The sequence below is a fragment of the Mucilaginibacter sp. genome (genome assembly GCF_965201005.1).
GTDB lineage: Bacteria > Bacteroidota > Bacteroidia > Sphingobacteriales > Sphingobacteriaceae > Mucilaginibacter_A.
The window spans coordinates 1,383,995-1,441,665 of sequence record NZ_OZ241747.1; the positions used below are offsets into that span (position 1 = coordinate 1,383,995).

A 57,671-nucleotide genomic window follows, 5' to 3' on the forward strand; every position below is an offset into this window, starting at 1 on the left:
CGGCAGCAGCGAAGCGTGCAGGTTTATTGTGCCTTTTGGCGGCATATTCCAAACCACTTCCGGCAACATCCTGAAAGCTACAACCAGTTGTAAATCAGCCTGTAGCCCTTTCAATTCAGTAATAAAACCCTCATTTTTTAATTTTTCGGGTTGAAGGACTTTGATACTGTTTTTAACGGCATATTTTTTAACTGCGGATTCTGAAAGCTGCTGGCCTCGGCCGGAAGGTTTGTCTGGAGCGGTAACTACGGCAACCACGTTCATTCCGGCTTTAACCAGGGCATCCAGCGAAGCTACGGCAAACTCCGGCGTGCCCATAAAAACTATTTTCATGCTATTTGTATAAAGTATATTTTGGGCGCATCGCCTTATAATTGCTCAGACCCGGTTCCCAACTTTTACGGATTTCTTTTTCACTTGCACCTGCCAAAATTTGTTGTTTAAAAGCAGCAACCCCCGCCAGATAATCAATATTGCCGATCTGTTTGCTTTGGCTGCGGTCAAAAAACCTGCTTTTGTCCGGATAAGCTTTGTACAAATCCATCATCCATTTCAGGTTAAGTTTTCCGTTCCGGCGAAGTTTTTCTGTGTTGTAATCCCGCAGATCTAAACCAAAACAAGTTTCGTTCTGGTGCAGCGGTGTTTCAGATTTTCCCGGAATACTCACCGGCGTAAAAGAAAAATCATATAAACCCTTCAAATCCGGGCTTCCCAAAACCGTAAATGGCATGTAGGTGCCGCGGCCCTGGCTAACCGTTGTGCCTTCAAACAAACACAAAGACGGGTACAACAAAACCGATTGCGGCGTATTCAAATTGGGCGAAGGGTTGACCGGCAGCGTGTAAGCCATGCCATGCGCGTAGTTTTTTACGGGGATAATTTTAATATTGCAGTGCAGATTGTTGGGCAGCCATCCTTCGCCGTTGATCATTTGTGCAAATTCGCCAATCGTCATGCCGTGCGTCACCGGGACCGGAAAGCGGCCGATTCCGGATTTCAGCTTCATGTCCAGTACCGGGCCGTCAACATAATCATTCGGGTTCGGGCGGTCCAGGATAATCAGCGGTTTGTTGTTTTCGGCGCAGGCTTCCATCACATCGGCCAGTGTGTTGATGTTGGTGTAAAAACGGCAGCCCACATCCTGGATGTCAAAAACCAATAAATCAACCGAATCCAGGTCTGTTTTAGAAGGTTTTCTTTTCCGGCCGTACAGCGAAATAATCGGGATACCGGTTTTCGCGTCCACTTCGTCTGTTACTTTGGCACCGTTGCTGGCATTTCCCCGAAAACCGTGTTCCGGACCAAAAATTTTGCTGATGCGGATGTTCAGCTTTAACAAACTATCCGCGCTTGGTGTTAAGTTTTTCCCGATGACGGAAGTTTGGTTGACCACCATTGCAATATTTTTACCGCGCAAAAGCGGCACGTACAATTCGGTTTGATCGGCACCCGTTTTGATTTTGGATGATTGCGCAGCACAAAAAAAGGGCGATAAAAACAGCATCGCAATGCATACAAAAACTGGGTTGTGGCTTATGATCAGGTTTGGTTTTTTTTTCATTTGATGTGGATGCTTCTTTTATCGGGTAAAAATCAGGATCGATCGAACCAAAACTAAAGGATTGTTCTTTCCCGAAACTAATGGTTGATACATTTTCAGCCTAAAACTGCATCTTTGCGCTGATATAAAAAAATCAGGGACCGAATTTTGAACATCGCCACTTTTATTGCCGGCCGCATTTCCTTCCGCAGCAAGCGCACGTTTTCCAAAATGATCGTGCGCATCGCCATCACCGGTATTATGCTTGGTTTGGGCGTGATGATTTTGAGTTTGGCCATTGTAAAAGGTTTTAAGCAGGAAATCCGCGAAAAAGTAAGAGGTTTTTCGGGCGATATCCAGATTGTGAAATACGATCTCAATGCTTCCTACGAAAATTCCCCGTTTTCGGCCGATCCGGTTCTGGTTCAGCAAATTGCAGCCAACCCGAACTTTAAACACATCCAGCCATTTGCCACCAAACCGGCCATTATTAAAGCGCATGATGCAATTGAAGGCGTGGTTTTGAAAGGAGTTGACCAAAACTATGATCTTTCCTTTTTCCGGAAAAACATGGCTTCCGGCCGTGTAATTGATTTTAAAGATTCGGTATCGGCACAAGCGCAGATCATGATTTCGCAATATACCGCCAACCGTTTGAACCTGAAGGTTGGCAATGATTTCCTGATGTATTTTGTGCAGCAGCCGCTGCGCAAACGCAAGTTTAAGATCGTCGGGATTTTTAATATCGGGGTAGAAGAGGTAGATAAAACGTATGTGATCGGTTCGTTGCCCTTGATCCGGCATTTAAACAACTGGCAGAAAAACGAAGTTGGCGGCTACGAATTAAGCGTGCCGGATTTTAATAACTTGCAGGCATCCACCAACGCGCTAAGCGATATTTTGCCGGTAGAACTGAAATTTTTTACGGTGCAGCAGTTTTACCCAACTATTTTTGAGTGGCTGGATTTGCTGGACGTAAACACGCGCGTGATCCTGATTTTGATGCTTGTGGTGGCCGTTATCAACATGATTTCTGCTTTACTGATCATGATTTTAGAACGTACCGGCATGATCGGGATGCTCAAAGCATTGGGTGCCAGCAACTGGAGCATCCAGCAGATGTTTTTGCTCAACGCGCTGTATTTAATTGCTGCTGGCTTGTTGCTGGGCAATTTATTTGGTGTCGGGCTGAGTTTTTTTCAAAACCATACGCACTTTTTCAAGCTCGATCAGGCATCGTATTACATGAATTTTGTACCGATCCAGCTTGAACTGCAAGACGTTTTGTGGTTAAACCTGGGCACGCTGGTGGTTTGTGTTTTGGTGCTGCTCGTCCCTTCGATGCTGGTGAGTTCTATTTCACCGGTAAAAGCCATTCGTTTTAAATAAGCTTTTGCAGATGCTTCTTTTACCGGATAAATTTTATGATGCAGAACACAAAGAAATCGTTTCGTTAAAAAATGAAACGGCTTTGCTGGAAGCTGAACTGAATTTGCTTGAAACAGCTATTGCAAATTTTCAATCCGAAATCCGGCTGGAACTGGCTGCACAAATTTTGCTTTTTCGGGAATTGACGGACATTTATAAAAACCGGAAAAAAGCCAAAAAACAAAAACGGATGGAGCAGAGAAAACGCGGCAAAAACTACAAACAGCCGGTTGGTTTAAAGCGGACCGATGCTTCTTTTACCACCGAAAATTTGGTTTCGGCCGATGAACGGCAGGAGATAAAACGATTGTACAAAGAAGCCATTTTGCAGGTTCATCCCGATAAACTGACCGATGCAGACGAAGCTTTACACCAACTGGCAACTGCGCTTACGGCCCAGCTCAACGGGTTTTACAACAGCGGCAACCTCGAAGAACTGAACCGCTTGCATCACGATATCACCAGCAAAAAACCGGTTGCAGATAGTTTTGAAAAAGAAAATAACTGGCGTTTGACCGTCCGTTTTTTACAGCAGCAAAAGCAGCAATTAAGGCAGGATTTGCAGCAAATAAAAGCAAGTGAAATTTACAATTTGTACAACAGCAATAATGATACTGATTTTATAATCAATAACTTAAAAATTCAATTTGAAGCACGGATTGAAGCGCTAAAAAAACGCACAAAATAGTTTCCACACAAACCTTCCGGTTAAATGTTGAAGCCTCAGCCTCAATCAAACGCAAAAAATGGCAAGCAACAATATAATTTCTGCAGCAATCAACCCAAAGCAAAACCTGGTTTTACTGCATTATTTTGGCGGATCAGCAGCAAGCTGGCAATGGCTGATTCCGTTTTTGGAAAACGATTTTAACTGTATCGCACTGGATTTGCCCGGCTTCGGTGCAGAACCACCTTTAAGCGATCCATCTATCGGCGCACTTACTTCTTTTACCAGACAAAAATTAGAGGCGATGAACATAGAATCTTATGTGCTGGTCGGCCATTCGATGAGCGGGAAAATTGCGGTAGATATGGCGGCCAATGATCCGAATTTTGCCATCAAACAATTGATTTTGATAGCACCTTCGCCACCAACAATAGAGCATATTTCGGATGAAGAACTGCAAAAAATGCTTAATCACCCCAATTTGGGGCAGGCAGAAAACACGGTCAAAAGCATCACCATTAAGCCGATAACTGAAGATCAGCGGGATTTAATCATCCAAAACAACCTGCAAACTGATAACAAAACCTGGGATTGGTGGTGTTTAAAAGGCACAAAACACTCGATTGCAGATGATGCGGCACATCTTTTTTTGCCCATAACGGTTATTGCTTCACAAGATGATCCGGCCATCAGTTTCAAAAGTATTTTGCAGGAAGCAATTCCTAATCTTCCTGACGCTAAGTTGGTTACCACAAAAGGTGTGGGGCATTTAAGTCCGATAGAAGTGCCCGGATGGCTGGCTTCGGAAATTAAAAAAGCAATTGTTTAAGCTGAAAGAAATGACCGGTTTACGCAGCAGTATAAAACCTCACTAAAAGTTGCAGGTTATGGTTAAGTATTGGAAAGCAGCTTCCGGCGGACGGATAATAAAAGGCTTAAAAAAATCCAGCATACAAGCCTTGGACTGTTGGAAAAGTACAATAAAAATTTTTAAAAGATTGTATTTTCATCATAATCTGGAATGAACAGCATCCGCAAAATACGTTTTTTTGAATTTGAAGATCAAACCTGGTTCCCAAACGTGATCCGTTCCGGCATGACAGATTATTTGCGTTACCTCATCCGTTATCTAAATGTTTATCAGCCGGTTACGTCTTTGCTGCTGGAAGTTTTGCACCAAACAAAACAAAACCATCTGATAGATTTAGGTTCTGGCGGAGGCGGCGCGATCGGGCACATCCATCAAAGCCTGAGTTTACAATCGCCCCAAAAAATTACGGTTACTTTAACTGATAAATTCCCGAACCTGGCCGCCTGGCAACATATTCGGCAAAAAACAAATAATGCCATTGGTTTTTATGCAAAGCCGGTTGATGCTAACCATGTTCCTGCCTGTTTGAACGGTGTGCGCACGTTGTTTTCGGCAGCACATCATTTTAAACCGCAACAACTGACTCAAATCCTGGCTGCTGCGGTTGCTGCGGAAAAAGGGATTTGTTTATTTGACGGCGGCAGCAAAAGTGTTTGGATGTTTTTAGGCGCGATTGTTTTTCCCCCTTTGTTGTTATTTGCTTTAACACCGTTTTTTCGTCCGTTCAAAATCTCACGTTTGATGCTTACTTATTTGGTCCCGGTGATCCCGTTTTGTACCGTTTGGGATGGCTGCATTTCGCTGTTAAGGCTATACCGTCCGCAAGAATTTTTGCAGATGGCCAATTCTGTTTCCGCAGAAAATTACACCTGGAAAGCCGGACATGTAAAAAACAAATTGGGGCTGCAGGTTGCTTATTTGATCGGTTATCCAAATGCAAGCCGATGAATTTTAGGTGATAAAAGAAGCATGTTCGTTGCCCGACACAAAACTTAACGTTGTATGGAATATATTTTTGATTTTTCTGCTGATTATTTCCTTGAAGATGATGCTGTAACCCTTCGTCCGCTCACCGAAAACGATTACGCATTTTTACTTCCGTTTGCGCTGGATGAACCTGATTTATGGAAGTTTTCCCTGGTTAAAATAGCCGGGGCAGAAAACCTGCAAACTTATATTGCCGCTGCATTAAAAGCGCGTGAGGAAAAGAAAGAATATGCTTTTATTGTTTTTGATAAAAGGCAGCAAAAATATGCCGGCTGTACCCGTTTTTACGATATGCAACTGCAAAACCAAACCCTGCAATTGGGCTATACCTGGTACGGCAAAGCTTTTCAGGGAACGGGCTTGAACAAGCATTGCAAATTTCTGATGCTAAATTTTGCTTTTGACCAACTGAAAACAGAACGGGTAGAATTTAGGGCAGATTATGCCAATAAAAGAAGCATTGCGGCCATGCAAAGCCTGGGTTGCACGATAGAAGGCGTGTTGCGGAGCCACGCGCCTTTGCCGTATGGCGGCAGGCGCAACACGATCATTTTGAGTATTTTGAAGGAGGAATGGAATGCGAATTTGAAATCAGATCTCCGGGAAAAATTGTTTTGACCATATCACTTTAGATCAGAAAAATCCATGTTCACCGAAAATCCGGTTATCCTCACCTTAAAAATCAATGCGGAAGCCGCAGCTTATTTTACAGATTTACGTCGGCAAAACTTCCCGGCCGAACGCAATTACCTGGATGCACATTTAACTTTGTTCCATCATTTGCCGGGCAACCAGCCTGCAGTTTTTGAGTGGATAAAAACAGTATCTGCACAAACCCGGCCGATGATGCTGCAAGTTGCGCAAGTGGTAAGCATTGGTGCGGGCGTTGCTTTTAAACTGGAGTGTGAAGCGTTAAAAAAATTGCATAAAAACATGCAGCAGCAATGGCAGCAATGGCTAACGCCGCAGGACAGGCAGGCAATTTGGCCGCACATCACCATTCAAAATAAAGTAAAACGGGAAGTTGCCATCGGGTTACAGCAAAAGTTGAGTGCCGGTTTTGAACCTTTTGAAGTTGAGGGTTTAGGGCTGAATGTTTTCGAATATCTAAACGGTCCATGGAATTTGCTCGAAACCACTGATTTCATGCCGATAAAAGAAGCATCGGCATAAAAACAGCATTATAAAATTATTTTTTCTGCGGATCGTGGCCCCAGTTTTTTAACGAATACAGCCAGTCTGTTTTGCTTACATCGCCGTGCGGCCGTTGCGCGCTGTGCCTGCTGATGTATGAAATTACTTTGTGGATGTGATGAAAATCATCTTCGTTCAAATCCTGTTTTTTCATTTTCAGGATTTGTACAATATGTTTTGCAGATTTCCGGCCGATCGATTCGCCATCACCGCTGTCTTGCCCAACTGCTTTTGATTCATCGGTTTTCAGCCATTTTTCAATTTCCGAAGCCGACATGTTCACCAAATCCTCAAACTTATCGTAAGCTTCTTTTTTGTTTTCTTCAGAATAGGCCATAAAAAGTAGTTTTCAAACTAAAACCCGGCACAAACCATAAAGTTTAAACCAATTTAATTTAGACTGAAAATCGCTTTACTGCACTTTGTAACGATAATTCATGCGGCCGATGTTGCCGTCTTTATCAATCCCTTCGGCAATCACGCGGTAAGTTCCTTTCCCGTCCGAATTATAGTAATTAAAAGAAGCATTGCCTTTCTCGTCTGTCAGCACGCGCGGGTTCCAGTAAATCGTGCTGCGGTAATCTACGCCTTGCATCGTGCTGCGGGTAGCTTCATATTTGGGCGAATAAAAAACCCGGCTGGTGGTATAACCTTTTGGCACAAAAGTGACTTTTCCGGGGTTTGGGATCAGGTCCTGAATATCTTTCATGGACACTTTTTTGTGCACTACTTTTTTCATGTTCACCACCAAAACGCCGTTGGTGTTGTACGTACGGTTGATCCCGCTTAAATCATCCTTCAAAAATACTTCAATAGATTCTATTTCAGCCGATTGCAGACTGTTCAGGTAAGAAACATCAACCGGCATCCCGCCAACAAAAACCTGCACCGGCGTTTTGTTTCCGGCCTGATAATCCCGGCGCACATACAAATTGTTATCTACATAAGTTAAACCTAACAGACTGCCTTGCAAGCACGTTAAAAACAGCGCGCAATCCATCAAACGGCTGCCGGGAATCAACTGATCAGGGACCGTGCTCAAACCGGTTAAGGCCGGATAATCAATGTGGCTTGGCTTTTTGGCCTCAACCACACCTTTAATCACCACTTCTTTTAACGTACGGCCGTTAAAATATTGCTTTTTGCCATTTTGCAGATACACGTTCAGCGTACTGTCGATATTTAAAATTTCATCAGGCTGCTGCGGGTTTTTGTTAACGGCCTGCGCTGCTGTTCCGCTTAAAGTAATCATCATGTTCCGGTTTCCCGAGCTTCCGCCAGCAGTCAGGATCACTTTGGAAGAATCCCGGACCAGCAACTTCGGGAAATTAAAAACACCATCCGCGCCGGTAACCACCTGTGTGCTGAAATTATGGTCAGGCACCTGCAGCTTAACCACGCCTCGGGCCAGCGGCAAACCGGTCAAATCCCGAAGTGTCCCGGTGATGTCAATGCCTGCTTCCGGATAAAAAGTAATTTGGGGCGAAGTGCCGGCCAGGATCATTTGATAATTAAAACGGCGATAACCCTGCGTCAGCATCAGCACATCCAGATCGGCAGCGGTTTTTTCATTGGGGTTTTTAAAGTAATAATTCGGTTTCTCGATATAACCTTTCAAATCGGAAGTGAGCAAAAGATCGGTCAAAATGGTGGTTTCCGCATTTTCATCAAACGGGATTTTGCTTTCATCAATAACCGCAACGGATATATTGGCTTCCGAAGGCACTTCTTTATTTTTGGCACTTACGTTGATTTTTACTTTCTCACGCGTAACGTATGCTGTTTTTACCGAACTTAAATTGATGCCCAACTGATCATGATGCTGGATAAAAGCAATACGCTCGGCAACGGGATGGCCATCCGCAGAAAACAAAGTTAGCTGAACGATGCCCGTCGGGAACTTAGTTTTCGGGATTGAAGCACTGTAAACCAAAGCCTGCAAACCTGTTTTGGCCGCATAACAAATGATGCCGCCACTTCGCGCAATAATGTAAAAACCTTTGTTTTGATTTTTTTTAAAGAAAGCATCATTGGCCAAAATCCGCAGTAAAATGTTGTTTTCATCGGCATTGTTCACACTGATGCTGATGCCTTCGGTTGCTGCTTTTGGCAGGTTGAACGCTGCTTTTGAGCCATCTGCAAAAACAAGATTGGCACGATAAGTTTTCCCTGCTTCCGGTATCAGCATAAAAGTGCCCATCCCTAAGCCTGATGCGGATAATTCGGCCACGGTTTTATTGTCATTATCAACCACGCTTCCTTTTGCACCAATACCCAAACCATTGCCAGCCAGTGCTTTAAAAGCTATTTTTGTATTGATGCCGGTAATGAGTTCACCGCCTTCCGGAAAAAACTGAACATCGGGTGTTGCCGTTGCCGTGCGTAAAGAAAAAGTGCTGGTAACGGATTTTTTATCATTCGTGATTTCCGTGAACAAAGTTCCGGCCGCAAGTGCCGTTCCGGATTTGCTGCTGATGCTAATCGGCAGGAAACCGTTTTGATCGGTAGTGCCTTTGCCTTTTGCAACGGTTTCGTAATCTACTTCTACATGCCAGCTTACTTTTTTATTGGCATAAGGGGCACCGTTTCCGTCTTTGTAATAAATACCGGCGTTGGCTTTGGCCTGATCTTTTGTTGCGCCCGAAAAAGAAATTTTGGTAAGTACTGTATTGTCCACCAAATCGCCGATGGCAATGTTTTTATTGAAAAAATAGTCCGGGTCATAGTTGCGCATGTAGTTTGTGTACGCGCGGACATGATAATTGCCCTGTTTGTAAACCAGCGGCTGCACGGTAATATCGCCGGAAGCCGTACTGTTTATGACCGGTAATTTTATGCTTTCCACCAACGAGTCCCGGCTGGTATAAACATCTACATAAACAATTTTGCTAAGCGGGGAAGGTTCGTGCAAACCTGCTGTAACATAAGCTTTAAACCAAATGGTATCGCCAACGGCATAATAAGGTTTGTCAAAATGGAGATATACTTTTTCTATCGGATGACCATCTGTAAACTTGGCCGTTTTGGTGATAATGGCGTTTAAGCTAACGGTATCCTGGGCAAAAAGAAAATGACCGGAAAAAGAGCAGCAAATTAGGGTAAATAGTAAAAACCTGGCCAAGCGCATAGTTGAGTTAATGTTTAAAAAAGAAGGCTAAATATAACTATTAACGCCAGGCATCGGCATAAGCGTGTTTAAATTAACAATTTTTATGTTTTGGGCGATGCTGTTTTTAGGGGGTAAAAACTGGGCAACTGGTTCAGATTTTCATAACAAGAAAATAAATCTGTTTTTATATCGACTTGTAGCTTTATAATGTCCGATCAGTACCTGATTATTTGTCGGGTTAGTCTCTATAACCAAAATCTTCTCCTGTAAGGATTTCGGTTTTCTTTTTTTGCTTATGGCCTGTTTAAGATTTGTTTAATATGGGTAGATACTTCTTTTACTTATGTAAAAAATGGCAAGTTTTTAAATAAAATTGACGCAAACGTTAAATTTTATAGGGTAAAAGAAGCATTACATTTTTTTGGATTTTAATTCTAAACAGGCTTTAAGAATTGTTTCCGCATCTTTTTATAAAGAAACCTCAAAAAAACTTTGAATGGAACAAAAATAGCGCAAACCATCGTCTGCGCCATTTTTAGGTAGATAAAAGAAGTAATTTTATTAAGCAAATTCAGATTCTGCAAAAGCTGCAACCTGATCTTCAACAGTTTTGTCTGCAGATTTTACTGTTTTTACAATCCGTGCAGCTACTTTGTAAGGATCTGCGGCAGAATTCGGACGACGGTCTTCCAGGTAGCCGTACCAGCCACGTTCTACCGTTGCCAGCGGGATCCGGATTGATGCGCCACGATCAGAAATCCCATAACTGAAATCGTAGATAGAAGCGGTTTCGTGTTTTCCGGTCAAACGCTGCTCATTATCAGCACCATAAACCTCAATATGTTCTTTTACGACCGGGCGGAAAGCTTCGCAGATATTATCGTAAACATCTTTTTTTCCGGCAGTCCGCAAAGCCGTGTTAGAAAAATTGGCGTGCATCCCGGAACCGTTCCAATCCAAAGTGCCCAGCGGTTTGCAATGCCAGTTGATGGCAACGCCGGATTTTTCACCTAATCTTTCCAGCAAGTACCGGGCAATCCAAATCTGGTCTCCGGCTTCTTTGGCACCTTTTGCAAAAATCTGGAACTCCCATTGCCCGGCCGCTACTTCTGCATTAATCCCTTCCACATTTAAGCCGGCATCCAGACAGATGTCCAAATGTTCCTCTACTATGTCTCTGCCGAAAGCATTTTGCGCGCCAACAGAGCAGTAATATTGACCTTGCGGGGTAGGATAACCATTGACCGGGAAACCAAGCGGTTTGTTAGTTTCCGGGTTCCACAAAAAATATTCCTGTTCAAAACCAAACCAGAAATCGTTGTCGTCGTCATCAATTAAAGCACGTCCGTTTGATGGATGCGCTTTACCGTCAGCCGTTAAAACTTCACACATCACTAAGTAAGCTTCACGTCTTTCCGGGTCTTTGCAAATGAAAACCGGTTTCAACAAACAATCAGACGAACCGCCCGGAGCTTGTTCGGTAGATGAGCCATCAAAACTCCACATGGCACAATCTTCTAATTTTCCACTAAAATCTTTTTCGATTTTGGTTTTGCTGCGAAGGCTTTGTGTTGGTTTGTAGCCATCGAGCCAAATGTATTCTAATTTTGCCGCCATTTTGATTAATACTGTTTTTATCGGTGTAATTTCAAAATCAAATTTAGTATCTTACAATATAATATAAAATTAATATTGAGAATGAATTAAATTTTTAAGAAACTTTTTATAAAAGTGTACTTTTTGTTTAAAAAACCTTGTTTAAAAAATTATTTAGCTACCTTTTTTAACGATTTTTTAATTTGAAATTATGTTATTTTGATTAAATCTTAAGAAAACGAAAACCCCAAATCCATTTTTTGTCAAATTTATCCGGTAAAAGAAGCATTCAGGCCTAAAGCTCTTCATCGTGCTGGCTTTGATCCAAACCAATCAGTTCATCATCCAAACAAACCCGTAACGGTGTAATAGCATTGGTAACGCGCAGCAATATTACCGAGCCAAAAAAAGCAAAAACAGAAACACCGATCAAAGCCAGCAGGTGAACCATAAAAAGGTGTGTTTCACCATAAAACAGGCCGTTTCCGGTGGTGTTGCCCGGGTTGACAGCTTTGTTGGCAAACACGCCGGTAAGTACCATGCCCACCATACCGCCAACACCATGACAGGGGAAAACATCCAGTGTATCATCAATATTTGTTCTGGAACGCCAGATCACGACCAGGTTGCTTACCACGGCGGCCACGATCCCGATCACTAAAGAATGTGCCACGGTAACATAGCCCGCAGCAGGCGTAATGGCCACCAAACCTACAACGGCACCGATACAGGCACCCATGGCAGACGGTTTTTTCCCGCGCGACATATCAAAAAATATCCACGACATGGCTGCCGCGGCAGAAGCGGTTGTTGTGGTTGCCAAAGCGGTTGCAGCCAAAGCATTTGCGCCGCCGGCAGAACCTGCATTAAACCCAAACCAGCCAAACCACAGCAAACCGGTCCCTAAAATTACGTAGCTGATCCTGGCTGGTGTATGATCGGGCTGGTTGCGCTGTTTTAAATACATGGCAGAAGCCAAGGCTGCCCAGCCGGCCGACATGTGCACAACGGTTCCGCCGGCAAAATCAAGCACTCCTGCTTTAAACATAATGCCGTCCGGATGCCAGGTGGCGTGTGCAAGCGGTGCGTAAATAAAGATGATAAAAAGCGTGATAAAAATAAGGTAAGAGTTAAACCGGATCCGTTCTGCGAAAGCCCCGGTGATTAATGCCGGTGTAATTACCGCAAACTTGAGCTGGAACATAGCGAACAAAATCAGCGGAATGGTTGGCATCAGGCCCCAGCTGCTGTTCCCAAGCGTGCCCTTCATTAAAAAATACGTTGCGGGATTACCAACAATCCCATGAAAATCCTCACCAAAAGCCAGGCTAAAACCAAAAACTACCCAGATAACGGTAATTAAACCCATACACGACAAGCTTTGCAGCATAGTAGAAATCACATTTTTTTTGCGCACCATGCCACCGTAAAAAAAGGCCAGTCCGGGTGTCATCACCAAAACAAGTGCGGTAGATATCAACATCCAAGCCGTGTCTCCGGTATCAATTTTTGCATCTTTTACATTGGTTAAATGCACAGAACTGCCAATAAGGGCAATAATCATCACAATCAGCAGCAGGATAAACGGTACTGTTTTTTTCATTATAAATTTTAGTAGATTTTTGTGCCGCAATCTATAATAATTCAAACATTTATTTTAATTTTTGAAAAATAAAAACGGTTTTAATGAGAAATTTAGATTCTATCTTAACTTTTATTGAAAATCATATAATTTTTAAAGATTAAAACCTTGATTTTTAAAATATTTTGAAATTAACCCAACGTTAAAATTTATTTCGCAAAACGGCATCACAAATTTTTATGCTTTGTGTTGAAGCTTTATGTTGAAAAAAACACTGATAAAAGAAGCATTCCTGTTTCCGTTGCTGATGGTTTTAACGGCCTGCGCCCAACCAAAACCTGCAGCGCAAAACCAGGGTTACACACAAAAAACAGCTGATGCAGATGGTACGGGCAAAGTGTATTTTGGCCGCGAAATAGCGACTGTAATGGGTGCGGCCGGTGCAGACTGGCTGGAGCGCAACAACCGTAATCAGGAAGAAAATACGGAACTGGCAATCAATAAAATGCCTTTAAAAAGTAATTCGGTAGTGGCCGATATTGGTGCCGGAACCGGTTATTATACTTTCCGGATTGCCGCAAAAGTACCGCAGGGGAAGGTTTTTGCGGTAGATGTGCAGCACGAATTTATCACTTACCTCAACCAAAAGAAAAAAGAACTGAACGCGCAGAATGTGCAGGTGATAAAAGGTACGGAAACGTCGCCCGATTTGCCCGAAAATACGGTTGACCTGGCTTTTATGGTGGATGTTTACCACGAGCTTTTATACCCGCACGAGGTTTTACAATCGCTGCGGAAAGCTTTGAAGCCAGACGGAAAATTGCTTTTGCTGGAATACCGGGCCGAAGATCCGGCAATTGCCATCAAAGAACTGCATAAAATGACTGTTGCGCAGGTGAACAAGGAAATGGCCGCAAACGGATTCAAACTGATTGACCGGAAAGAGTTTTTGCCGATACAGCATTTTTTGCTTTACCAGAAAACAGATTGATCAACCCAAAAAATACCTTATAAAAGAAGCATTGCCTGCTCCCTCTCTTTTGAAGAGGGTTGGGGTGAAACTGCTTCTTTTATCACCTGAAAATCAAGCTGAATAATATGAACTACAGAAATTTTAAAAATAAGGAAATTGCCGAAGTTGGCCTCGGGACATGGCAGTTGGGCGGTGCCGATTGGGGAAATGTGGATGAAGATGTAGCCCTGCAAATTTTGCAAACTTACGTTGATGCCGGTGGAAATTTTATTGATACGGCCGATGTTTACGGCATGGGCATCAGCGAAAAGATTATTGGCAGGTTTTTAAAACTGCAGACCAAGCCGTTGTTTGTGGCCACAAAATTAGGCCGCCGGTCTGATGCGCCAAATGGCTGGCCGCAAAATTTTACCTATGATCTGATGCGGAAACAGGTGGAAGATTCGCTGTATCATCTGGGCCAATCGCGTTTGTTTTTAGAGCAGTTGCATTGCATCCCAACGGAAGAAATGAAAAACGGCAAAGTGTTTAACAATTTACGCCATCTAAAAGATGAAGGTTTGCTATCAAACTGGGGCGCAAGTGTGGAAACTTCCGAAGAAGCGTTGATTTGTTTGGGTCAGGAGGGTTTGGCTTCGTTACAAATCATTTTTAACCTTTTCCGCCAGCACGTTGCAGATGAAATTTTTGAAAAAGCCGCTGCAAAAGGGGTCGCGCTGATTGTACGTGTGCCGCTGGCCAGCGGTTTGCTTACAGGCAAGTTTGATGAAAATACCGCTTTCGGCGAAAAAGACCACCGTAATTTTAATGCGGACGGCGAAGCTTTTAATGCAGGCGAAACGTTTTCGGGGATTGAGTTTAAGCAGGGAATCCGGTTTTCCAAAGAAATACAAAACCTGCTGCCGGATGACCGGATGGCGCAATGGGCAATCCGCTGGGTTTTGGATCATCCGCAGGTAACAACCGTTATCCCGGGCGCATCAAAAGTTTCGCAGGTAAAAAGTAATGTAGCAGCTTCGGGTTTGCAGCCTTTATCCGCAGCAACGCACAAAAAACTAAGGAGGCTTTATGATGAGGAAATTCAGGGTGCCATCCGCGGTCATTACTGATTTTTATCCGATAAAAAAAGCATCCCTTCAACCTGAAACAAAAAAACCGGCAGAACTGAACCTGCCGGTTTTTTATATGCTAAAAGAAGCACCAAAATTTATAGGGTAAAAACAGCATCAAAAACTGTAACGCAAACCAAACTGCATTTGCCATCTGGAAGCAAAAGGATCGACCGCGTAAGGCAAGCCCGGATCTTTAAAAGTATAAGTTGGAAAAGTGGTGGCTGCCGTTGCAAAATTTGGTGTGGTTGCCTTGCTTAAACCAATGCTGGAAGTGGAGTTGAACGTGTTTGGGGAGAAATAATAATGTCCCCATTTTTTGTTCAATAATGCCGTCAGGTTAATGATGTCGTAAGTCAGCGTGATTGTTTGGCGGTGTTTTTCCGGGCCGAAATTAAAATCCTGTGCAAAACGGAAATCTGCCTGCGTGTTCCATGGTGTGCGGGCGGCGTTACGCTCGGTAAAGTTTCCTCGGCGGGAATTCAGATATTCATTTCCGCTGATGTAATTATCAAAAGCTGTGGCCTGCGTTTGTTGTGCCGCAGTTGGTGCTGTTGGCGTAGTGCTGAAAAATTTGATCATCTCCGCAGAAGTTGGGATGTAAGCCAGGTTAACTTGCTGACCGGTCCCGTTAATTGCCGTGTTATAGAAACCAAAAGTGTATGGTGTGCCGGAAGCCGCACTGAAGAAAATGGCGAAGTTGGAAGCAAAAGTTTTAGACGGCGAAACAAAATGATAATTGACCGTAGAAACAATGCGGTGCCGGATATCAAAATTAGAATAAGCGGCCTGCGGATTGTTGGGGTTTAATGCCTGGTTTAACTGCCAGTTGGATTCCATGGAGTTGCGGATCCCGTTGGTCACATCTTTGGATTTTCCGTAAGTATAAGCAGCATTTACAGTTAACCCGAAAGGCAATGCTTTTTCGATCTGGCCGGTTAAACTGTAACGATAACCCTGTTTAGTATTTGATAATTCGTAAGCGTTGGTATAAGAAGCATTGATTGGCCGGTTGCTGAAAATTGGCTGTTGTTTTTGCGTATCGTACGGATAATAAGCCACGTTATCAACAATATTTACCTGCTTAAACTGCAGGTCATAAATTACTTTGGTGTAAATTCCTTCCAGCGTAAATTTCCATTGATCCTGTGTTTTTACGTCTAAAGCCAGGCTGCTTCTCCAAACCTGCGGCATTTTAAAATTATTGTCGATCAAATCTACTTGCGTTGGGCCGGAAGCAGAAGTATTTACACCGGATTGCTGGTTTACAAAACCCAAACCGCCATTTGACGGAGCCTGAACAGGGTTTGATCCCGGAGTGATAGAGTTAGTTGTGCCGATATTGTTCCGGTCAAAAGCACCGTAAGTAACACCGTTATTGTAAAAAGCATAACCAAACCAGGCGAACGGGATACGGCCGGTAAACGTACCGCTGCCGCCGCGCAAAACCACGCTTTGATCGCCGTTGATATCGTAATTAAAAGACACCCGCGGGTTTACTTCTACATTGTTCAGGTAGCTGTTTCTGATGTCTCTCGGCTTGGTGTAAGTATAAGTTGAACCATAATAAGCATCAACCGGCGCATTGGTGGTTTTGCTGCTGATCGGTTGTTTGTCAGGAACGTTGGCATAATCCAAACGAACACCGGCCGTTAAGCGGAAGTTATCACCCAGCGTAATTTCATCCTGGCCGTATAAACTCATCAGATTAACTTTAAACTGAGCTGAAGGATTGCTTAAAATATAATCGCGGGTGTTATCAGTGTAGTTATAATTATTACGGACGCGGCTTGGCTGATTATTTAAAAAATTCGCGATGCTGCTGTAACTGTCGCGGCCGTTCCAGGCGTTCACAAAGTTGTAAGTGATATTGTAAAACTCGTTGTGCGTACCAACGGTAAAAGTGTTCCTGCCGGAAGTTAGTGTTAAATTATCGGTAAATTCGGTTGTTTTCTGGTGCATGTCAAAAATAGCAGCTTCCCGGTCTGTCCCCATAAAAATGGTAGAACCGGGCGAATTTCCGGTGATCTCAATTTGGGGCAAAGCAGGGTTGGTGTTCGGGTCGCGGTAATCGTGCACATTAGAATAACCGACCACCAAACTATTGTTTACATTGTTGGAAAACTTGGATTTCAACTCGCCAACAGTAGAAGAAGAGTTGTTGTGCGAGGTGTAATCAATCCCGCCAAAACGAAAATTAAAATTATCGCGCTCTAAATTGGTTGCTACCGAAGTAATATAATTGTTGCGGATGGTTAACTGATTGTTGTCGTTGATGTTCCAATCCAAACGGTTAAAAAACTTATTGGAACGGGAGTAGATGGAAGTGTTGTCGTACGTTCCGGGACTGATGTTGCCGGTATATTTCTGAAAAGCGGCCGTTAAGTTCTGCGCATCCTGCAAAGACAAAATATTGGACGAACCGTTGCTTCCGGCACCAAAAATAACCGGGTCCTGGCGGCGCGTAATTTCCTCATTGGTAAAGAAAAACAGCTTGTTTTTGATGATCGGGAAACCGACACGAAAACCGGTTTGATATTCATGGAAATCCGATGGTTCTTTTGCGCCGTCGCCGCCTACATTGGCCGGGATATTATTTTTACCGATTAAAGAAGCATTCCGCCCGAAACCGTAAACCGAGCCGGTTACTTTATTCGTTCCGCTGCGGGTTACGGCGTTGATACTTCCGCCCAAAACATTGCCTATTTTTATATCATAAGGCGCCACGTAAACCTGTATGTCCTGGATCGCATCTATAGAAACCGGATTGGTGCGGGTAGAACTTCCAACCTGTCCGGATTGATTGGTTTGCCCGCCGGTAGAAGGACTGAAACCAATTGCATCGTTATTGATCGCACCATCGATGGTTACGTTGTTGTACCGAAAATTGGTGCCCTGAAAAGAGTTGTTGCTGCTTTGCGGCGTGGTGCGCGTTAAATCCTGCAAGCTGCGCGAAACGGTTGGCAGCGTACGGATTTGGTTTTGGCCGATGCGTGTGCCGGCACCGGTTTTTGGCGCACCTGCTACCGCGCGCACGGTTACTTCTTTTAGCGTGGTAAATTCATCCTCCATTACAAAATTATAGGTAGAATTGCCCAAACTCAGCGTAACATTGTCCCGCTCTGTTTTTTTAAAACCGATGTAAGTCAGGGTGATGGTATAAGGGCCGCCGGCGTTTAGGTTAGGCAGCGTATAGCGGCCATCTACATTGGTTTGCGTGCCATAACGTGTACCGGTGCTGGTGTTTACGGCAATTACCGATACGCCGGGAAGCGTTACGCCTTTTGCGTCGCTTACCTTGCCGCTGATTTGTGCGCTGGTAATCTGGGCTTGCAGTTTTCCTGCGGATAAAAGGATAAAACAGGAAAATACAAACAGGTACAAGTTCTTCATTGTGTCTTGATTTTGGACACAAAGGTTGCTGTACAACATTAACTCCGTGTTACACTTACGTTAAGCTGTGGTTAGATGCAGGTTAATTTAGTATGAAGGAATTGGTTGGGGATTAAAGTGATACTGTTTTTACCGGGTGTTTTTTGTTCTGGAATTGAATATCCATCATCCTAAAAAAACACTGATAAAAGAAGCATTTAAGTCAATACTATATCAGCGCAGTTACTCCTTTTCTTTTGGAGAGGGTTTGGGTGAGGCGAAACTCAGTAAAAATCAAAACAACGGCGCGCACCCGGAAATTTTTTGGCTTCGTTATCGCGCTTGGGCAATGTAGTTTCGTAGCCCAGACTGCCTTCGGTGCTGCCGGTAGAGTTGGTGTAGTTAACTTTAGAAAAATTGGCATCATGGCCAACTCCCAAACGCAGCTTTTCGCCGCCATCGCGGTTGATGAACAGATCAAAAATAAACGTCAGCACAAACGCTTCCTGGCCGGTATTTCCGCTGGACCGATACCATAAACCGGCATTTACACCGCGGTTTTTATATTGTAAGCCTGCATTAATGGCTGTTACTTTTGCCTGATTATAAGCCACAATTGAAGGGATGATATACGAACCGTCTTCATCATCCCCGCCGCCATAACTATCCAGCGGCAGGCGGTAACTGATATGAAAAACCGATCGCATGGGCAAAGTTGCTTTAGAGCCGGTAAGCGTTTCATTTGGCTTGTTGATGTGTTGCAGCGCGCCGCCAACCAGCAGCCGGTTTAGGGTGAGGGAAACGCCCGCGCCCGAATCAAAATAATATTTGTTGTTAAAAGCAGGAAGTTCTGCGGAGGAAGTTTGGCCGGGGATGATCCCAATCGTCTGATCGATCTGATCATCAAAAATAAGCTTGCTCCAGTCGATTTTGCGGTTGGTCATGCCGCCCTGCAAACCAAACGATAGCACATATTCATCCGAGCCGACGCTGTAAGAATACAAACCTGAAAAATTGGTTTTGGTGAGATAAGCAGAACCTTCGGAAGAGCGCGTAACCATCAGCCCTAAACCACCGCCAAAACGGGGCACATTGTAATCAACCGAAGCCGTAAGATAATTTAGTGTTCCGGGAAGTGATGCCCATTGGTTCCTGTAAATCAGGTTCATGCGTAAATCCGCCGGAAATTGTCCGTTTAAAGCAGGGTTAAGGTACAGCGGCGAATTGAAAAACTGCGAATACATGTGATCCTGCGCATTGCTTTTATGTTGAAGTAAAAAAATACACAGTAAAAGAAGTATGCCTGATCTTTTCATTTTCCCCGCTGAGGTACAAACCTGCTAAAAGGTTAACCCGAATTTTTACGGCAGAAAAACGGAATAGTTACCCGGCTTTTATCCACATAAAAACAGCATCTCAGCCAAAAAACAAATACGAAAGCAGGATGGCCGCCACTACGCCGGCAAAATCCGAAATCAAACCGGCCGGAATGGCGTAACGTGTTTTTTTAATGCCAACAGAACCAAAATACAAGGCCACAATGTAAAAAGTGGTATCCGCAGAACCATACAAAACGCTGGATAAATGGCCGATAAAACTATCTGTGCCAAAATGTTTCATGTTGTCCAGCATCATCGCCCGAGAACCGGCACCGCTTAACGGGCGCATAAACCCGATGGGCAACACTTCGGTAAACCGCGTATCGATATGCAACCCCTTAAAGCCGAATTTGAAAACATCCACCAGATAATCAAGCGCGCCCGAAGCCCGGAAAACACTGATGGCCGCCAGCATGGCCACCAGATAAGGGATAATGCGGAAGGAAGTTTCCAGTCCGCCTTTGGCACCTTCAATAAAAACCTCGAAAACGTTTACTTTTTTACGCAGCGCACCCAAGATAAACAGTACCGGGATGGCCAGCAAAATCAAATTACTGGCCACTTTGGACACTTCGCTAATCTGATGTTTATCCAAAAAAAACTTAAAATAAAAAACTAAAGCACTTAAAACCAGCGTTATCCCGCCCAGCCAGCCAATTACCACAACATTCCAAAGTTTTAGTTTTTGTTTGAAAGCAACCACCAGCAAACCGGTCAGCGCGGCCACATAAGTAGCGATAATACAAGGGATGAAAATGTCCGTCGGGTCATGTGCGCCCATAATTGCCCGCTGCGCAATAATGGAAATCGGCAAAATGGTTAAGCCGGAAGCGTGCAGCACCAAAAACATGATTTCTGCATTGCTGGCGGTATCTTTTTCGGGATTAAGTTCATGCAGACTTTCCATCGCTTTTAAACCAAGTGGCGTGGCGGCGTTGTCCAAACCTAATAAATTGGCCGAAAAATTCATCATCATTGCGCCGTTTGCGGGATGGTTTTTGGGGATTTCCGGGAACAGCCGATGAAAAAACGGGGCTACGATCCGCGATAAAAAGTTGATTGCACCGGCCTTTTCGCCAATGTTCATGATGCCCAGCCAGAAAGCCATGTTGCCGATCAGCGGCAGTGCAATATCCATCACCGAGGATTTGGTGGAATCAAAAATGCCATCCACCAGCAGTTTAAAAACTTCGGTATCGCCCAAAAAAATGAGCTTGCACAGCGCGATAAAAAAAGCAATGATAAAAAAAGCAACCCAAACGTAATTTAATGCCATATGCGGACAGCGGAATTTCGGGTTTGAAGATAGGAGAAATTAGGAAGAATCGGAGGTAATCTTATTCAACATATTTTCTCAGCCCGGAATCTCATAAAAACAACCCGAAATCCTGTAAACTTCCGCCAAAACCAATGCTTAATTTTGCCCGATAAAAGAAGCATTTTGGAAAACATCATTCATAAAATATATCCTGTAACCGGCATGAGCTGTGCTTCCTGCGCCATGAGCGTGGAAAGTATTGCCACAACGGTGCCGGGCGTGCAGCAGGCCAGTGTTAATTTTGCCACGCAGGCACTGGATATTTATTTCAACCCAACGCAAACTGATCAAAACCAAATCCGGCAGGCGATAGAAAATGTGGGTTTTGGTTTGCTGGTTGATGAAGACAACGCCTTCGATCAGCAGGAACAGCAGCAGCAAAAAGCTTTATCTCTGCTTAAAAAACAAACTTTAGGAGCCGTTTTGCTAAGCATTCCGGTAGTGGCAATTGCTATGATCTGGATGGATTGGAAACCGGCCAACTGGATTATGCTGTTTTTAACCACTATAATTTTGTTTGTTTTTGGCCGAAGGTTTTTTGTAAATGCCTGGAAACAAGCCATTCATGGTCGCGCCAACATGGATTCACTGGTGGCCATCAGCACCGGTGTGGCTTATTTGTTCAGCTTTTTTAATACGGTTTTGCCCGGGTTTTGGCTGAAAAACGGTATTGTTCCGCATGTTTATTTTGAAGCGGCGGCCGTGGTCATCATGTTTATTTTGATCGGAAAATTGCTGGAAGAACGGGCCAAATCCGGCACTTCTGCTTCGATCAAAAAGCTGATGGGTTTGCAGGAAAAAACGGTTTGGCTGATCAAAAACAATACAGAAATCGAAACGGCCGTCAATCTGGTTTCGGTGGGCGATTTACTTCGGATCAAGCCCGGGGCCAGGATCCCGGTGGACGGCGAAATTGTAGGCGGTGCTTCTTTTATCGATGAATCTTTGATGACGGGGGAACCAATGGCCGTTCCGCGCAAAACCGGCGACGAGGTTTTTGCCGGGACTATTAACCAGAAAGGCAGTTTTGTGCTGAGAACTTTAAAAACCGGCAACGAAACTTTGCTGGCCAAAATGATCAAAGCGGTACAAAATGCGCAAGGCTCGAAAGCTAAAATGCAAAAACTGGCCGACAAAATTTCGGCGGTTTTTGTGCCCGTAATAATTTTGATTGCATTGTTAAGTGCTGCTGCCTGGTGGGTTTTTGGCGGACATCAGTCGTTTTTTCAGGGTTTGTTGAGCTTCATTACGGTACTTGTGGTGGCTTGCCCATGTGCGTTGGGCCTGGCCACGCCAACAGCTATTATAGTTGGTGTGGGCAAAGGTGCCGAAAAAGGGATTTTGATCCGTGATGCCGAAACGCTGGAACGGGCCGATCTGGTTGATGTGATAGTGCTGGACAAAACCGGGACCATCACCGAAGGAAAACCAAAATTAACGGATTTAAACTGGTGTAATGATCTGACAGACAATAATATAAATACTTTTTCGGGGATATTACTGGCCGCCGAACAACAATCCGAACATCCGCTGGCCGGTGCCGTCACCAATTTTTTAGTGCTAAAAGAAGCATCGGCACAAACGGTTTCAGGTTTTGAAAGCAGTACCGGTTCCGGGATTTCTGTCTCCTTCAAAAACCAAAAATACTGGATTGGCAAACCAGATTGGGTGGTAGCCATGGCCGGTTTGAGTTCCGCAGCAAACGGAAAACCTGCCGATCAAAACTCCGCAGAAACCTTAATTTATTTTGCCCGAAACCGGGAATTACTGGCCACTTTAACGGTTGCCGATGAAATACGTGCTGATGCCGCTGATACCGTTTCGCAGCTTAAAAAAGCAGGAAAAGAAGTTTGGATGCTGACCGGAGATGCGGCCGCAACCGCCGGTTACATAGCTGAAAAAGCTGGTATAAAAAATGTAGTTTCGGGTTTGTCCCCTTCTGGTAAAGCACAGAAAATCAAAGAATTACAACATCAAGGCAAAGTTGTGGCGATGGCTGGCGACGGCGTTAACGATGCCGAAGCACTGGCCACAGCAGATGTTTCGGTGGCGATGGGTTTGGGTTCTGATATTGCGATGGAAACGGCACGGGTCACGCTGGTTTCGTCTAATTTTGCGTTGCTGCCGGAAATTTTCAGCCTGTCAAAACAAACCATCCGCACCATCCGCCAAAACCTTTTTTGGGCATTTATCTACAATCTGGTGATGGTTCCGGTGGCGGCCGGCGTGCTGATCCCGTTTTGGGGCATTCATTTAAACCCGATGTTTGCCGGTGCGGCAATGGCTTTGAGTTCGGTTTCGGTAGTAACCAATAGTTTGCTGATCCGTTGGAGAAACTGAAATTATACCGGTAAAAACAGCATTGTTCAAAATAAAATCAGGTAACGTTTATCCAGCGTTTCCGGCCGTTTTTTAAACCAGATAAAATTTTTCAGTATTTTTTCTTCGGGATAATTTTCAAAAGATTTTAAAATTTTGAAATGGTGTTTTTGCCGCAAGTTTTCCAGGCTGCTTGCATCAATATAAATAATTTTTGCAGGGAGCGGTTGCTGCTTTAGATCAGTTTTGGACAAAAGTTTTACAGGCTGATTAGTGTAAAACTGAAAAGGATTATTTAAACTATCCAACACAAAAACACGTTGTTGCGGCAGGTTTTGGTTAAGATATTTTGCCGCGGATATATCTGATTTGTAAGAAGTTAACAAAGGATAAAAAATGCTGTTGAGATAAAAGTTGACGAAAATCAGCGTGCAGCAGGAAAGCAAAAACACCAGTGAAAAGCCAAATGTTTTTTTGTACAAATAGAAAACCAGCAGTAAAAAAGCAATTATTTCGGCCCAAAATAAAACAGTTTGGCCGGAACGGAGGAAATAATTGAAAGCGAAAATTGCACAAACCAAAATCCCGATTTGCAGATATTGCAGGATTTTGAAGTATAAAATCAGTTTTTTGGAAACAACCTCAACCCAAACTGCCGCCGTAATGATGGCAAAAAACGGAAAAATAATGTTGGTGTAAAATGGCAGCTGGAAACCCGAAAACGAGAAAATAAGCCACATGCCCAGCGCAGCGCAAATGCTGTAATATTCGGACCAATGCTGTTTTTGCCATGCTTTTTTTAAGGTGATAAAAACAGCATAAAGCAGCATGAAAAACCAGGGCGCAAAGGCCCAGATAAGCGTGTGGACGTAAAAAAACTTGCTTCCCTGAGGCCGGGTGATCGGTCCGGAATTGATGAAACGGCCAAACTGGCTATCCCACAAAAACCAGCGGATGCCGGAAATATGCCTGCTTCCGATAACTGATTTTTCGGGCTGCGCATCAAACTGAATATATAAACCATAGATTTCGGGCAGGATAAAAACGGCGGTTAAAACGATGGCCAACAGCCATTTCCAGCGAAAAATTTCCTGATAACGCCTTTTTAAAAGCAAATTGCCCAGCACGGCCGCACCAATCGGGATCAGCGCAAAAACGCCTTTCGTCATCACGGCGCAAGCGGCAAACAAAGCACCAAGCAGCAAATCCTTCCGACCCAAACGTTTTTCAAGCTGATAAAAATGATAAACGCTGCCGATGATCAAAGCCATTAAATAAGGTTCGGCCCGGACATCTGTGTTTGACATGAAAATGTGCTGCGCCGTGGCCAAAATCAAAGCCGCAGCAATGGCCGTTTTTTTCCCGTAATTTTTTTTTGCGAACAAATACGTGTAAAATACCGACAACAAGAAAAAAAGCAAGGCCGGCAATTTGTAAGTCCAGCTGGCAAAACCGAAAATTTTGAAACTTAAAGCAACCATCCAAAAGGGGAAATGCGGTTTGTCAAGCCAGTTTTTTCCATAAGAAACCAGCTCCCAGTAATTGCCGCGCAGCACCATATTTTTGGAAATTGCGGCATATAAACCCGGATCGTCTGTAAAAAACGCTACGTTTATGCCCGACAACTGAACGCTAATCGCCAAAAATAAAACCAGCAGCCAGGGCGTATCGTTTTTAAAATTTATCGGCATAAGTTTAAACAAACGGTTGGTTTTGATGATTTTTAGTAGGTAAAAGAAGCATTCTATTTAATCAAACAGTCCATGCCCATAAACCGCAAATATGCCAAATAATTACGATGCTGCGGCCTGGTTTTATGATGGGCTGGCACAACTGGTTTTTGGGAAAGCACTGATCAATGCGCAGCGTTTTTTGGTGAAACATATCTCCGCAGGAAAAAAAATATTGATTGTGGGCGGCGGCACAGGCTGGATTTTGGAGGAAATTGCCGCCGTTTGTCCGTCCGGTTTGCAGCTTGTTTATGTAGAGATTTCAGCAAAAATGCTGCACTTGTCCAAACAAAGAAATTGCGGCGGAAACGAAGTTAAGTTTGTACATGCCGGGATTGGGGATTATCAAATCGAACAATCGTTTGACGTGATTTTAACGCCTTTTTTGTTCGACAATTTTGCTGAAACGCGTGTCCGATCAGTTTTCCGGCAGCTGCACCTCAGCTTAAAACCAAATGGTTTGTGGCTGCTTTGCGATTTTCAGGTGGAGGAAAACTTTGCAGGTATATGGCAAAAAATCATTTTGCAAACCATGTACTGGTTTTTTGGCTGGCTTTGCAGTGTAGAAACCCGGAAACTGATTTGCATGGATGCTTTTTTTAGGGCAGAAAATTACAGGCTGTTGTCCGAAAAAACGTTTTACCGCGGCTTTGTTATTTCGCAGATTTACCGGAGTACAAAATTTAGTGGCTAAAAGAAGTATTGTCCTCGGGAAATATCATCTTCAAAAATTAAAAAACTTATTATTTTTTTGATAATCAGGATTTTATCAATCAACCCGGACAGCACAAAAAAAAGCTGCCCCGGTTTAGAGGCAGCTTTTTTGAACACTAAATTTTGCTTATTCCCAGGCACTGGCTTCGTTTAGCAAATGGATCGAATCTGAATCCAAATCCAGTTCTGTTGCCTTAATGATATCTTGCAACTGTTCTAAACTGGTTGCACTGGCGATGGGCGCGGTGAGGCCCGGCCGATTCATCAGCCAAGCCAGGGAAACCGAAGCTGGTGTAGTGTTTAACTGGTTTGAAACTTCATCCAAAGCTTTTAAAATTTTAAAACCCCGATCGTCCAAATATTTGTTTATGCCTTTGCCGCGCTGGCTTTTTGACAGATCTGCCTCCGAACGATATTTGCCGGTCAAAAACCCGCTCGCTAAAGAAGAATAACTGATCACGCCCAGGTTATTTTCGTGGCAAAACGGCTCCAGTTCTTTTTCGTAACCTTCCCGGTTGTACAAATTATACTCGGGCTGCAGGGTTTGATATGCCGGAAAGCCATGCTCTTTACTGGTTTTTAAAGCCACGGCAATGCGTTGTGCGCTCATGTTGGAAGTGCCGATGATACGCACTTTGCCTTCATTAACCAACTCCTGATAAGCCGACAGGGTTTCTTCCATCGGCGTGTCTGCATCATCTTTGTGTGATTGGTACAGATCGATATAATCCGTTTGCAAACGCTGCAAAGAATCTTCGACCGCTTGTTTGATCCAGGTTTTTGACAATCCTGTTTTATCGTGGGCCATTTCCATCCCAACTTTTGTGGCGATGATCACTTTGTCCCGGCCGCCGGTTTTTTTCAGCCAGTTGCCGATAATGGTTTCAGATTCGCCGCCCTTGTTTCCCGGTACCCATTTAGAGTAAACATCTGCCGTGTCGATAAAATTTAATCCGGCATCCATCAGTCCGTCTAATAACCGGAAGGAAGTATTTTCGTCGATCGTCCAGCCGAAAACATTTCCGCCAAAAGCAAAAGATGGCACCTCGATGTCGGACGACCCTAAATTATGTTTTTTCATGATTCTGTTTATTACCCTAACACGCAAGCCATGGATGTGTTTATCAATAGTTTTCGGCCATGATAAAATTGATCATGTCAAAATTTTACCGATAAAAGAAGCATCGTTCGGGCAGCTTTGAACCAAAACAACCGCATACAAAATTTATATCAATAAAAACAGTATTGATATTTATTTCCGTAACTTTAATCAACCTAAAAATCAACACCGTGCGGTTTTATTTTGTGCAGCATTACCTAAGCAGGCGCGTTTTATTATTGGCCGTTTTTTGGCTGATGTGGAACACTTTGCCTGTTTGTGCGCAGGATTTTACCGTAACCGGGAATCATTGTAAAGCGGTTATCCCGTTTCGCTTGGTCAGAAATATGGTTGTTGTCCAGCTGCAGATCAATCAGCATGGGCCATATAATTTTATTTTGGACACCGGTTGCGGGTTAATGATCATCACTGATCCGAAACTGCTGGATTCCCTCAGCCTGAAATACAAAAAAAAGATCAAAGTTTTGGGTTTGGGCGAAGGCAATGATCTGGATGCCTGGCTGGTGCCGGGTTTAAAACTGCAGCTTAAAGGCGTAGAAAACAATCAGATTTCGGCGGCAATTTTAGCTAAAGATGTTTTTGACCTGTCATCCTACGCCGGTATGCCTATCCATGGTTTGATCGGTTATGATTTTTTCAATAGTTTCCCGGTCAAAATCAATTTTGCAGACAGTACGCTTACTGCTTTTAACCTTAGAAAAAGCCCTTCTTATAAACGGACAACAAAAATCCCGCTGTTGGTGGAAGATAAAAAACCCTACTTGCAGGCGCAGGTTAATTTTGATGACCGGCCTGCATCTACCGAAAAACTACTGGTTGATTTAGGTGCCGGCCATCCTTTATCGCTCGAAAACGGATGGAACAATTGCGGCGAAAAACCGGATAAGTTTATTGCGGCAGCAAACCTTGGCGTGGGTTTGAGCGGGCCGATCAATGGTTTTATGGGCAGGGTGCAGGCAATGGAAATCGGCAGCTATCAGTTTGCCAAAGTGGTCACGGCTTTTCCGGATTCCAGCAGTGCGATGGACAAAATGGCCAATATCAGCCGCGACGGCAGCATCGGTACGGATTTGTTAAAACGGTTTGTTATTTGGTTTGATTACCGGCAAGGCTTTATCTACCTTAAACCAAACAGCAACATCAAGCAACCTTTTGAGCATGATATGAGCGGGATTGAATATTATGCCGTCGGAAATAATTTCAGCAGGATTATTGTTTGCCGTGTGGAGCCCGGTTCGGCCGCAGATTTGACCGGAATAGAGAAGAACGACGAAATCCTGGCCATTAATTTTAAAAAAGTTGGCCACATGACGTTGCAGGAAATCGACGAAATTTTCAGGTCTAAAAACGACCGTACCTTGCTGCTCGAAGTGATGCGCGACCAGAGTATTGCCAAAGTTTTGTTAACTTTAAAAAGGAGAATTTGATTACTGACCTGCTAAATTTGTCCGTGCCCAAGTAAAGTCCGTTCAATTCTTGGGTCGGGGATAAACCACAAAACTGCAACAGTTCCGTACAAAACCAAACTCAGTTTTGGGTTGAGAAAAGCCAGGCCAATGGCCAGCAGATAAATTAAAACCGAAACTTTACCTTTCCGGTCTTTACCAAAAGCTTTGGTTAATTTAGATTCTTTACCGGCTTGTTTCATTAATACAGAAGCTAAAATGCTATAAGCAACGCCATTCATCATCAACAAAAAACCGTAAACAACAACCGGCCATTTGGTAAAATTATTTTCGCCCATCCACTCCGTACCAAACGGGATTAAAGACAGCCAAAACAGCAAATGCAGGTTTGCCCAAAGCACTTTACCATTTATTTTATCAACAGCAAAAAACATGTGATGATGGTTGTTCCAGTAAATCCCAACATAAACAAAGCTTAAAACATAACTTAAAAATATGGGCAGCAGCGCAACAATTGCAGTTAAGTTATCACCATGCGGAACTTTAAGTTCTAAAACCATGATGGTAATGATGATTGCAATTACACCATCACTGAAAGCTTCTAAACGTGTTTTGTGCATAAAACTTTTTTTCCGGGATCTGACCGTTGAAATTAAAATAATAAATTGGTTAGGCCAATACTTCTTTTATTGCCCTAAATTTGTGCCGATCAACATTTAATTTTACACCGTTTGCTTTTAGAAATTTTATATCAGGATGAGCATCTTATAGCCATCAACAAGCCGCATGGTTTGCTTGTGCACCGTTCTGCCCTAGCCAGGGATGTGCATGAATTTGCTTTGCAGCTCTTAAAAAACCAAATCGGCAAGTGGGTTAACCCCACACATCGCATCGACCGGAAAACCGCCGGGGTTTTGCTTTTCGCCCTGGATAAACAAACCGAAAAACTGATGCAAACTGCTTTTGCAAAAAATGAGGTGCAAAAGAAGTATCTGGCCATTTTGCGCGGGCATACACTTGATTATCAGGAAATTGATTATCCTTTGCACAAAGAAAACGGTGCTTTGCAGGATGCTTTTACCGCTTTTAAAACTTTGCAGCGGGCCGAATTGGATATTCCTTTAGGCGCACATCCAACATCCAGGTATTCTTTGGTAGAAGCAAAACCTACAACCGGCCGTATGCACCAGTTGCGGAAACATTTCAGCCATATCTTTCATCCAATTATTGGCGATCGGACACATGGCTGCAACAAGCAAAACCGGATGTTTAAAGAACGATGGCAAATGGAAACCATGATGCTTCACGCGGCAGAATTATCGTTTGTACATCCTGTTTATGGCAATTTAATTGTTATAAAAGCACCGCTGCAAAATGAATTTTCAGAAGTGGTGCAATTGATGGGCTGGCAAAATATGTTGGTGTGATTTAGATTGTAAATATCAATCCAAATATTAATAATTTGATTGTGAAACTAAAAGTTATAAAGCAAAAGTTTGGTTATATTTTAGTAATGATATTTTTATTAACTGCCGGATTTTTATCTTGTAAAAGAAGCATCCTGCATCACAACAACCGTGAATATGATACTAAACTTGTTAAAGTTTTACGCAAATTGGAATATCGTTATGCCGATAAAAAAGTAAGGATCAGTACCTGGGATCAAAAATCAGATGCTTACCAGGATTTGGATGTGTTGGATGAAGATAACAAATCCATCCAAACTTTAACAATTGGCGATAGTGTAAAATTTATAAGATTGGATTTTAGTCAGCCTGATGGTATCCGGGCAGCAATAAAAATCGCAAACAACAATGGCTATATTCCCTACTGGAAAATTGAAGAGTTTGAGCCTGCAATAGCTCTTGATCCGGATTTGAAATAACAACCTGAATGACAGATTTAGCACAACTGTTTCAACAACAATAATGTATGAAGATTTAGAGAATGTTTAATTTTATATCAAAGATTGATATGCTTCTTTTAGCTTATAAATTTCATGTTCGGTTTTTATACTGATAAAAGAAGCATGTTTTTTTTTGTTTTTTATGCGGTAAAAGAAGCATAGAATACATACCGGACAAAATTTAAACAGGCTCTTATCTGATAAAAAACAGTATAAATACGATTGATAATTAAGTGTTTATACTAATTATAAAAATTAGGATATGCTTATCTTTGCAACATCCTTTTTAACAAAGGCGTTTTAATAAAAACATAGCTTCCATATCATTACTTACCTTACCAAATAGCTGTTGATTTGATTTGAACCTAGACTAAATTATTTAGACATGAAAAATTTAAGAAATGATTTTTTAGGCATAGAACTAAAGCAAAATTATTTTGAAGAATTTAAAATATGCGGAATACCGGTTCCGTTATACAGCAATAGTTCGGGTTTTATCATTCAATTTGAAAACTTTGATGGTTATCTAAATTATATCAGTGTTTTAAAATCAATCCTGTTTGATTTGGAACTGGCAGACCCTGATAATCTAAAATATGAAATACAACGAAGCCGGGGTTTTATCAAAAACCTGTTAAAAATAATGCAAACTCATTTTTCAGAAAAATACAATTGAAAGCCTTGAACGGATCTTAAATTGTAAAAATATCAAATTAATAACAGTTACATCATTTTGATACCTTGTTCTTTGAACCTGGCAAAAAGCTGTTCTAAAATTTTGCCTTTAAAGCTGGTTTCGTTGTAAATGCTGTCTATCCAAACCCCAACTTTTAATTCAATACTATCCGCAGTAATTGTGTTGAACAAAACTTCTACCGGATAGTTTTTAATGCTGTTTTCTACTTTTAAAACTTCTTCTTCGATTATTTTTTTTGCAGCTGTAAAGTCTGTTTCGCTGCTTACTTTCAATAAAAATTCTGTTTTTAAATAATTGTTGCTCAACGTCCAGTTTACCAACCGGCCGGAAAGCAAATCTCCGTTTGGCACAATCACTTCAGATCCTTGTAGCGTAAGCATCCGGCTAGCCCGAATGCCAATGTCCAGCACTTTGCCTTTTTTATCGGCCAGTTCTATAAAATCCCCAATCTGAAAAGGCTTTTCAAAAATCAAGATAATACCCGAAACAAAATTGTTTACAATATTTTGCATACCCAGGCCAATACCCACACTCAAAGCACCCAAAACAACCGTGATTTTATCTATTGGGAAACCGGAAGCATTGATCGCGATAAAAAAACCAACGATGATAACGATGAGCCGGATAAGTGCAAGTTTAGAACTTTTTTGTTCAGTTTTACTTGCATAGTCAGAACTGTTCTCGCCCAATATAATACCTATGTTTTTTTGCAACCAAAGTGAAATATAAATGATCAGCCCAAAAAGTAAAATGTTGCCCAGGGTATAGTTAATGCTTCCAAGGTTGCGTGGTTTGGTCAACACTAATTCTGTTAATTTGAACAAAGTACCCGAAAAATTCAAGTTGATAAAAAATACAAGTAACCATAATAAAACTGCAAGTACAGATAATACTTTACGAAAACTGCGACGGACTTTTGTTAGATTAATCCTTGAAAATAAACCTTCCGAGCAGGCACTGATCCTGATCTGTAATTCTAAAGCCTCTGATAAAATATGTACAAGTACCGCCAAACCAACAACTTGTATAAGGCTGGTGATTGCAGTTTGGCTAAACACTTTGGCCAAGCTGATGCGCCCAAGTATATTTAACAAAATCGCTAGCCCGTTCAGCAGCAGGTAGATGCCCATCATCAGTTTCAGGTATTTTTTGCGTATGGTCCGGCGGTCTGTTTTCTTATAGAAAACCAACCCGGCATACATACAGGCCAGATTAAAAAAGATCAGTAAACTCCTCAAAATCAAGCCGTAATTGATAACTGCAACGGTTACAGAAACAATTATGTATAAGGCAACTAAGAGCAGCCAGAATTTGAATTGTGCCGGTTTTATTTTATTTCTGAAAAAAATAGTCAGTAAAAACAGCAGTGCAAGTTGGATCAGTTGAATGTAGGAAGGCGGCGAACCCGGTTCAAATAACGGAGTTAAATTCAAAACTACAATCAATGTAACCAGTAAAGGAAAACGGCTGATATAATTCAGTTTTAAAGCAGCCAGCTTTGGGTTGACCGGTGCTTTGTTTATCAGTTTAAAATTACGGAAAACCCAAAGAAAAAATAACGTGCCGAATACAATTAAAAGTACACGATTATCCCAGGTATTGTTGAAAAAGTAGGACAATATCCGGTTTTGGCCTGAATACGAAGTGCGAAAAAGTTTTGCAATGTTTGTAGTGGTTGTAACCAGTGGCGCAGACCACAAGTATGGTGATTCTTTGCTGAACGCATTTTGGCCGGATATTTTTAAATGTTCGGAGATTGTGGTTTGCAAATCATTTACTTCAAAATAAAGCTTGGAAACATCGGCCAGCAAAGTACCAACACTATCCAAAGTATTGGTGGTAGTTTGGCCGGTTTGCTGTAATTTTTGCTGTAAACTTGTAAGTTGCGCACCATAAAGTTGTTTTGCTGTGGTATCCAATTTTGATGCAGACAGCAGCGTATCGGTACTGAAACTGATGATCTGACCGGACATTTGGCGCAGGTTGTTGTTGTAATCCGACAACGTTTTGCGCCATTCCGAAAGCTGTACTTGTGCGTCTTTTAAAATAGACCGATAACTCAACAACGTTTTGATCTCGATGATGCGCGATGTGCCCGAAACATCTTCTTTAACTTCGGCAACATTGGCTTTTATTTCAGGCAAATCTGTACGTATTTGGCTGAGATTGTAACCGTTTTTGTTGTGCGAATTGATCTGACTGATTGCATTTTCTGCACGTTCAATCCGGAAAAGTAAGGTGTCCGGGGTTTTAACAAGTGTATCTGATGCTGTTTTTACCGGTGTTTTTTCCTGCGAAAATGCCTGATGCACATTCAACATCAGGCAAAAACAGATGCATAAAAATATGTTGGTTTTATCAGTAGCGGAGAAGCGGAAATCGGTCATTTTTGCAAAATCAATGTTCTGCAAATTTAACGTATATAACAAGCGTTTTTTATTTTTTTGGAAAAGCTTTGTTCAAACTTTTATTGCAGGATCATAATGTTGCTTTTATGACTGTAAATTTTGTTTGGTTATCCATGTTTTCATCAAACATAATTATTACATCAGCATAAATATAAAGTATAATACGGGTTTACAAAGCTTGCCAATTATATCTTATATTGAAAGGAAGTTATCTGAATTAAATATTTTTTACGATTAAATATCTTTTAATCCAACTTTCAGGAGCTTTGTTTTAGGTTATTTAGATTCAGCAGATTGCTTCCAGCCAAAATCCAAGTTAGTTTTTTGTACGTGGCAATTGTGGCAAAGCAATTGATAATTATTGAGCCAGCAACCGCCGCCGCCCAATTTTACCGGAATGATATGGTCCAATTTTACATGTTTGGATGAATTGCAATTTATACATTTCCAACCGCCGGTATATAATGTAATAAATTTTTTAATGGTAGCTTGCCGGCCATCAATAATTTCCCAAATTTGGGTGGCAAAAACAGTACAGGCTTTGGTTGCCCAGCGCGTTCTTCTTCCGGTTAAAGTTTCACCGCATCCGCAGGCACAAGTGTTGTTTGGCTTTGGAGGAAACATTTTTGCAAATTCCAGGCTGGCCTGTATGCGTTTGTAAATATTTACAGGTTGTGTTTGATATACAATTTCAGGATCAAAAAACAAAATCCGCTTGTTGTTCGCCCTTAAATATTTGATGTTTTTGAATGGGAGAGGTGCGAAGATTGGATTCACTAAATTTATACCGGTAAAAGAAGCATTGGCAAATAAACCAAAACTTTTAATTTTTATTTTTGTAAAAGCACTTTTTTTCTAATTTTGAAAAGAGAAAGCCGTTCGGTGTTTAAATCCGAACGGCTTTGCAAAATCTTGTGGCCGGTTAACTATTATTTTTAGAAGACCTCAATGCTTCTTTTAGCCTATATTTTTTGATCTTTATCAAAAGCAAAAAATTCACGGTTTTTTAGGCGATAAAAGAAGCATTATAACTTAAACAGCTTTCCAATACCCCAAATTTTTATTGATAATCCGCATCATTTGAAGCTGCAGCAACTTTTGCCTGTCCGGCCAAAAGCGCATCGGCATATTCCCGGTAAAGTACGCGGCGCGGCAGTTCGTCCGGGTAAAATTCGGCATCCCACAAACCCGAATGATGCCAAACCGTTGGATGGTCCCAATCCGGCCGGTCAATGATCGGGTAGATGCAAACGCCCCAAAACGGAATGTTGTTTTGCAGCAAGATGGCCGATTCATCAGCCACATATTTGATCCATTTTGGCCGGTCTTCTGCCGGATGGCTGGTTTCTGATAACACCACGGGCCGCTGATAACGATGATAAGCCTCTGTCATCAAACTGCTGAACGGCCGGAAACGGACATCTAATGGTTCATCAATCCACATCATAAAATGATGGTTTTTCCGTGTCCACTGGTTATTGTAATAATAGTTAAAGCCCAAAATATCCAAATAATCCGGCGAGCCGCCCAGTTCGGGGCAAAGCCTGCCAGCCAGAATATCCACCGCCTGGTACTGGCTTTCATGTGCGTTTTTTGCATCGATAATTTCCTCTTCGGTAGCATCAAATTCGGGCACAATCTGCACCAAAGGCTCGGTCGTCATGATCCTGACAGACGGGTCAACTTCCCGCATCGCCACAATCCCGCGGATGTAGGCGCGCATCAAAGCATATTTTACGTCCCAGCCTTGTCTGTGTGCGTACGGCGTTGTTGCACCTTCATCGCCGCCCAGCCACGAAATAAAACTTACCTCATTTATTGGTGTAACAATCAGGGTTTCATCCGGATTGACCGAGCGGTAAAACGTAACGAAAGCACGGCACAATGCTTCAAACCGATCGGCAAATTTCGGGTGTAAAGGTGATAGATCATCTGCATAACCGAAATGGCAAATATCCCATAACTGCTGTATGCCGTTGGCTTTTCCGCTTTGGATCATGTGGGCTACAGCCGTCCAATCGTATTCGTAAGGTCGTTTTTCTACCTTGCTCCAGCGGATGCCTTCACGTACGGTTTTGATATTAAATGGTGCCAGATCTTTATAATCCTGGTCGATCAGCTGATAATGTCCGGTCAGGGTCAGCAGATCAACCCGGTCGCCGTAATAATTCATTTGGTCTGTACATTCATAACCCGCCATCCAAAAAGAGCGGAAAGGGTTTGTGTTCATCTCAGTAGTTTTTTATGTGGTAAAAACAGCATTTTAAAAAAGAAAAAACAACAGCAATGCTAATATTTTTTCTTTTAAAGCTGTTAACTTTCGTTTGAAAGATGCCACGAAGTTACGGAACGAAAATTTCCCCGCGCAGATAAGTAACCGCTTTGCCGGAAATGAGCACCCGGCCGCCTTTGTTTTCGCACCACAATTCACCTTTTCGTGCCGATAACTGGTAAACGTGCATACTGTTTTTATCCAGCCTTTTTGCCCAATACGGGATCAAAGTGCAATGCGCCGAACCAGTAACCGGATCTTCAGGCACGCTGCACGACGGCGCAAAAAACCGGGAAACAAAATCAACTTCTTCGCCCGGAGCGGTTACGATAATGCCGATGACATCAATTTTTGCAAGCAAACTAAAATCAGGTTTCAGGTTGATGATAGCTGCTTCGGATTCGTAAACCAAAAAATAATCACGTGATTTCTGGATGATGGAAGGCGTGGCATTTCCGCCCAAAGCTTCAAGCAAAATATCCGGCACTTCGCAGTTTTGCGGCGGCCGGGCTGGGAAATCCAAAGTATAAATATTGTTTGTTTTGGAAACCACCAATGTTCCGGCAACTTTAGTTTTAAAGCTGATTTGTTTTTCTGCAAAACCCAATTCTGTAAAAATGATGTGTGCCGAAGCCAAAGTTGCATGTCCGCACAGGTCAATTTCCAGTTCCGGCGTAAACCATCTCAGCATAAAACCATCAGCATCCGGAACGAAAAATGCTGTTTCTGCCAGGTTATTTTCCAAAGCGATTTTCTGCATCATTTCATCCGGCAACCATTCTTGCAGCGGACAAACAGCCGCCGGGTTTCCGCCAAAAAGCTGATCGGTAAAGGCATCGGCCTGGTAAATTTTTAAAATCATTCAGGGACTTGTTTAAAGTTTTTGTCGGAAAATCATTGTGCTTCTTTTATGCCCGTAAATCTTGTTTTCCAATTTTAGGCCGATAAAAGAAGCATGGAAATTTCCGTTTTTTATGGGATAAAAGAAGCATTGAAAACAGAGTGGGTAAAATTTAAACAAATGCTTATCATGTTTTTTAAAATAAACCCAATTGCATGCTGTTTTTATCACCTAAATTTCGGGTGCGGATTTGGTTAATCGGTAAGCTTAAAACAACCTCCGCAGAAAGCGTTTTGATGGGTTTGTTTTGAATGCAGTTTTACAAATGCGTATTGCTCCTGAAAAGTTTGATGGAAATGGCCAGCAGGATGATCCCGAAGGCTTTGCGCAAAACGTTTAAACCGGTTTTGCCGAGCAACTTTTCTAAAACCTGCACATTTTTAAGCACCAGATAAACAAAAATAGTGTTTAGCGTGATGCCGACCAGGATGTTTTGGGTTTGGTATTCTGATTTTAAAGAAAGTAAAGTGGTCATGGTTCCGGCACCGGCAATCAGCGGAAAGGCGAGCGGAACGATGGAAGCGGTTGAGGAGATTTCTTCTTCCTTGAACAAACGAACGCCCAAAATCAGTTCGACCGCAATCACAAAAATGACCAGCGAACCGGCAATGGCAAACGAGGCGACATCAATGTTGATGATGGCCAGGAGCTGATCGCCCACGAAAAGGAAAATCACCATCAGTATAAAAACTGTTAAGGATGCTTTTTCGGATTCGATTTTTCCGGATTTCTGGCGCATATCAATGATGATCGGGATGGTGCCGATAATATCAATAATGGCAAAAAGGATCATCGTAACGGAAAGGATTTCCCTGGGGTTGAATTTCAGCATCATATCGGGTTGGTTTTTTCTTTTGAGCGTAAAATCAAGGTATATAAAAATCCGGCTAAAATGAATAAAGCGGACAAAAAGAAAACAAAATGCACGGAAAAACCTGAAATCAAACCGGCACTGATCGGGCCTAATATCTGGCCGATCGAAGCATAAGATTGATTGATCCCAAGCGTTTGGCCTTGTTCGTTTTCTGCTACACGTTCGGAAATAACTGCGTTCAGCATCGGGTTCCGCAATCCGTTGAACAAACCGTAAACACACATACATCCTGCAAAAAATATAAGCTGATTGGTAAAGCCGGAAAGCAGCATCGCCACAAAACAAAAAACAAGTGATAAAAGAAGTATGAAAGATTTGGAAGTAAAAATTTTGTTGATATAAGGAACGGCGAGCTGCATTAAAATACCGGAAATGCCAAAGCCGGCAAAGAAAACGCCAATCTGGAATGGTGTTATTTTAAGCGTATCTGCCGTAAATGTCTGGAAGCCAATGATCATGGCAAATTGTGCCGTGGTCAATAAAAAGCCGATAAAAACAGCACTTCCCACAACCGGTTTTTTCAGTATGGTGATCAACGATTTGAAACTGAACTTACTGCCGCTTTTACGCTTATGTTCCTGATTGGTTTCTTTTAAAAAGAAGTAACAGCAAAGCACACCGGTCAGCGCGATCCCGGCGGAAAACCAAAACGGTGCCTGCAAACTGATTTTACTTAAAACGCCACCGATTGCAGGGCCGATAACGAAACCAAAGCCAAAAGCCGAACCAATGATGCCGAAGTTTTTGGCGCGGTCTTCGGGCGTAGAGGAATCTGAAACCATTGCCTGGGCCACAGAAATGTTGCCGCCGGTGATACCGTCCAAAATCCGGGCTCCAAAAAGCATGACTATACTGCGTGCTTCTGCAAAGAGAACAAAAGAAATGCAGGTGCCGATCAGGCTGATGATCAAAATCGGTTTGCGGCCGTATTTATCAGACAATGAGCCTAAAACCGGTGTGGCAAAAAATTGTGCGATAGAAAAAGAAGCGGTCAGCAAGCCAAGTGTTTGCTCGGTGATGCCAAACTGCTTACCGTACGGATAAATGAGCGGGACGATAATGCCAAAACCCAGGGAATTGATGACACAAATAAAAACCAGCACCCATAAGTTTTTGTTGTTTTTCATCAGATATAATTAACAGCTAAGGAAAGTATTAAAATTAAAAAAGGTTCTGCGTGGCAGAACCTTTTTTGTAAGTATGTTTTAAATACTAATCTATAAAATTAGGTTTTGGAGGATCAATGGGTTCTACAACAATACCTTTATTTTGCAGTACAGAATGCTTTTTGCTATATGTAAAATAAATTACAAAACCGATTAATAGCCAGACAATTAAACGCAGCCAGTTTGGCCAGCCTAAGCCCAAAATCATCAAACCACAAACAAGTGCGCCTAAAATAGGCACTAAAGGAACCCATGGTGTTTTAAATTCGCGTTTCAATTCCGGATTGGTTTTACGCAATACAATTACCGCAATACAAACCAGGATGAAGGCAAACAAAGTTCCGATACTGGTCATATCGCCTACAATATCCCCGGGTACAAAAGCTGCAAACAAACCTACCAGTATCAAAATAAACCAGCTTGCTTTGTAAGGCGTTTTATATTTTGGGTGGATATCGCTAAAAACTTTTGGCAACAAACCATCGCGGCTCATGGAATAAAACACGCGCGACTGGCCTAAAAGCATTACCAAAATTACGGATGAAAACCCGGCCAAAATTGCTACAGTTACCAGTTTGCTTAACCAGCCGTAGCCGATCATATATTTATTGATTACGAATACTACGGAAGCTTCTTTACCGGAAGTCCTGAAATCTTCTACGGTTGCAATTCCGGTCAGTACATGTGCAAAAAGAATATACAAAACGGTACAAATGGCAAGCGAACCCAAAATGCCAATCGGCATATCACGTTTTGGGTTAACGGCTTCCTGAGCGGTTGTGCTTACGGCATCAAAGCCGATAAAAGCAAAAAATACAACTCCGGCCGCACCGATAATCCCCCAGAAACCGCCAAAATTATGTGGTAAACCATCAGGGTCAATATAAGTAGTTGCTGCAGGAATGTAAGGTGTATGATTTGCCGGGTTGATGAATTTCCAACCTAAAACAATAATTAAAACTACAATGGAAACTTTAGTGATTACGATTATACCATTGACCAAAGCTGATTCCTGTGTGCCGCGGATCAGTAGCATGGTTAAAATTATGACAATAAACAATGCAGGTAAGTTGATGATTCCGTGTACGTCCCCTGCATGTTGAAAAGGCGAGTGGCACCATTGATAGGGTATTTCGCTAACGCCCAAAACATCACCCAATAATCTGTTTAAATATTCACTCCAGGCAATGCCGACCGTTGCGGCACCAACTGCGTATTCTAAAATTAAATCCCAGCCGATAATCCAGGCCATCAGTTCGCCCATAGTTGCGTAAGTATAAGTATAAGCACTGCCTGCAATTGGGATAGAGGACGATAATTCTGCATAACAAAGTCCAGCAAGTGCACAACCGATGGCAGCAACAATAAAACCGTAAGTTACTGATGGACCGGCGTTTTGTGCTGCTGCCGCTGCCGTACGAACAAACAAACCCGCCCCGATAATTGCCCCGATGCCCAACGCAATTAAAGAACCGGCCGTAAGCGTACGCTTCAGGCTTTTTTCAGATTCTGCTGATTCTGCCATCAACTGGCTGATTGGCTTTTTTAAAAATAAACTCATGTAGTTTTGTTTATATAGATAATTGATATGTTCTGCAATTCCAAACGTAATTATTTTTACTGAGAAAAAAGAAATGTATCCGGCCTGATGCTTCTTTTATCGGCTAAAAATTGGTCAAATCTTTTTGCTTTGGTTTTATTACAGGTCAAATTTAAAAACCGGTGCAAAATAATAGTTTTGTGGTTCGGTCTTTCTTTAAAAAGTAAACTGTTTTATAAAATTTTTGGCAATTTTCCTCAAAAACAAATAGTTTCGGAAAATTAAATTGTCAATTGATCTGTTTTCCCTCAACCTGAAAAATGCCTGATAAAAGAAGCATACTGTTTTTAGCCCTGTTTTTTTGCTGTGGATTGTTGCACGCGCAAAGCCTCAACTTAAAATTACAAACCGCTTTTGCCCGTTTAGAGCAGGATACACAATGCAAATATGCCTCGGTTTCGCTTACGGTTTTGGATGCGAAAACAGGCGAAACCGTTTTTTTGGCCCGCCCGGACATGGGTTTGGCAACGGCCTCAACTTTAAAAACCATTACTTCTATAACCGCTTTTAATTTGCTGGGGAAGGATTTTCAATACCAAACCACTTTGGGTTACCGCGGAATAATTGCTGCGGATGGAACTTTGAACGGCGATTTAATTATTAAAGGCGGCGGCGACCCAACACTTGGCAGCTGGCGTTATGGTTCCTCCAAAGAAAACACGGTTTTGAAAACTTGGGTTGAAGCGGTCCAAAAAGCCGGGATCAAAAAGATTACAGGATCAATCATTGGTGATGATACTGTTTTTGGCACACAAAAAATCCCGGATGGCTGGATTTGGCAGGACCTGGGCAATTATTATGGTGCCGGAACTTCGGGTTTGTGCTGGCGCGAAAACCAGTTCGACATAAAATTACAGCAAACACAAGTTGGAAATCCGGTAAAAATTTTAAGGCAGGTCCCGGCAATGCCTTACCTTCACTTTAACAATGAATTGCTGACCGGTGCTCCGGGTTCCGGCGATCAGGCTTACGCATATTTGCCCGATAAAAACAGCATCATGTATTTGCGTGGTACTTATGCGGAAGATTTGACCAAACGCACTATTTCTGCAGCCCTTCCTGATCCGGCTTATGATGCTGCTTTTCGTTTGACCGATACTTTATACAAATTGAAAATTGTTGCCATTGGAATGCCGGAATCAACAGAAACTTTTGCGTCTTTAAAAAGACAAATGCCGCAAGCCGATCAGGTTATAGCCAATATTGCATCACCAAAATTAAGCGAAATCATATTTTGGCTGAATAAAAAAAGCATCAATTTATATGCAGAGCAACTGTTAAAAACCATCGCCCGGAAAGCCGGTAAACCAGCTACCACAGCAAACGGTGTGGCAGTTTTGCAGGACTTTTGGAAGACAAAAGGCATCGACCCGAATACGTTGAACATTTTTGATGGAAGCGGTTTATCGCCCGGCGACCGGGTAACTACATTAACCATAGCTAAAATCCTGGCTTCGGCAAAAAAGGAAAGCTGGTTCCCGGATTTTTTAAAAAGTTTGCCAATTTATAATGAAATGACGATGAAAAGCGGCAGCATCAACAGCGTTTTGGCCTATGCCGGTTATCAAATCAACAACGGAAGGGATCTGTGCTTTTCCATCATCGTAAATAATTACAGCGGAAAAACTTCGGCTATTAAAGCTAAAATGTTTAAAGTTTTGGATGAATTGAAATAGGATTGTTGCCTGTAACGTTTTTGGATAAAAATCACAAAGTGCAAAAAGGATCCTAAAAAAACACCGATAAAAACAGTATCAATTAATTTGCCAGTCAATCGGTTCGATGCTGTTTTCTTCCAAAATTACGTTCGCTTCCAAAAAATGATCGCAACCAAAAAAACCATTGTGCGCGGCAAACGGCGAAGGGTGCGCCGCTTCCAGCAAATGGTGTTTTGCCGGATCGATCAACGCACTTTTGGCTTGTGCAAATTTCCCCCAAAGTAAAAAAACAACGTTTTCTTTTCGGTTGGAGATTTCGGTTATCACTTTGTCCGTAAAAATTTCCCAGCCATGTTTTTGGTGAGAACCGGCCTGATTGGCACGCACGGTCAAAGTGGCGTTCAGCATTAAAACGCCCTGCTGTGCCCAATGTGTCAAATCGCCGTTTTTCGGGATCACGTATTCCGGATATTCCTGCTGCAGTTCTTTAAAAATATTTTGTAAAGACGGTGGGACAGCTATGCCTTTTTGAACCGAAAAAGACAAGCCATGTGCCTGATTTGCACCATGATACGGATCCTGACCGATGATTACCACTTTTACATCATCAAAAGGTGTTTGGGCAAAAGCATTAAAAATATCCTTGCTTTTCGGGTAAACAACATGTCCGGTTTGTTTTTCTTCCTGCAAAAAAGCTTTTAGTTTCAGCATGTAATCTTTTTCAAACTCAGGCTTTAAAATTTCCAGCCAGGAAGGCTCTAATGCAATCGACATAAAATATTTCTAAAAATTGATTTAACGTACAAATTAGCGGATATTTGCTATCCAAATTTAAATACATCAAATGCGAAATATTGTTCGGTTAATTATAGCTTGTGTAATTTTGGGTGCAGCGGTTACGCTGGCCGCTTTTGGTTTCTGGTGGTGGGCGGTTTTGGTTTTCCTGATCGGCGGAATTGTGCTGCTGACGTTCTTTTTCAATGAAAACATGCTGCTGGCCCAATATTTTATGCGGAAGGAAAACATGCCGAAAGCAGAAGGTTTTTTGGCGAGGATCACCGATTACGAAAAGCAATTGATCCGCAACCAGCATGGTTATTACAATTTGTTGCTGGGTTTGATCGAATCCAACAAATCTCCGCTGAAATCAGAGAAGTTTTTTAAGAAATCATTGTCGCTCGGCATGTCGATGTCGCACAATATTGCCTTGGCAAAACTAAGCCTGGCCGGAATTTCCATGTCAAAACGCAACAAACGCGAAGCCGAAATGTACCTGAAAGAAGCGCAAAAAGCAGATAAAAACAAGTTGTTGGCCGAGCAGATCAAAATGATGAAAGGCCAAATGGCGCAAATGGACAAGCAGCAGGTTGTGCGCGGTGGTTTCAGGCAGCAGTTCTAGCGGTTATTTTTCGTCAAGGTGACTGAAATAATCTTCTTGATCATAACCTTTTTCTACATAAATATCTTTTATATTTTCGGCTGTCAATGCTTCTTTTACCGATAGTTTTTGGTTGATAAATGCCAGGATACTTTTTACAAAATCTAAATCAAATTGTGTTTTGCTGAATTTGATCTGATATTCATTGTCCTTTATTTCAAAACTGGAGTTCATCATCTTTATTTAAAATTATAATACAAAACAAAGACCGGCAATTGTTATTAACCGGTCTTTAATTTTATGTTAAATATTGATGACCAACGCTTTAGTCAAACCATTTCATCACAGTTTCTTTGGAAGGGATGACAAGGTCAAGTTTTAGCTTCTTTCGCATTCCGCCCAGATCATTGAATACTTTGTTTGGCACTGATTTTTTAAGATCGTCAACGGTATTAAACCCCATTTTTTGGATCACCGGAACCCATTCTTCCGGCACGCCAATCGCCATAAAATCTTCCGTGTTAGCAACCACAGCTTTCTTTTCGGGCCGCATCTGCGGAAAAAACAATACTTCCTGAATAGTGCTTTGGTTAGTCATCAGCATTACCAAACGGTCAATCCCAATTCCTAAACCAGCAGTTGGCGGCATTCCATATTCCAAAGCGCGTAAAAAATCTTCATCCACAACCATTGCCTCTTCATCGCCGCGGCTGGCCAGCAGCAACTGCTCTTCAAAACGTTCGCGCTGATCAATCGGATCGTTTAGTTCAGAATATGCGTTTGCAATTTCCTTTCCATTTACAAACAATTCAAAACGTTCTACTAAACCTTCTTTTGTGCGGTGTTTTTTGGCGAGTGGCGTCATCTCAATTGGATAATCCGTAATGTAGGTTGGCTGGATTAAATTTGCTTCTACTTTTTCGCTAAAAATCTCATCGATCAGTTTTCCTTTTCCCATAGATGGAGCAATTTCAATTTGTAAACTTTTACAAGTTTCGCGCAAAGCTGCTTCATCCATTGCTGATACATCTATTCCGGTAAATTTCAAAATAGAATCATACATCGACAGCTTTTCATAAGGACCGGCAAATTCAATTTCATTTTGACCAACTTTAATCTTGGTTTTCCCCTGAATAGCAACTGCAACTTTTTCCAGACATTCTTCCACCATGCCCATCATCCAGATGTAATCCTGATAAGCTACATAGATTTCCAATCCGGTAAATTCCGGGTTATGCGTGCGGTCCATGCCTTCATTCCGGAACATTTTTCCGAACTCATAAACGCCATCAAAACCGGCAACAATCAGCTTTTTGAGGTATAATTCATTGGCAATCCGAAGAAAAAGGGGAACATCCAGCGCATTATGATGTGTTTTGAACGGACGTGCAGCCGCGCCGCCGTGTACAGATTGTAAAATTGGCGTTTCAACTTCCATCCAGCCACAACTGTCGAAATAGTTGCGCATGGTTTTGACCACTTTGGAGCGATTGATGAAAATTTCCTTAAAATCCGGGTTTACTGTTAAATCAACATAACGCTGACGATAACGCATTTCCGGATCTGTAAAGCTGTCGTAAATGTTACCTTCTTCATCACGCTTAACAATTGGAAGCGGTTTTAAAGATTTGGATAAAATGGTCAACTCCTGCACATGCACCGAAATTTCACCGGTTTGAGTGGTAAAGACAAATCCTTTTACACCAACAAAATCACCAATATCCAACAGCTTTTTAAAAACCGTGTTGTACAGCGTTTTGTCTTCACCAGGAGAAATATCGTCGCGTTTGATATAAACTTGGATGCGTCCGGTCGAATCCTGCAACTCTATAAAAGAAGCACTACCCATAATGCGGCGGCCCATAATGCGGCCAGCAATTTGTACTTCCTGGTATTTTTCTGGCTGATTGGGGAATTCCCGTAATATTTCCTCCGCTGTTGCAGTAACCCCGTAAGCTTCGGCAGGATAAGGGTTGATACCTAAATTACGTATGTTCTGAAGTGCCTCACGGCGTAAAAACTCCTGTTCTGATAAATTTGTACTCATGTATTTTCACCAATGATTGGAAACGGCAAAAATAGGTTTTAATGCTAAATTTTGGTGGTAAAAGAAGTATTAATGTGAACATAAAAAATTAGGAGATACTTTTTGTAAAAACTGTTTTACTCGTAAATATCTTTCCTATGGCCTAGAGCAATAATATCAATAATAAGTTCGGTATCGATTATATCGTAGATAATACGATAATTGCCGGCTCTTATTCTATATCCTTCTCTGCCTTTTAATTTTTTATACCCAAAAGGTTTGGGATTTTTTTCTAAACCTATAATGGCATCAAGGATAGGCTCGGCAATATTATCAGAAAGTTTATCTAATTGTTTTTGAGCTTTTTTAGATAATACAACTGTATATTCAGACATTGTTCTGTTTTCTGTTTTTCAGGTAATCTGAAAATAGAATCCTTTCGCCACTATCTTCAATTTTAGCTTCATCATAAAGTTTAACATCTTCTAAATCTTCCAGTTCTTCGATAATGGTTTTAAACTCCTTGGCAGAAAGTACCACTAATGATTTTTCGCCATTAGCATCTTTAATATATTGTGGATGTAGGTCCAGCATAATCTTCTTAGTTGTTTTATAACTTCAAAATCAATAACAAATATAATTTAAATAACAGATTTTGTTTTAGATGCTTCTTTTAACTCTTAAATTTCAGATATGAAAAATTTTATTCTTTAAATCTGTTGGCTAAACTTATCTTGAATCTTTAGCCTTTGGTATAGGCTTCTCATACGTCCAAAATTCGTCCTTCCTTAAAGCTCCAAGTAATATTCCCAATTTGCCAATAATAATTTTATCAGCTGGTTCATGTTGTCGTAAATAATCAGAAATTGTTGACTCGGGACGTGCAATAAGTATAAAGCCGCCCTCATTTAGATCTGATGGCTTTGAATAGTAATCAAACTCACTAAAATGGTAGCCATCATCTAAAAGAACTACAATGTCGCGCATTCCATTTCTTCTTGTAATACGAAACATGTAATGTTCATTAGTTGAAATATCTGTAACAGAAATCACATCTTGATGGAATTCTATTTTATCTTTTATAAAGGGAAGTATAGTTGGATGAAGGTCTTTTCCCATTTAAATAATTTTTAGATGAATATTTAAAGATATAAATTGATCAAAGTCTGTCAATTCATTTTGGGTAAAAGTTGTTATGTGGAGAGGTTTTAAAAAATCTTTATAAAAATCATTTTTTATTGCATTTAAATTTTCAATGTAACCAGCCATTTCACTTCCTTCAAAAAAGGAAATTATTTGTATAACATCAACATCATTTGCATTAGAATATGGGTTCGATAATATTGAACCAATGATGTAAATTTCATTTAAACACTTATGTTGAATAAATGCTTTCCTCAACCAAATCTCTATTATTGAAAGCTTATCCATTAGCAAATTTGTTAATGACATGAACAATTGGGTTAGGAAATTGATACAGTGTATAATCAAAATTTGAATCTTCGCAGTGCTTTTCAAAAGCATAGGAATGAGCCAGAAAAGATTCAAATAATTCTTTGTTCTCGTCTGGGATAAATTTTTTGTACTCAGTTATCAATGCAGAGATATCACGGTTGTTGGGTAAGATTTTGTCTCGCTTCGACTTTTCCCACAATGTTAAATCCCATCTTAGTAGACCTAATCCATTTGCACCGGAATTAGGACCAAACATTTTAAAAACATGACCGTTTTCATCAAAATATGGTTTTAGAACAGTACACAAATCTTTAAAAGTTAGGATAATTGGTAATCTAATTTTTGTGTTAATATCACTAAATTGTAATTCTAACAATTCCTTTACTGAAAGAATTTTTGCTATGTCATTCTGCTTATTCAACAGAAAATACAAAGTAGAAAAGTCTAATATGTCAGAACTATCATCAAAATGATAAAAAGCTTGAGTTATTTTACTGAGAGCTTTTTGACTATAACTTCTTTGTCTTCCAGTAAGAACCAGTATTTTCAAGCTTTCATAATGTTTAAAATGTTGATTTTTTGTGTAGCCCTCTAAAGTATCTTTTATCTTTTTAATACTAGATGTAGCTGTAACTTGAACAGATAATTTTCCGCCTTTGTCCCTTAAATCTATACTATTATAATTTTTACCTTCAACGTAATTCACATTCTCAAAATCACAGTCAAATATTGTATTTAAAATTTTTACCAGAACATTTTCGGCATGTATGTTAATGCTGAATTCACTGTTTTTATTTAAAATGTCTATTTGTTCGCTAAATCTTGCAAAATACTTAGATATTAATTGAAGTAATTCTTGTTGATTCATTCGTATATAATATGTCCGTATCTTATGATACCCAACTATTTAAAATACTTCTTTTACCCCTACAATCTCCTCAAATCATATCAATTTCCTGCAAATACAATTGATCAATAGCTTCCGCATATTTCTTCTCAATCACTTTTCTTTTGGCTTTTAAAGTTGGCGTAATTTCGCCTTCTTCCATGCTGAAAGGGTTGCGTTTTACTTTGAAGTTTTTGATCCGTTCGAACTTGGCCAGTTCGTTGGATAGTTTTTTAATGTCCGTATTAATCCAATCGATGATGTTTTTTTCATCGATAAAAACAGCATCTTGCTCAAAAAAAGCTTCATCCAATTTAAATGTTTCCTGCAACAATTCTTTGGAAGGAATGATGAACGCAGTAACATATTCGCGTTTGTCGCCAATTAAAAAAACACCTTCAATTTTCGGGCTTTTTAAATAAGTGTTTTCAACGGGTGTTGGATAAACATTTTTACCAAAAGAATTGACCAGCATGTTTTTTAGGCGATCAGTAATTTGCAAATTTCCTTTGTAAAAACGGCCAATGTCGCCGGTATGAAACCAGCCATCTTCATCAATTACATTGCGGGTTTCTTCGGGTTTGTTCCAGTAACCTTTCATCACACAATGGCCACGAGTGATAATTTCGCCTTCTTCCGATTCAAAGTCGGGTTTAAAAGTGTTGTGCGTTTGTATGGTATAAATTTTACGCGTGTCGATGTTTTGGATGGCCACTTCTATGCGCGGAATTATCCTTCCAACTGTACCATAAATCTGACGGTCGTATTCGGTAACAGACATTACGGGCGAGGTTTCTGTCAACCCAAATCCTTCTAAAATTCTGATACCTAAATCACCAAAAAACTCGCCTACATTTTTTGGCAGTGCGCCTCCGCCGGAAAGCATGAATTTTAACCGTCCGCCAGTTTTTTCTTTGATTTTGCTGAAAACCAGTTTGTCTGCCAGTTTATTTTCTGCGGATAAAATCAATCCCGGATTTTTGCCTGCTTCTTTTATCAACCTAAATTTCCGGCCTTTCTCCAACGACCATAAAAACAGTTTGGTTTTAATTCCTCCAGAAGCTTGTCCGCTTTTCATTGCCCGATCGTGAATGCGTTCCAGCAATCTCGGTACGCAACTTACTACGGTTGGCTTAATTTCTGCCATGTTTTTGGCCAGCAACTCCAAACTTTGTGCAAAAGCAATTTTAGCACCGGTTGCCATACAAACATGATAAGTTGCCGTACGTTCAAAAACGTGCGAAAGCGGCAAAAAGGATAAAAACACATCATCTTTGGTGATTACTGTAATTTGATCCAAGCTGGCGCGCACATTTTGTGTTAAGTTATAATGGGTTAGCATCACACCTTTTGGCGTACCAGTTGTGCCGGATGTGTAAATCAGGGTAGAAACATCAGATGTTAAAATGCTTTCGCGGGAACTGTTTATCGTTGACTGATAAGCATCTAATACTTGGTTTCCTTCTGCAATTAAAGCGGAAAAGGAGATGATGCCAGCATTAAATTTAGCTTTTTCAGTGTATTTCTGATAATCATCAAAAACCGGAATAATGCGAATGAGTTCTTTGCAACTGTTGGCTATTTTGAGTATTTTTTTGAGGAGGAACGGACTGCCAATCAGTAAAGTTTTCGCACCGGAATCATTCAATATATATTCTATTTCTATTTCCGAAAGGGTAGGATAAATGGAAGTATTTACTGCGCCAATTTGCTGCAACGCCTGATCGTAATACACGTAATCCGGACCGTTATCCAGAATTAATGCCAAGCGATCATTTTTCTTAATCCCCATATTTAAAAAATAGGCAGAAATGGCATTGATCTTTTCTAAAGCTTGTTTATAGGTAATTTCTTCCCAAACTTCCTCCACTTTATGGGTCATAAAAACAGCACTATCGGGATGGATGCGATGGATAATATTTTGTAAAAGACTGGGAACGGTGGAATATTCTGTTACCGGATTCATGAAAAGCAAGTTTATAAAGTAAATTTTGGCAAGCCAAACTTAAATTTATTTACGTGCTAAAACAAAAAAGGGACGCTGTTTTTAGCATCCCTTTTTTGGTGTATGTTGTAAAAAGTTTTATACAGAAAAACTGTCGCCACAACCGCAGGTACGGCTGGCGTTCGGGTTATGAAAGTTAAAGCCTTTTCCGTTTAATCCGTCAGAAAAATCCAGCTCAGTACCGGCCAGATATAAAAAAGATTTCATATCTAAAGAAATCCTGATTCCTTTATCTTCAAAAAACTGGTCTCCGGGTTTTATTTCATTGTCGAAATCAAGTTTATAAGATAAACCTGAACAGCCTCCGCCAGCAACAGAAACACGCAGAAAATAAGATTCATTCAGGTTGGATGCCTGGATCAACTCTTCAACTTTGCTTTTTGCTTTATCGGTTACCGTAATCATTTTATATAAAGTTTAACATTAAATTATAAGTTTTATGTTGATCGGCAATACCTAAAAAAAGTATGCTAAAAACAGTATCAAAAAATTTTAAGACTGAAGTTTTTAAAACTTACAACCTAAAACTTAAAAACTTACAATTCAAATTAATGATGAACCTTTTCAGATTCAATTGGTGCCAAACCGTTTTTTACACGGAAATCATTAATGGCTGCTTTGATCGCATCTTCTGCCAAAACGGAACAATGGATTTTCACCGGCGGCAAAGCCAGTTCTTCCACAATGTCCATATTGTCGATTTTCATGGCATCATCAATACTTTTTCCTTTCAGCCATTCGGTTGCCAAAGAAGAAGATGCGATAGCAGAACCGCAGCCAAAAGTTTTAAATTTTGCGTCTTTGATCACGTTAAATTCATCAACTTCAATTTGCAAACGCATCACGTCGCCACATTCTGGCGCGCCAACCAAGCCGGTTCCAACTTTGTTGCTGCTTTTGTCCAAAGTACCAACGTTGCGTGGGTTTGAATAATGATCGATTACTTTATCTGAATAAGCCATAGCTTTTTATTTTTAGTTTAATGTTGAATATTATTGTTGCAAAGATAACAAGCAGTTTGACAATGCTGTTTTTACAAGGTGAATTTTAGTGTTCTGCCCACTCAATAGAATCCAGGTCGATGCCTTCTTTGAACATTTCCCAAAGCGGGGAAAGTTCGCGAAGATGCGTAACGGCATTTCGGGTAACTTCGATAGCGCGGTCAACTTCTTCCTCTGTAGTAAACCTGCCCAAACCAAAACGGATGGAAGAATGTGCCAAATCATCAGACAAGCCTAAGCTTTTCAGCACATAAGAAGGTTCTAACGAAGCTGATGTACAGGCAGAACCGGAAGAAACGGCCAAATCTTTCATCGCCATCATCAAGCCTTCCCCTTCTACATATTTAAAAGAAATATTGGCGGTGTGCGGCAAGCGATGGTTTACATTTCCGTTCACATAAGATTCTTCCAGTTGTGTCAGGGCATTTTCCAGTTTATCGCGCAAAGCAGAAAGCCTTACTGCATCTTGCTGCATTTCCAAACGGCCAAGTTCACAAGCTTTGCCCAAACCAACAATCCCCGGAACGTTCAAAGTACCTGAACGCATTCCACGCTCGTGTCCGCCGCCGTCCATTTGTGCCGTAACTTTAACCCGAGGATTTTTACGGCGGACATATAAAGCACCGACACCTTTCGGGCCGTACATTTTGTGTGCAGATAAAGCCAGTAAATCGATACCGTCTTCAATCACGTTTACCGGGATTTTCCCAACAGCTTGTGTCGCGTCCGTCATAAATAAGGCACCAAACTGATGTGCGATTTTAGCAATTTCCTTGATCGGCTGGATGACACCGATCTCGTTATTGCCATACATAATGGAAACCAGGATCGTTTCCTGGGTCATAGCTGCAACCAATTCTTCCAAATCAATTAATCCATCAGGCTTTGGTGATAAATAAGTAACACGTCCGCCTAATTTTTCAATATGCTTGCACGCATCCAAAACGGCTTTGTGCTCAGTCGTCATGGTAATGATGTGATTCCCTTTTTCCTTATACATCTCAAAAACACCTTTCAGTGCCAGGTTGTCAGATTCAGTTGCCCCGGAAGTAAAAATGATCTCTTTTTCGTTTGCACCAATCAACTGTGCTACCTGTTCGCGGGCATAATCAACAGCTTCTTCTGCAACCCAGCCAAAAGCGTGATTACGGCTGGCAGAATTGCCAAATTTCTGTACAAAATAAGGTATCATTGCCTCAAGTACCCGTGGGTCCATCGGCGTTGTTGCGTTATTATCTAAATAAATCGGAAGCTCCATAGTCTTAAATAAATTAAGTATTGATGTTGGTGCAAATATACTAAATCTTTTAGGTTAAAATTCCAAATTCAGGTGTAGAAACAGGGTTTTACAGTCATTAACTTGCAATTTTAAAATTCTGGTTTCAGGCAAAATCCAACTGATCCAACAGATTTTATAAATTTTAAGAAGCAGTTTTTTATACTGATAAAAACAGTATATTTGCGCCTGTTTTTGAAAAGAACGTTATCAACATGAAAAAAGAAATCCACCCGTCAAATTATAGGTTAGTTGTTTTTAAAGATATGTCTAACGACTATTCTTTCATCACAAAATCCTGCATAGATTCAAAAGAAACCGTACAATGGGAAGACGGTCAGGAATATCCGTTGATCAAATTGGAGATTTCCCATACTTCGCACCCATTTTATACCGGCAAAATGAAGTTGGTTGATACCGCAGGCCGTATCGATAAATTCCGTACGCGTTACAACAAAAAATAAGCTTTTTTTTAGGATAATAAAAAGTCCCGGTCAACACAGCCGGGACTTTTTTTATTTTTGTTTGATGGGAATTGTTTTTTTTGCCGATGCTGCACAGCAAACTTTACTGCCGTTAACTTTTACGCGGCCTGTTGCCGATTTGCGGATCGGGATGCTCACAATTGCCGAAAAGTGGCAGAAACATCTCCGGCAGGATGCTTCTTTTATCACCCTAAATTATCTGCGGCATAAATTTCCTTTAAAAATTTCCGGGCAAAATTTATTGATCAACGGCTCTGTTTGTCCGGACGATGCCTTGCTTCAGGCCATCAACAATTTAAAAGAAGGCGAAGCTTTAAAACAGCAGGATTTTTTGATCGCAGCTAAAATTTCTGCTGCTGATATTAAAGACTGGGAAACCGTTGTTACTTCTTTTACCGGCATAAATTATGTACGGGATTTTGTCAGGATAACATATCCGGAAGATATTTTTATGCTGAACGACAGCGAGTTGCGTAAAGATTTTGCTTTGCTGACAAAAGGAAAAACGAGCGCGGCCATCAGCCAGACCAATACAATTTTAGGTGATGATTTTTTTGCAGAAGCAGGTGCTTCGGCAGAATGTGCAACTTTTAACACCAAAATCGGGCCGGTTTACCTCAGCAAAAATGCCGAAGTTTTTGAAGGTGCCCACATCCGCGGGAGTTTTTTTTTGGGCGAAAGTTCGCAGGTAAAAATGGGTGCCAAAATTTATGGCGGAACAACAGTTGGGCCGCATTGTATGGTTGGGGGCGAAATTAAAAATGCGGTAATTGGTAGTTTTACCTCCAAAGGGCATGAAGGTTATCTGGGCAATTCGGTTTTGGGCGAGTGGTGCAATATTGGTGCAGATTCTAATAATTCCAACCTTAAAAACACTTATGGCCAGGTAAAACTCTGGGATTATCCGACCCAAAACCTGCGGGACACCGGGCTGCAGTTTTGCGGTTTAATTATGGCCGATCATGCCAAATGCGGCATCAACACCATGTTTAACACCGGAACGGTAGTTGGCGTGGGCAGTAACGTTTTTGGTGCAGGTTATCCGCCAAAATTTATCCCGGATTTTTCGTGGGGAGGGATTTCCAACAATGAAATTTATGCCTTAAAAGAAGCATTGAAAACCGCAAAACGCGTTTTTGAACGCAAAGGCCGCGAATTTAATGAGATAGAATCCAACATTTTGACACACCTATTCAATTCAACCCAAAACTAAAATAACACGATGAGACAAAAAATTGTTGCCGGAAACTGGAAAATGAATCTAGGATACAACGAAGGTTTATCCATTTTTTCTGAAGTGATCAACATGGTCAACGATGAAGTTACCGGTGCGCAAACGGCCATTGTTTGCTGCCCGTACACTTATTTGCATAGTTTGGCGCAGTTGGTCAAAGGACATTCGCAGATTTCGGTGGGCGCACAAAATTGCCATCAGGAGGAAGCAGGTGCTTTTACCGGCGAAATATCGGCAAAAATGATCCGTTCTGTTGGCGCACAATATGTGATTTTAGGCCATTCTGAACGCCGGCAATATTTTGGTGAAAAAAATGAATTGCTGGCCAAAAAAACAGATGTGGTTTTGGGTAACTCCTTAAAACCTATTTTTTGTATCGGCGAAACTATGGAAGAGCGCGAAAATGACCGCTTTTTTGAGCTAATAAAAACCCAGCTGAGTGAAGGTTTATTTCATCTTACCGATACACAGTTTGCACAGGTTGTTGTTGCTTACGAGCCGGTTTGGGCCATCGGTACGGGCAAAACGGCTTCGGCAGCGCAGGCACAGGAAATCCATGCGTTTATCCGACAGGAAATTGCCGCTAAATACGGACAGGAAACAGCTGATGACACTACCATTTTGTACGGAGGAAGCTGCAATACCAAAAATGCAAAAGAGTTATTTTCTCAGGCAGATATTGACGGCGGTTTGATCGGTGGCGCTTCCCTGAAATCCCGTGATTTTGTGGATATTATCAAAGCATTTTAAAAAGTAACATATATCAAAAGCCTGTTGCAATTTCGTTCAGATTTTTTTAATGCTTCTTTTATCACCTAAAAGTTGGTGGCTGTGTTCGTCTTTATAAAAAAATCAAACTATGTTCCACTGTTTTTTAGGTGGTAAAAGAAGCATCGGGAAAACAAGCATAACAACAATTTGAATTGTCTTTCAGGAACAGAAACCAGGACATAAATCAAAACTTCAGTTCTGCCTGCTTCCAGATACTTACTTCGGATATTGAAATATGAATTACATCGAGCTGCTGTTTACCACGCTTTTTCAGGAAGATTACCAGCAGGATTTGCTAATAAACGAATTGGCAGAAGCCGGTTGTGATACTTTTGAAGAAGTTGATTTCGGTTTTAAAGCTTACATTCCTTCCACTGATTTTAGTAAAGCAGACTTAGATAAGCGGCTTGAGCCTTTTCATCAAATTTTAAGTTTTTCTTATGAAGTGAACCTCATCCCGCAGCAAAACTGGAATGCGGTTTGGGAAAGCAATTTTAACCCGATACAAATTAAAGATCAGGTTTGGGTTCGGGCAACATTTCATGAGCCGCAACCGCAATACCCGTTTGAAATTGTGATCGATCCGAAAATGGCTTTCGGCACCGGCCATCATCAAACCACGGCCATGATGCTGGATTTTATGCTGGATACTGTTTTTACGGGCAAAAAAGTGTTGGACATGGGTTGCGGAACCGGAATCCTGGCCATTTTGGCTTTTCAAAAAGGTGCCACAGCAATTACGGCAATTGATTATGACCCGGTTTGTTGCGAAAGTACACTTGAAAATGCAGCTTTAAACCACGCTGACGGGATACGGGTTTTGTGCGGATCAAAAGAAGTAATCCCTAACGAAACTTTTGATATAATCCTGGCCAATATCAACCGCAACATCCTGCTTGATCAGCTTGAAACTTACGCCCAAAAACTTAAATCCGGCGGTCTGCTTTTTTTAAGCGGTTTTTATGAAGTCCCTGATTTGGAAATCATAAAATCAGCTGCGGCAAAACTTCAGCTTGGCTATCAGCAGCATAAAAATAGTCAAAGCTGGGTTTCGGCAAAATTTATTCGTTAAACGATCGTTTTATTTCCTCAACGTAAGAATAAATTTATTTGATTTATTTTTATAACTAAAAATTAATATTGTTTTTTGTATGAAAGTACATTTTATAGCTATGGGCGGAAGTGCAATGCACAATTTGGCCATAGCGTTACATAAAAAAGGTTTTGAGGTTACTGGTTCTGATGATGTTTTTACAGAACCTTCCAAATCAAGATTGGATAAATTTGGCTTACTGCCTGTTTTGTCCGGTTGGTTTCCAGAAAAAATTATATCAGGATTGGATGCCGTGATTTTAGGGATGCACGCCAAACAGGACAACCCGGAATTGCTGGAAGCGCAGCAAAAAGGTATAAAAATATATTCTTACCCGGAGTATGTTTATGAACAATCTAAAGATAAAAAACGGATTGTGATTGGTGGAAGTCATGGTAAAACCACCATCACTTCCATGATTTTACATGTGCTAAAAGAAGCATCTTTTAAATTTGATTATTTAGTGGGTGCACAGTTGGAAGGTTTTGATACGATGGTACAATTAACCGATGCACCATTAATTGTAATTGAAGGCGACGAATACCTGGCTTCACCGATCGACAGACGGCCAAAGTTTCATTTATATCAAGCCAATATTGGGTTGATCAGTGGCATTGCCTGGGACCATATCAATGTGTTTCCAACTTTTGAAAGTTACTTGCAGCAATTTGCTGTTTTTATCGATACAATTATAGCAAACGGGGAATTGATCTATTGTGAACAGGATAGGATATTAAAAAAACTGGTGACAGACAATACATCCAATGTTCAAAAAATTGCTTATAGTTCTCCGGAGTACACAATCGATAATGGGGTTACAAGTATAATATATCAGCAAAAAAAATATCCTTTGAAAGTATTTGGCGGCCACAATTTACTAAATATGGAAGCCGCAAAAACAGTATGCAAATCTTTAGGGATTGAAGAAGAAAATTTTTATAAAGCGATGGCTACATTTAAAGGTGCGGCCAAAAGATTGGAATTGATCGGTAGTAACTTGCAAACTAACGTTTATAAAGATTTTGCCCATTCGCCATCCAAGCTTAGTGCTACAATAAATGCCGTGAAACAGCAGTTCCCAAACAGAAAGCTGATCGCTTGTATTGAGCTGCACACATTCAGCAGTTTGAACAAAACGTTTTTACAAGAATATAAAAGTACAATGGACGATGCAGATCAGGCAATTGTATTTATTGACAATCATGTTTTAGTGCAAAAAAATATGGAACCTTATTCTGCGCAACAAGTAAAAGAGGCATTTAATAATGAAGATATAATATTTTTTGACCAGGCAGAAGATTTGTTTGCACACCTTAAAAATTTGAACTACAAAAATACAAACTTACTGCTGATGAGTTCGGGCACTTTTGCCGGTACGGATTTGACCGGGTTTGCAGAAACAATTTTATAAATCAATTAAAATTTTCAAAAACAAATAACTAATTACCAAAGCAGTCGTATAAATTGTAACTATTATAAATTGCTTTAAACTATTAATTAAGCACCATGAAGTCATTAGGAAAAAAAATCAGGTTGTTACGTCATCAAAAAGGTTGGAGCCAGGAAGATGTTGCCAAACAATTGGATATATCGATACCTGCGTTTTCTAAAATTGAAACGGGTATAACAGATATCAATCTTTCAAGGTTGGAGCAGATTTCTAAGTTGTATGAAATGACAGTTGTACAATTATTAACTTTTAACGATATTGAGCAAGAACAAAAATCAGCTTCTGAAATTGAATCTGTTCAGAAAAAATTAGTGGAAAGAGAAGCTGAACTGATTGACTTGCAAAAAAAGGTTATTGAATTGTATGAAGAGCTAAGAAGGCCAAAAGCAATTGCTTAATTTATCTAATGTAATGACACAAGTAATCAAACTTGTCTCTATTTAAAAAGATAACGCATTGTTACATGCTTTTTTGCAAACTCAACATTCATGGCATCATGCAAAGAAAGCATTTTGTTGTTGAAATCCCCAACCCACGAAAGTTCAAGTTCTTTGTATTTATTTAATGGCAAAACATATTCTTTTAGCTTGATAAATATGGCCGATTCAAGACCATGTTTTTGAAACTTTTGCTTCGTGCCCATTACAACGGCACGCATTCGGCTTACACCGCGCCATTTGCGGTACAAAAACTTTAATTTGTTGATCCAGGTTAG

Annotated in this window: 54 protein-coding genes (2 of these 54 running past the window's edge); 22 read left to right on the forward strand and 32 right to left on the reverse strand. The window is 41.3% G+C overall.

Annotated features, from left to right (window positions below; translation table 11 throughout):
- Positions 1–333: the 5' portion of a methionyl-tRNA formyltransferase gene (gene fmt / locus ACOFKR_RS06440; protein ID WP_419803198.1), read on the reverse strand. Its footprint begins 594 nt before the window's first position; the window shows 333 of its 927 coding nt (coding positions 1–333); its start codon is at positions 331–333; the stop codon falls past the left edge of the window.
- Position 334: 1 nt separating this feature from the next.
- Positions 335–1,561, reverse strand: a complete 1,227-nt coding sequence (locus ACOFKR_RS06445; RefSeq protein WP_419803199.1) for an exo-beta-N-acetylmuramidase NamZ domain-containing protein — start codon at positions 1,559–1,561, stop codon at positions 335–337.
- A gap of 147 nt (positions 1,562–1,708) precedes the next feature.
- On the opposite strand from ACOFKR_RS06445, the gene ACOFKR_RS06450 reads away from it, so the two are divergent.
- The 6 genes from ACOFKR_RS06450 (at position 1,709) to ACOFKR_RS06475 (ending at position 6,666) form a co-directional block, all read left to right on the forward strand.
- Positions 1,709–2,929, forward strand: a complete 1,221-nt coding sequence (locus ACOFKR_RS06450) for an ABC transporter permease (protein WP_419803200.1) — start codon at positions 1,709–1,711, stop codon at positions 2,927–2,929.
- Positions 2,930–2,939: 10 nt separating this feature from the next.
- The gene (locus ACOFKR_RS06455; protein WP_419803201.1) at positions 2,940–3,656 is read left to right on the forward strand and encodes a hypothetical protein; all 717 of its coding nucleotides are present in this window, start codon (positions 2,940–2,942) and stop codon (positions 3,654–3,656) included.
- A 58-nt stretch (positions 3,657–3,714) separates the two neighbouring features.
- Positions 3,715–4,464, forward strand: coding sequence for an alpha/beta fold hydrolase (locus tag ACOFKR_RS06460; RefSeq protein WP_419803202.1), 750 nt, complete (start codon positions 3,715–3,717; stop codon positions 4,462–4,464).
- 192 nt (positions 4,465–4,656) lie between these two features.
- Positions 4,657–5,454 (forward strand): hypothetical protein, encoded by a 798-nt coding sequence (locus tag ACOFKR_RS06465; protein ID WP_419803203.1) that lies wholly within the window; start codon positions 4,657–4,659, stop codon positions 5,452–5,454.
- Between the two features lie 54 nt (positions 5,455–5,508).
- Entirely contained in the window at positions 5,509–6,111 is a 603-nt protein-coding gene (locus ACOFKR_RS06470; RefSeq protein WP_419803204.1) for a GNAT family N-acetyltransferase, read from the forward strand.
- Positions 6,112–6,138: 27 nt separating this feature from the next.
- Positions 6,139–6,666, forward strand: coding sequence for a 2'-5' RNA ligase family protein (locus tag ACOFKR_RS06475; protein WP_419803205.1), 528 nt, complete (start codon positions 6,139–6,141; stop codon positions 6,664–6,666).
- Positions 6,667–6,682: 16 nt separating this feature from the next.
- Here the strand turns inward: ACOFKR_RS06475 and ACOFKR_RS06480 are convergent, their stop codons facing one another.
- The 4 genes from ACOFKR_RS06480 to ACOFKR_RS06495 all read right to left on the reverse strand — a co-directional run bounded on the left by ACOFKR_RS06480 (position 6,683) and on the right by ACOFKR_RS06495 (position 12,995).
- Positions 6,683–7,024 (reverse strand): DUF3140 domain-containing protein, encoded by a 342-nt coding sequence (locus tag ACOFKR_RS06480; RefSeq protein ID WP_419803206.1) that lies wholly within the window; start codon positions 7,022–7,024, stop codon positions 6,683–6,685.
- Between the two features lie 75 nt (positions 7,025–7,099).
- Positions 7,100–9,814 carry a carboxypeptidase regulatory-like domain-containing protein gene (locus tag ACOFKR_RS06485; protein WP_419803207.1) on the reverse strand — a complete coding sequence of 905 codons (2,715 nt, stop codon included), beginning with the start codon at positions 9,812–9,814 and terminating at the stop codon, positions 7,100–7,102.
- A gap of 543 nt (positions 9,815–10,357) precedes the next feature.
- Positions 10,358–11,413 (reverse strand): glutamine synthetase beta-grasp domain-containing protein, encoded by a 1,056-nt coding sequence (locus ACOFKR_RS06490; protein WP_419803208.1) that lies wholly within the window; start codon positions 11,411–11,413, stop codon positions 10,358–10,360.
- Between the two features lie 274 nt (positions 11,414–11,687).
- A complete protein-coding gene (locus tag ACOFKR_RS06495) occupies positions 11,688–12,995 on the reverse strand; it encodes an ammonium transporter (protein ID WP_419803209.1) in 1,308 nt (435 codons plus the stop codon).
- A gap of 238 nt (positions 12,996–13,233) precedes the next feature.
- On the opposite strand from ACOFKR_RS06495, the gene ACOFKR_RS06500 reads away from it, so the two are divergent.
- Together ACOFKR_RS06500 and ACOFKR_RS06505 are read left to right on the forward strand one after the other, a co-directional pair.
- On the forward strand, positions 13,234–13,965 hold the full coding sequence (locus tag ACOFKR_RS06500; protein ID WP_419803210.1) for a class I SAM-dependent methyltransferase: 732 nt from the start codon (positions 13,234–13,236) through the stop codon (positions 13,963–13,965).
- A gap of 107 nt (positions 13,966–14,072) precedes the next feature.
- Positions 14,073–15,056 carry an aldo/keto reductase gene (locus ACOFKR_RS06505; protein ID WP_419803211.1) on the forward strand — a complete coding sequence of 328 codons (984 nt, stop codon included), beginning with the start codon at positions 14,073–14,075 and terminating at the stop codon, positions 15,054–15,056.
- Positions 15,057–15,173: 117 nt separating this feature from the next.
- Here the strand turns inward: ACOFKR_RS06505 and ACOFKR_RS06510 are convergent, their stop codons facing one another.
- The 3 genes from ACOFKR_RS06510 to ACOFKR_RS06520 all read right to left on the reverse strand — a co-directional run bounded on the left by ACOFKR_RS06510 (position 15,174) and on the right by ACOFKR_RS06520 (position 21,083).
- Positions 15,174–18,449 (reverse strand): carboxypeptidase regulatory-like domain-containing protein, encoded by a 3,276-nt coding sequence (locus ACOFKR_RS06510; RefSeq protein ID WP_419803212.1) that lies wholly within the window; start codon positions 18,447–18,449, stop codon positions 15,174–15,176.
- Positions 18,450–18,712: 263 nt separating this feature from the next.
- A complete protein-coding gene (locus ACOFKR_RS06515) occupies positions 18,713–19,744 on the reverse strand; it encodes a PorP/SprF family type IX secretion system membrane protein (RefSeq protein ID WP_419803213.1) in 1,032 nt (343 codons plus the stop codon).
- 100 nt (positions 19,745–19,844) lie between these two features.
- On the reverse strand, positions 19,845–21,083 hold the full coding sequence (locus ACOFKR_RS06520; protein WP_419803214.1) for a nucleoside recognition domain-containing protein: 1,239 nt from the start codon (positions 21,081–21,083) through the stop codon (positions 19,845–19,847).
- Positions 21,084–21,227: 144 nt separating this feature from the next.
- Here ACOFKR_RS06520 and ACOFKR_RS06525 point away from each other — a divergent pair, with 144 nt between their 5' ends.
- On the forward strand, positions 21,228–23,465 hold the full coding sequence (locus ACOFKR_RS06525; protein WP_419803215.1) for a heavy metal translocating P-type ATPase: 2,238 nt from the start codon (positions 21,228–21,230) through the stop codon (positions 23,463–23,465).
- 26 nt (positions 23,466–23,491) lie between these two features.
- Here ACOFKR_RS06525 and ACOFKR_RS06530 read toward each other — a convergent pair whose 3' ends face one another.
- The gene (locus tag ACOFKR_RS06530; RefSeq protein WP_419803216.1) at positions 23,492–25,135 is read right to left on the reverse strand and encodes an ArnT family glycosyltransferase; all 1,644 of its coding nucleotides are present in this window, start codon (positions 25,133–25,135) and stop codon (positions 23,492–23,494) included.
- A 91-nt stretch (positions 25,136–25,226) separates the two neighbouring features.
- On the opposite strand from ACOFKR_RS06530, the gene ACOFKR_RS06535 reads away from it, so the two are divergent.
- On the forward strand, positions 25,227–25,868 hold the full coding sequence (locus ACOFKR_RS06535) for a class I SAM-dependent methyltransferase (protein ID WP_419803217.1): 642 nt from the start codon (positions 25,227–25,229) through the stop codon (positions 25,866–25,868).
- Positions 25,869–26,015: 147 nt separating this feature from the next.
- Here the strand turns inward: ACOFKR_RS06535 and ACOFKR_RS06540 are convergent, their stop codons facing one another.
- Positions 26,016–26,969 carry an aldo/keto reductase gene (locus ACOFKR_RS06540; RefSeq protein WP_419803218.1) on the reverse strand — a complete coding sequence of 318 codons (954 nt, stop codon included), beginning with the start codon at positions 26,967–26,969 and terminating at the stop codon, positions 26,016–26,018.
- Between the two features lie 164 nt (positions 26,970–27,133).
- On the opposite strand from ACOFKR_RS06540, the gene ACOFKR_RS06545 reads away from it, so the two are divergent.
- Positions 27,134–28,435 (forward strand): aspartyl protease family protein, encoded by a 1,302-nt coding sequence (locus ACOFKR_RS06545; protein WP_419803219.1) that lies wholly within the window; start codon positions 27,134–27,136, stop codon positions 28,433–28,435.
- 11 nt (positions 28,436–28,446) lie between these two features.
- On the opposite strand, the gene ACOFKR_RS06550 is transcribed toward ACOFKR_RS06545, so the two are convergent.
- On the reverse strand, positions 28,447–29,034 hold the full coding sequence (locus ACOFKR_RS06550) for a TMEM175 family protein (protein ID WP_419803220.1): 588 nt from the start codon (positions 29,032–29,034) through the stop codon (positions 28,447–28,449).
- Positions 29,035–29,145: 111 nt separating this feature from the next.
- On the opposite strand from ACOFKR_RS06550, the gene ACOFKR_RS06555 reads away from it, so the two are divergent.
- From ACOFKR_RS06555 to ACOFKR_RS06565, 3 genes are all read left to right on the forward strand, one after another.
- Positions 29,146–29,841: a pseudouridine synthase gene (locus tag ACOFKR_RS06555; RefSeq protein ID WP_419803221.1), complete on the forward strand. Its 696-nt coding sequence runs from the start codon at positions 29,146–29,148 to the stop codon at positions 29,839–29,841.
- Positions 29,842–29,927: 86 nt separating this feature from the next.
- Positions 29,928–30,299, forward strand: coding sequence for a hypothetical protein (locus tag ACOFKR_RS06560; protein WP_419803222.1), 372 nt, complete (start codon positions 29,928–29,930; stop codon positions 30,297–30,299).
- Positions 30,300–30,705: 406 nt separating this feature from the next.
- Positions 30,706–30,996, forward strand: a complete 291-nt coding sequence (locus ACOFKR_RS06565) for a hypothetical protein (RefSeq protein WP_419803223.1) — start codon at positions 30,706–30,708, stop codon at positions 30,994–30,996.
- A 47-nt stretch (positions 30,997–31,043) separates the two neighbouring features.
- Here the strand turns inward: ACOFKR_RS06565 and ACOFKR_RS06570 are convergent, their stop codons facing one another.
- From ACOFKR_RS06570 to ACOFKR_RS06600, 7 genes are all read right to left on the reverse strand, one after another.
- Complete coding sequence (locus ACOFKR_RS06570) at positions 31,044–33,404, reverse strand: mechanosensitive ion channel family protein (RefSeq protein ID WP_419803224.1); 2,361 nt, start codon at positions 33,402–33,404, stop codon at positions 31,044–31,046.
- A gap of 297 nt (positions 33,405–33,701) precedes the next feature.
- Entirely contained in the window at positions 33,702–34,202 is a 501-nt protein-coding gene (locus ACOFKR_RS06575) for an HNH endonuclease (RefSeq protein WP_419803225.1), read from the reverse strand.
- Between the two features lie 283 nt (positions 34,203–34,485).
- Positions 34,486–35,655 carry an amine oxidase gene (locus tag ACOFKR_RS06580; protein WP_419803226.1) on the reverse strand — a complete coding sequence of 390 codons (1,170 nt, stop codon included), beginning with the start codon at positions 35,653–35,655 and terminating at the stop codon, positions 34,486–34,488.
- Positions 35,656–35,767: 112 nt separating this feature from the next.
- Positions 35,768–36,559 (reverse strand): PhzF family phenazine biosynthesis protein, encoded by a 792-nt coding sequence (locus ACOFKR_RS06585; protein ID WP_419803227.1) that lies wholly within the window; start codon positions 36,557–36,559, stop codon positions 35,768–35,770.
- A gap of 298 nt (positions 36,560–36,857) precedes the next feature.
- Positions 36,858–37,433 carry a MarC family protein gene (locus ACOFKR_RS06590; protein WP_419803228.1) on the reverse strand — a complete coding sequence of 192 codons (576 nt, stop codon included), beginning with the start codon at positions 37,431–37,433 and terminating at the stop codon, positions 36,858–36,860.
- Entirely contained in the window at positions 37,430–38,599 is a 1,170-nt protein-coding gene (locus ACOFKR_RS06595) for an MFS transporter (protein ID WP_419803229.1), read from the reverse strand. The genes ACOFKR_RS06590 and ACOFKR_RS06595 overlap by 4 nt, the downstream gene beginning before the upstream one ends.
- Before the next feature lie 85 nt (positions 38,600–38,684).
- Positions 38,685–40,199 carry an amino acid permease gene (locus ACOFKR_RS06600; protein WP_419803230.1) on the reverse strand — a complete coding sequence of 505 codons (1,515 nt, stop codon included), beginning with the start codon at positions 40,197–40,199 and terminating at the stop codon, positions 38,685–38,687.
- 299 nt (positions 40,200–40,498) lie between these two features.
- On the opposite strand from ACOFKR_RS06600, the gene dacB reads away from it, so the two are divergent.
- Positions 40,499–41,914, forward strand: coding sequence for a D-alanyl-D-alanine carboxypeptidase/D-alanyl-D-alanine-endopeptidase (gene dacB, locus ACOFKR_RS06605; protein WP_419803231.1), 1,416 nt, complete (start codon positions 40,499–40,501; stop codon positions 41,912–41,914).
- A 78-nt stretch (positions 41,915–41,992) separates the two neighbouring features.
- Here dacB and ung read toward each other — a convergent pair whose 3' ends face one another.
- The gene (gene ung / locus ACOFKR_RS06610) at positions 41,993–42,670 is read right to left on the reverse strand and encodes a uracil-DNA glycosylase (protein WP_419803232.1); all 678 of its coding nucleotides are present in this window, start codon (positions 42,668–42,670) and stop codon (positions 41,993–41,995) included.
- A gap of 70 nt (positions 42,671–42,740) precedes the next feature.
- Here ung and ACOFKR_RS06615 point away from each other — a divergent pair, with 70 nt between their 5' ends.
- Positions 42,741–43,295 (forward strand): DUF2892 domain-containing protein, encoded by a 555-nt coding sequence (locus ACOFKR_RS06615; RefSeq protein WP_419803233.1) that lies wholly within the window; start codon positions 42,741–42,743, stop codon positions 43,293–43,295.
- Positions 43,296–43,298: 3 nt separating this feature from the next.
- Here ACOFKR_RS06615 and ACOFKR_RS06620 read toward each other — a convergent pair whose 3' ends face one another.
- The 11 genes from ACOFKR_RS06620 to ACOFKR_RS06670 all read right to left on the reverse strand — a co-directional run bounded on the left by ACOFKR_RS06620 (position 43,299) and on the right by ACOFKR_RS06670 (position 51,905).
- The gene (locus ACOFKR_RS06620) at positions 43,299–43,511 is read right to left on the reverse strand and encodes a hypothetical protein (RefSeq protein ID WP_419803234.1); all 213 of its coding nucleotides are present in this window, start codon (positions 43,509–43,511) and stop codon (positions 43,299–43,301) included.
- A gap of 88 nt (positions 43,512–43,599) precedes the next feature.
- A complete protein-coding gene (lysS, locus tag ACOFKR_RS06625) occupies positions 43,600–45,321 on the reverse strand; it encodes a lysine--tRNA ligase (RefSeq protein WP_419803235.1) in 1,722 nt (573 codons plus the stop codon).
- 116 nt (positions 45,322–45,437) lie between these two features.
- Positions 45,438–45,695: a type II toxin-antitoxin system RelE family toxin gene (locus tag ACOFKR_RS06630; protein WP_419803236.1), complete on the reverse strand. Its 258-nt coding sequence runs from the start codon at positions 45,693–45,695 to the stop codon at positions 45,438–45,440.
- Positions 45,688–45,894: a hypothetical protein gene (locus ACOFKR_RS06635; RefSeq protein WP_419803237.1), complete on the reverse strand. Its 207-nt coding sequence runs from the start codon at positions 45,892–45,894 to the stop codon at positions 45,688–45,690. The genes ACOFKR_RS06630 and ACOFKR_RS06635 overlap by 8 nt, the downstream gene beginning before the upstream one ends.
- Before the next feature lie 135 nt (positions 45,895–46,029).
- A complete protein-coding gene (locus tag ACOFKR_RS06640) occupies positions 46,030–46,419 on the reverse strand; it encodes a hypothetical protein (RefSeq protein WP_419803238.1) in 390 nt (129 codons plus the stop codon).
- Positions 46,420–46,731, reverse strand: a complete 312-nt coding sequence (locus tag ACOFKR_RS06645) for a hypothetical protein (protein WP_419803239.1) — start codon at positions 46,729–46,731, stop codon at positions 46,420–46,422.
- Positions 46,724–47,623 carry an SMEK domain-containing protein gene (locus ACOFKR_RS06650; RefSeq protein ID WP_419803240.1) on the reverse strand — a complete coding sequence of 300 codons (900 nt, stop codon included), beginning with the start codon at positions 47,621–47,623 and terminating at the stop codon, positions 46,724–46,726. Before ACOFKR_RS06650 ends, ACOFKR_RS06645 begins: the two co-directional genes overlap by 8 nt.
- 70 nt (positions 47,624–47,693) lie before the next feature.
- Positions 47,694–49,607 carry an AMP-dependent synthetase/ligase gene (locus ACOFKR_RS06655; protein ID WP_419803241.1) on the reverse strand — a complete coding sequence of 638 codons (1,914 nt, stop codon included), beginning with the start codon at positions 49,605–49,607 and terminating at the stop codon, positions 47,694–47,696.
- Between the two features lie 117 nt (positions 49,608–49,724).
- Positions 49,725–50,051, reverse strand: a complete 327-nt coding sequence (locus ACOFKR_RS06660; RefSeq protein ID WP_419803242.1) for a HesB/IscA family protein — start codon at positions 50,049–50,051, stop codon at positions 49,725–49,727.
- Between the two features lie 143 nt (positions 50,052–50,194).
- Positions 50,195–50,608 (reverse strand): Fe-S cluster assembly scaffold IscU, encoded by a 414-nt coding sequence (gene iscU / locus ACOFKR_RS06665; RefSeq protein WP_174289309.1) that lies wholly within the window; start codon positions 50,606–50,608, stop codon positions 50,195–50,197.
- An 85-nt stretch (positions 50,609–50,693) separates the two neighbouring features.
- Positions 50,694–51,905, reverse strand: a complete 1,212-nt coding sequence (locus tag ACOFKR_RS06670) for an IscS subfamily cysteine desulfurase (protein ID WP_419803243.1) — start codon at positions 51,903–51,905, stop codon at positions 50,694–50,696.
- A 233-nt stretch (positions 51,906–52,138) separates the two neighbouring features.
- On the opposite strand from ACOFKR_RS06670, the gene ACOFKR_RS06675 reads away from it, so the two are divergent.
- From ACOFKR_RS06675 to ACOFKR_RS06700, 6 genes are all read left to right on the forward strand, one after another.
- Complete coding sequence (locus ACOFKR_RS06675) at positions 52,139–52,387, forward strand: type B 50S ribosomal protein L31 (protein ID WP_419803244.1); 249 nt, start codon at positions 52,139–52,141, stop codon at positions 52,385–52,387.
- Between the two features lie 64 nt (positions 52,388–52,451).
- Complete coding sequence (locus tag ACOFKR_RS06680) at positions 52,452–53,621, forward strand: putative sugar nucleotidyl transferase (protein WP_419803245.1); 1,170 nt, start codon at positions 52,452–52,454, stop codon at positions 53,619–53,621.
- 9 nt (positions 53,622–53,630) lie between these two features.
- Entirely contained in the window at positions 53,631–54,392 is a 762-nt protein-coding gene (tpiA, locus tag ACOFKR_RS06685; RefSeq protein ID WP_419803246.1) for a triose-phosphate isomerase, read from the forward strand.
- 256 nt (positions 54,393–54,648) lie between these two features.
- Complete coding sequence (gene prmA / locus ACOFKR_RS06690) at positions 54,649–55,485, forward strand: 50S ribosomal protein L11 methyltransferase (protein WP_419803247.1); 837 nt, start codon at positions 54,649–54,651, stop codon at positions 55,483–55,485.
- Between the two features lie 79 nt (positions 55,486–55,564).
- Positions 55,565–56,917, forward strand: coding sequence for a UDP-N-acetylmuramate--L-alanine ligase (locus ACOFKR_RS06695; protein ID WP_419803248.1), 1,353 nt, complete (start codon positions 55,565–55,567; stop codon positions 56,915–56,917).
- A 95-nt stretch (positions 56,918–57,012) separates the two neighbouring features.
- Positions 57,013–57,354 carry a helix-turn-helix domain-containing protein gene (locus ACOFKR_RS06700; protein ID WP_419803249.1) on the forward strand — a complete coding sequence of 114 codons (342 nt, stop codon included), beginning with the start codon at positions 57,013–57,015 and terminating at the stop codon, positions 57,352–57,354.
- 38 nt (positions 57,355–57,392) lie between these two features.
- Here ACOFKR_RS06700 and ACOFKR_RS06705 read toward each other — a convergent pair whose 3' ends face one another.
- Positions 57,393–57,671, reverse strand: partial view of a GNAT family N-acetyltransferase gene (locus ACOFKR_RS06705; protein ID WP_419803250.1) — the 3' end only. The gene runs 843 nt beyond the window's last position; 279 of the gene's 1,122 nt are visible here — the last part of the coding sequence; the start codon falls outside the window, past its right edge; the stop codon is at positions 57,393–57,395.

Coding starts and splice junctions, on each gene's coding strand:
- ACOFKR_RS06445 (WP_419803199.1), bottom strand. CDS start 1,561: ATGAAAAAAAAACCAAACCTGATCATAAGCCACAACCCAGTTTTTGTA.
- ACOFKR_RS06455 (WP_419803201.1), top strand. CDS start 2,940: ATGCTTCTTTTACCGGATAAATTTTATGATGCAGAACACAAAGAAATC.
- ACOFKR_RS06460 (WP_419803202.1), top strand. CDS start 3,715: ATGGCAAGCAACAATATAATTTCTGCAGCAATCAACCCAAAGCAAAAC.
- ACOFKR_RS06465 (WP_419803203.1), top strand. CDS start 4,657: ATGAACAGCATCCGCAAAATACGTTTTTTTGAATTTGAAGATCAAACC.
- ACOFKR_RS06470 (WP_419803204.1), top strand. CDS start 5,509: ATGGAATATATTTTTGATTTTTCTGCTGATTATTTCCTTGAAGATGAT.
- ACOFKR_RS06475 (WP_419803205.1), top strand. CDS start 6,139: ATGTTCACCGAAAATCCGGTTATCCTCACCTTAAAAATCAATGCGGAA.
- ACOFKR_RS06480 (WP_419803206.1), bottom strand. CDS start 7,024: ATGGCCTATTCTGAAGAAAACAAAAAAGAAGCTTACGATAAGTTTGAG.
- ACOFKR_RS06485 (WP_419803207.1), bottom strand. CDS start 9,814: ATGCGCTTGGCCAGGTTTTTACTATTTACCCTAATTTGCTGCTCTTTT.
- ACOFKR_RS06490 (WP_419803208.1), bottom strand. CDS start 11,413: ATGGCGGCAAAATTAGAATACATTTGGCTCGATGGCTACAAACCAACA.
- ACOFKR_RS06495 (WP_419803209.1), bottom strand. CDS start 12,995: ATGAAAAAAACAGTACCGTTTATCCTGCTGCTGATTGTGATGATTATT.
- ACOFKR_RS06500 (WP_419803210.1), top strand. CDS start 13,234: ATGTTGAAAAAAACACTGATAAAAGAAGCATTCCTGTTTCCGTTGCTG.
- ACOFKR_RS06505 (WP_419803211.1), top strand. CDS start 14,073: ATGAACTACAGAAATTTTAAAAATAAGGAAATTGCCGAAGTTGGCCTC.
- ACOFKR_RS06510 (WP_419803212.1), bottom strand. CDS start 18,449: ATGAAGAACTTGTACCTGTTTGTATTTTCCTGTTTTATCCTTTTATCC.
- ACOFKR_RS06515 (WP_419803213.1), bottom strand. CDS start 19,744: ATGAAAAGATCAGGCATACTTCTTTTACTGTGTATTTTTTTACTTCAA.
- ACOFKR_RS06520 (WP_419803214.1), bottom strand. CDS start 21,083: ATGGCATTAAATTACGTTTGGGTTGCTTTTTTTATCATTGCTTTTTTT.
- ACOFKR_RS06530 (WP_419803216.1), bottom strand. CDS start 25,135: ATGCCGATAAATTTTAAAAACGATACGCCCTGGCTGCTGGTTTTATTT.
- ACOFKR_RS06535 (WP_419803217.1), top strand. CDS start 25,227: ATGCCAAATAATTACGATGCTGCGGCCTGGTTTTATGATGGGCTGGCA.
- ACOFKR_RS06540 (WP_419803218.1), bottom strand. CDS start 26,969: ATGAAAAAACATAATTTAGGGTCGTCCGACATCGAGGTGCCATCTTTT.
- ACOFKR_RS06550 (WP_419803220.1), bottom strand. CDS start 29,034: ATGCACAAAACACGTTTAGAAGCTTTCAGTGATGGTGTAATTGCAATC.
- ACOFKR_RS06560 (WP_419803222.1), top strand. CDS start 29,928: ATGATATTTTTATTAACTGCCGGATTTTTATCTTGTAAAAGAAGCATC.
- ACOFKR_RS06565 (WP_419803223.1), top strand. CDS start 30,706: ATGAAAAATTTAAGAAATGATTTTTTAGGCATAGAACTAAAGCAAAAT.
- ACOFKR_RS06570 (WP_419803224.1), bottom strand. CDS start 33,404: ATGACCGATTTCCGCTTCTCCGCTACTGATAAAACCAACATATTTTTA.
- ACOFKR_RS06580 (WP_419803226.1), bottom strand. CDS start 35,655: ATGAACACAAACCCTTTCCGCTCTTTTTGGATGGCGGGTTATGAATGT.
- ACOFKR_RS06585 (WP_419803227.1), bottom strand. CDS start 36,559: ATGATTTTAAAAATTTACCAGGCCGATGCCTTTACCGATCAGCTTTTT.
- ACOFKR_RS06590 (WP_419803228.1), bottom strand. CDS start 37,433: ATGATGCTGAAATTCAACCCCAGGGAAATCCTTTCCGTTACGATGATC.
- ACOFKR_RS06595 (WP_419803229.1), bottom strand. CDS start 38,599: ATGAAAAACAACAAAAACTTATGGGTGCTGGTTTTTATTTGTGTCATC.
- ACOFKR_RS06600 (WP_419803230.1), bottom strand. CDS start 40,199: ATGAGTTTATTTTTAAAAAAGCCAATCAGCCAGTTGATGGCAGAATCA.
- dacB (WP_419803231.1), top strand. CDS start 40,499: ATGCCTGATAAAAGAAGCATACTGTTTTTAGCCCTGTTTTTTTGCTGT.
- ung (WP_419803232.1), bottom strand. CDS start 42,670: ATGTCGATTGCATTAGAGCCTTCCTGGCTGGAAATTTTAAAGCCTGAG.
- ACOFKR_RS06615 (WP_419803233.1), top strand. CDS start 42,741: ATGCGAAATATTGTTCGGTTAATTATAGCTTGTGTAATTTTGGGTGCA.
- ACOFKR_RS06620 (WP_419803234.1), bottom strand. CDS start 43,511: ATGATGAACTCCAGTTTTGAAATAAAGGACAATGAATATCAGATCAAA.
- lysS (WP_419803235.1), bottom strand. CDS start 45,321: ATGAGTACAAATTTATCAGAACAGGAGTTTTTACGCCGTGAGGCACTT.
- ACOFKR_RS06630 (WP_419803236.1), bottom strand. CDS start 45,695: ATGTCTGAATATACAGTTGTATTATCTAAAAAAGCTCAAAAACAATTA.
- ACOFKR_RS06635 (WP_419803237.1), bottom strand. CDS start 45,894: ATGCTGGACCTACATCCACAATATATTAAAGATGCTAATGGCGAAAAA.
- ACOFKR_RS06640 (WP_419803238.1), bottom strand. CDS start 46,419: ATGGGAAAAGACCTTCATCCAACTATACTTCCCTTTATAAAAGATAAA.
- ACOFKR_RS06645 (WP_419803239.1), bottom strand. CDS start 46,731: ATGGATAAGCTTTCAATAATAGAGATTTGGTTGAGGAAAGCATTTATT.
- ACOFKR_RS06650 (WP_419803240.1), bottom strand. CDS start 47,623: ATGAATCAACAAGAATTACTTCAATTAATATCTAAGTATTTTGCAAGA.
- ACOFKR_RS06655 (WP_419803241.1), bottom strand. CDS start 49,607: ATGAATCCGGTAACAGAATATTCCACCGTTCCCAGTCTTTTACAAAAT.
- ACOFKR_RS06660 (WP_419803242.1), bottom strand. CDS start 50,051: ATGATTACGGTAACCGATAAAGCAAAAAGCAAAGTTGAAGAGTTGATC.
- iscU (WP_174289309.1), bottom strand. CDS start 50,608: ATGGCTTATTCAGATAAAGTAATCGATCATTATTCAAACCCACGCAAC.
- ACOFKR_RS06670 (WP_419803243.1), bottom strand. CDS start 51,905: ATGGAGCTTCCGATTTATTTAGATAATAACGCAACAACGCCGATGGAC.
- ACOFKR_RS06675 (WP_419803244.1), top strand. CDS start 52,139: ATGAAAAAAGAAATCCACCCGTCAAATTATAGGTTAGTTGTTTTTAAA.
- ACOFKR_RS06680 (WP_419803245.1), top strand. CDS start 52,452: ATGGGAATTGTTTTTTTTGCCGATGCTGCACAGCAAACTTTACTGCCG.
- tpiA (WP_419803246.1), top strand. CDS start 53,631: ATGAGACAAAAAATTGTTGCCGGAAACTGGAAAATGAATCTAGGATAC.
- prmA (WP_419803247.1), top strand. CDS start 54,649: ATGAATTACATCGAGCTGCTGTTTACCACGCTTTTTCAGGAAGATTAC.
- ACOFKR_RS06695 (WP_419803248.1), top strand. CDS start 55,565: ATGAAAGTACATTTTATAGCTATGGGCGGAAGTGCAATGCACAATTTG.
- ACOFKR_RS06700 (WP_419803249.1), top strand. CDS start 57,013: ATGAAGTCATTAGGAAAAAAAATCAGGTTGTTACGTCATCAAAAAGGT.